The 57,671-nt window shown below is 61.7% G+C and carries 45 protein-coding genes and 2 tRNA genes (1 of these 47 running past the window's edge); 26 read left to right on the forward strand and 21 right to left on the reverse strand.

Features of this window, described 5'->3' with window-relative positions:
- Positions 1-810: 810 nt before the first annotated feature.
- From ACILSQ_RS15850 to ACILSQ_RS15865, 4 genes are all read right to left on the reverse strand, one after another.
- Positions 811-1,941, reverse strand: coding sequence for a glycosyltransferase family 4 protein (locus tag ACILSQ_RS15850; RefSeq protein WP_395744630.1), 1,131 nt, complete (start codon positions 1,939-1,941; stop codon positions 811-813).
- 765 nt (positions 1,942-2,706) lie between these two features.
- Positions 2,707-3,549 carry a hypothetical protein gene (locus tag ACILSQ_RS15855; RefSeq protein ID WP_395744631.1) on the reverse strand — a complete coding sequence of 281 codons (843 nt, stop codon included), beginning with the start codon at positions 3,547-3,549 and terminating at the stop codon, positions 2,707-2,709.
- A gap of 299 nt (positions 3,550-3,848) precedes the next feature.
- On the reverse strand, positions 3,849-5,228 hold the full coding sequence (locus tag ACILSQ_RS15860; RefSeq protein ID WP_395744632.1) for a UDP-glucose 6-dehydrogenase: 1,380 nt from the start codon (positions 5,226-5,228) through the stop codon (positions 3,849-3,851).
- Positions 5,229-5,253: 25 nt separating this feature from the next.
- Positions 5,254-6,249 (reverse strand): UDP-glucuronic acid decarboxylase family protein, encoded by a 996-nt coding sequence (locus tag ACILSQ_RS15865; protein WP_395744633.1) that lies wholly within the window; start codon positions 6,247-6,249, stop codon positions 5,254-5,256.
- 330 nt (positions 6,250-6,579) lie between these two features.
- Between ACILSQ_RS15865 and ACILSQ_RS15870 the strand changes: the two genes are divergently transcribed.
- The 5 genes from ACILSQ_RS15870 (at position 6,580) to ACILSQ_RS15890 (ending at position 13,780) form a co-directional block, all read left to right on the forward strand.
- Positions 6,580-8,040, forward strand: a complete 1,461-nt coding sequence (locus ACILSQ_RS15870) for an O-antigen ligase family protein (protein ID WP_395744634.1) — start codon at positions 6,580-6,582, stop codon at positions 8,038-8,040.
- 106 nt (positions 8,041-8,146) lie between these two features.
- Positions 8,147-9,553: an exopolysaccharide biosynthesis polyprenyl glycosylphosphotransferase gene (locus ACILSQ_RS15875; protein ID WP_395744635.1), complete on the forward strand. Its 1,407-nt coding sequence runs from the start codon at positions 8,147-8,149 to the stop codon at positions 9,551-9,553.
- Positions 9,554-9,653: 100 nt separating this feature from the next.
- Positions 9,654-10,280 (forward strand): DUF1294 domain-containing protein, encoded by a 627-nt coding sequence (locus tag ACILSQ_RS15880; protein WP_395744636.1) that lies wholly within the window; start codon positions 9,654-9,656, stop codon positions 10,278-10,280.
- Positions 10,281-10,421: 141 nt separating this feature from the next.
- Positions 10,422-11,609: a hypothetical protein gene (locus tag ACILSQ_RS15885; protein ID WP_395744637.1), complete on the forward strand. Its 1,188-nt coding sequence runs from the start codon at positions 10,422-10,424 to the stop codon at positions 11,607-11,609.
- 5 nt (positions 11,610-11,614) lie between these two features.
- Positions 11,615-13,780, forward strand: a complete 2,166-nt coding sequence (locus tag ACILSQ_RS15890) for a hypothetical protein (RefSeq protein WP_395744638.1) — start codon at positions 11,615-11,617, stop codon at positions 13,778-13,780.
- A gap of 255 nt (positions 13,781-14,035) precedes the next feature.
- Here ACILSQ_RS15890 and uxaC read toward each other — a convergent pair whose 3' ends face one another.
- The gene (gene uxaC / locus ACILSQ_RS15895; RefSeq protein ID WP_395744639.1) at positions 14,036-15,442 is read right to left on the reverse strand and encodes a glucuronate isomerase; all 1,407 of its coding nucleotides are present in this window, start codon (positions 15,440-15,442) and stop codon (positions 14,036-14,038) included.
- 41 nt (positions 15,443-15,483) lie between these two features.
- On the opposite strand from uxaC, the gene ACILSQ_RS15900 reads away from it, so the two are divergent.
- From ACILSQ_RS15900 to ACILSQ_RS15920, 5 genes are all read left to right on the forward strand, one after another.
- A complete protein-coding gene (locus tag ACILSQ_RS15900; protein WP_395744640.1) occupies positions 15,484-16,527 on the forward strand; it encodes an aminopeptidase in 1,044 nt (347 codons plus the stop codon).
- Positions 16,520-17,392, forward strand: coding sequence for a subclass B3 metallo-beta-lactamase (gene bla, locus ACILSQ_RS15905; protein WP_395744641.1), 873 nt, complete (start codon positions 16,520-16,522; stop codon positions 17,390-17,392). The genes ACILSQ_RS15900 and bla overlap by 8 nt, the downstream gene beginning before the upstream one ends.
- Positions 17,393-17,678: 286 nt before the next feature.
- Complete coding sequence (locus ACILSQ_RS15910; protein WP_395744642.1) at positions 17,679-18,329, forward strand: pentapeptide repeat-containing protein; 651 nt, start codon at positions 17,679-17,681, stop codon at positions 18,327-18,329.
- A gap of 139 nt (positions 18,330-18,468) precedes the next feature.
- Positions 18,469-20,922, forward strand: a complete 2,454-nt coding sequence (locus ACILSQ_RS15915; RefSeq protein WP_395744643.1) for a DUF1592 domain-containing protein — start codon at positions 18,469-18,471, stop codon at positions 20,920-20,922.
- Positions 20,923-20,951: 29 nt separating this feature from the next.
- Positions 20,952-22,232 carry a DUF1552 domain-containing protein gene (locus ACILSQ_RS15920; RefSeq protein WP_395744644.1) on the forward strand — a complete coding sequence of 427 codons (1,281 nt, stop codon included), beginning with the start codon at positions 20,952-20,954 and terminating at the stop codon, positions 22,230-22,232.
- A 207-nt stretch (positions 22,233-22,439) separates the two neighbouring features.
- Here ACILSQ_RS15920 and ACILSQ_RS15925 read toward each other — a convergent pair whose 3' ends face one another.
- A complete protein-coding gene (locus tag ACILSQ_RS15925; RefSeq protein WP_395744645.1) occupies positions 22,440-23,777 on the reverse strand; it encodes a CCA tRNA nucleotidyltransferase in 1,338 nt (445 codons plus the stop codon).
- 490 nt (positions 23,778-24,267) lie between these two features.
- Between ACILSQ_RS15925 and ACILSQ_RS15930 the strand changes: the two genes are divergently transcribed.
- Genes ACILSQ_RS15930 through ACILSQ_RS15940 form a run of 3 tightly spaced genes read left to right on the forward strand, consistent with a single transcriptional unit; the run spans position 24,268 to position 26,243 of the window.
- Positions 24,268-24,747 (forward strand): Lrp/AsnC family transcriptional regulator, encoded by a 480-nt coding sequence (locus ACILSQ_RS15930; RefSeq protein WP_395744646.1) that lies wholly within the window; start codon positions 24,268-24,270, stop codon positions 24,745-24,747.
- Between the two features lie 21 nt (positions 24,748-24,768).
- Entirely contained in the window at positions 24,769-25,947 is a 1,179-nt protein-coding gene (locus ACILSQ_RS15935; RefSeq protein WP_395744647.1) for a pyridoxal phosphate-dependent aminotransferase, read from the forward strand.
- Positions 25,948-25,967: 20 nt separating this feature from the next.
- Positions 25,968-26,243, forward strand: coding sequence for a hypothetical protein (locus ACILSQ_RS15940; protein ID WP_395744648.1), 276 nt, complete (start codon positions 25,968-25,970; stop codon positions 26,241-26,243).
- Between the two features lie 406 nt (positions 26,244-26,649).
- Here the strand turns inward: ACILSQ_RS15940 and ACILSQ_RS15945 are convergent, their stop codons facing one another.
- The 6 genes from ACILSQ_RS15945 to sucC all read right to left on the reverse strand — a co-directional run bounded on the left by ACILSQ_RS15945 (position 26,650) and on the right by sucC (position 31,950).
- Positions 26,650-27,600: a nitrilase-related carbon-nitrogen hydrolase gene (locus tag ACILSQ_RS15945; protein WP_395744649.1), complete on the reverse strand. Its 951-nt coding sequence runs from the start codon at positions 27,598-27,600 to the stop codon at positions 26,650-26,652.
- A 75-nt stretch (positions 27,601-27,675) separates the two neighbouring features.
- Positions 27,676-28,206: a PAS domain-containing protein gene (locus ACILSQ_RS15950; protein WP_395744650.1), complete on the reverse strand. Its 531-nt coding sequence runs from the start codon at positions 28,204-28,206 to the stop codon at positions 27,676-27,678.
- A gap of 202 nt (positions 28,207-28,408) precedes the next feature.
- A complete protein-coding gene (locus tag ACILSQ_RS15955) occupies positions 28,409-28,942 on the reverse strand; it encodes a hypothetical protein (RefSeq protein WP_395744651.1) in 534 nt (177 codons plus the stop codon).
- A 147-nt stretch (positions 28,943-29,089) separates the two neighbouring features.
- A complete protein-coding gene (locus ACILSQ_RS15960; RefSeq protein ID WP_395744652.1) occupies positions 29,090-30,019 on the reverse strand; it encodes an amidohydrolase family protein in 930 nt (309 codons plus the stop codon).
- 139 nt (positions 30,020-30,158) lie between these two features.
- Entirely contained in the window at positions 30,159-30,635 is a 477-nt protein-coding gene (locus ACILSQ_RS15965) for a pentapeptide repeat-containing protein (protein ID WP_395744653.1), read from the reverse strand.
- A 130-nt stretch (positions 30,636-30,765) separates the two neighbouring features.
- Positions 30,766-31,950, reverse strand: a complete 1,185-nt coding sequence (sucC, locus tag ACILSQ_RS15970; RefSeq protein WP_395744654.1) for an ADP-forming succinate--CoA ligase subunit beta — start codon at positions 31,948-31,950, stop codon at positions 30,766-30,768.
- Between the two features lie 117 nt (positions 31,951-32,067).
- On the opposite strand from sucC, the gene trmD reads away from it, so the two are divergent.
- From trmD to ACILSQ_RS15985, 3 genes are all read left to right on the forward strand, one after another.
- Entirely contained in the window at positions 32,068-32,751 is a 684-nt protein-coding gene (gene trmD / locus ACILSQ_RS15975; RefSeq protein ID WP_395744655.1) for a tRNA (guanosine(37)-N1)-methyltransferase TrmD, read from the forward strand.
- A gap of 85 nt (positions 32,752-32,836) precedes the next feature.
- Positions 32,837-32,924: transfer RNA gene (locus tag ACILSQ_RS15980), tRNA-Ser, on the forward strand.
- A 204-nt stretch (positions 32,925-33,128) separates the two neighbouring features.
- Positions 33,129-33,305 carry a hypothetical protein gene (locus ACILSQ_RS15985; RefSeq protein WP_395744656.1) on the forward strand — a complete coding sequence of 59 codons (177 nt, stop codon included), beginning with the start codon at positions 33,129-33,131 and terminating at the stop codon, positions 33,303-33,305.
- A 47-nt stretch (positions 33,306-33,352) separates the two neighbouring features.
- Here the strand turns inward: ACILSQ_RS15985 and ACILSQ_RS15990 are convergent.
- Positions 33,353-33,428 (reverse strand) — tRNA-Ala (locus tag ACILSQ_RS15990).
- Positions 33,429-33,726: 298 nt separating this feature from the next.
- On the opposite strand from ACILSQ_RS15990, the gene ACILSQ_RS15995 reads away from it, so the two are divergent.
- Positions 33,727-35,352, forward strand: coding sequence for a DUF6600 domain-containing protein (locus tag ACILSQ_RS15995; RefSeq protein ID WP_395744657.1), 1,626 nt, complete (start codon positions 33,727-33,729; stop codon positions 35,350-35,352).
- Between the two features lie 312 nt (positions 35,353-35,664).
- Here the strand turns inward: ACILSQ_RS15995 and ACILSQ_RS16000 are convergent, their stop codons facing one another.
- From ACILSQ_RS16000 to ACILSQ_RS16020, 5 genes are all read right to left on the reverse strand, one after another.
- Positions 35,665-37,497, reverse strand: coding sequence for a DUF4340 domain-containing protein (locus ACILSQ_RS16000; protein WP_395744658.1), 1,833 nt, complete (start codon positions 37,495-37,497; stop codon positions 35,665-35,667).
- A gap of 16 nt (positions 37,498-37,513) precedes the next feature.
- Entirely contained in the window at positions 37,514-39,016 is a 1,503-nt protein-coding gene (locus tag ACILSQ_RS16005) for a Gldg family protein (RefSeq protein WP_395744659.1), read from the reverse strand.
- 18 nt (positions 39,017-39,034) lie between these two features.
- Positions 39,035-39,793, reverse strand: coding sequence for an ABC transporter permease (locus ACILSQ_RS16010; RefSeq protein WP_395744660.1), 759 nt, complete (start codon positions 39,791-39,793; stop codon positions 39,035-39,037).
- Entirely contained in the window at positions 39,790-40,755 is a 966-nt protein-coding gene (locus tag ACILSQ_RS16015; protein WP_395744661.1) for an ATP-binding cassette domain-containing protein, read from the reverse strand. Before ACILSQ_RS16015 ends, ACILSQ_RS16010 begins: the two co-directional genes overlap by 4 nt.
- Before the next feature lie 141 nt (positions 40,756-40,896).
- On the reverse strand, positions 40,897-42,228 hold the full coding sequence (locus tag ACILSQ_RS16020) for an ammonium transporter (protein WP_395744662.1): 1,332 nt from the start codon (positions 42,226-42,228) through the stop codon (positions 40,897-40,899).
- 270 nt (positions 42,229-42,498) lie between these two features.
- Between ACILSQ_RS16020 and ACILSQ_RS16025 the strand changes: the two genes are divergently transcribed.
- Positions 42,499-44,499, forward strand: coding sequence for a DUF4838 domain-containing protein (locus tag ACILSQ_RS16025; protein ID WP_395744663.1), 2,001 nt, complete (start codon positions 42,499-42,501; stop codon positions 44,497-44,499).
- Between the two features lie 350 nt (positions 44,500-44,849).
- On the opposite strand, the gene ACILSQ_RS16030 is transcribed toward ACILSQ_RS16025, so the two are convergent.
- Positions 44,850-46,280, reverse strand: a complete 1,431-nt coding sequence (locus ACILSQ_RS16030) for a sulfatase (RefSeq protein ID WP_395744845.1) — start codon at positions 46,278-46,280, stop codon at positions 44,850-44,852.
- 154 nt (positions 46,281-46,434) lie between these two features.
- Between ACILSQ_RS16030 and ACILSQ_RS16035 the strand changes: the two genes are divergently transcribed.
- From ACILSQ_RS16035 to rbfA, 8 genes are all read left to right on the forward strand, one after another.
- A complete protein-coding gene (locus tag ACILSQ_RS16035; RefSeq protein ID WP_395744664.1) occupies positions 46,435-46,959 on the forward strand; it encodes a sigma-70 family RNA polymerase sigma factor in 525 nt (174 codons plus the stop codon).
- Positions 46,956-47,921, forward strand: a complete 966-nt coding sequence (locus ACILSQ_RS16040) for an anti-sigma factor family protein (RefSeq protein WP_395744665.1) — start codon at positions 46,956-46,958, stop codon at positions 47,919-47,921. The genes ACILSQ_RS16035 and ACILSQ_RS16040 overlap by 4 nt, the downstream gene beginning before the upstream one ends.
- Positions 47,922-47,929: 8 nt before the next feature.
- Positions 47,930-49,213: a DUF1552 domain-containing protein gene (locus ACILSQ_RS16045; protein WP_395744666.1), complete on the forward strand. Its 1,284-nt coding sequence runs from the start codon at positions 47,930-47,932 to the stop codon at positions 49,211-49,213.
- A gap of 90 nt (positions 49,214-49,303) precedes the next feature.
- Entirely contained in the window at positions 49,304-50,392 is a 1,089-nt protein-coding gene (locus ACILSQ_RS16050; protein ID WP_395744667.1) for a DUF1592 domain-containing protein, read from the forward strand.
- A gap of 101 nt (positions 50,393-50,493) precedes the next feature.
- On the forward strand, positions 50,494-51,516 hold the full coding sequence (locus ACILSQ_RS16055; protein ID WP_395744668.1) for a sialate O-acetylesterase: 1,023 nt from the start codon (positions 50,494-50,496) through the stop codon (positions 51,514-51,516).
- Positions 51,517-51,877: 361 nt separating this feature from the next.
- A complete protein-coding gene (gene nusA / locus ACILSQ_RS16060; protein ID WP_395744669.1) occupies positions 51,878-53,137 on the forward strand; it encodes a transcription termination factor NusA in 1,260 nt (419 codons plus the stop codon).
- 92 nt (positions 53,138-53,229) lie between these two features.
- On the forward strand, positions 53,230-55,479 hold the full coding sequence (gene infB, locus ACILSQ_RS16065) for a translation initiation factor IF-2 (RefSeq protein WP_395744670.1): 2,250 nt from the start codon (positions 53,230-53,232) through the stop codon (positions 55,477-55,479).
- A 99-nt stretch (positions 55,480-55,578) separates the two neighbouring features.
- The gene (gene rbfA, locus ACILSQ_RS16070; protein WP_395744671.1) at positions 55,579-55,989 is read left to right on the forward strand and encodes a 30S ribosome-binding factor RbfA; all 411 of its coding nucleotides are present in this window, start codon (positions 55,579-55,581) and stop codon (positions 55,987-55,989) included.
- A 185-nt stretch (positions 55,990-56,174) separates the two neighbouring features.
- Here the strand turns inward: rbfA and ACILSQ_RS16075 are convergent, their stop codons facing one another.
- Positions 56,175-56,570 (reverse strand): hypothetical protein, encoded by a 396-nt coding sequence (locus ACILSQ_RS16075; RefSeq protein WP_395744672.1) that lies wholly within the window; start codon positions 56,568-56,570, stop codon positions 56,175-56,177.
- A 279-nt stretch (positions 56,571-56,849) separates the two neighbouring features.
- Positions 56,850-57,671: the 3' end of a hypothetical protein gene (locus ACILSQ_RS16080; protein WP_395744673.1), read on the reverse strand. Its footprint extends 906 nt past the window's final position; 822 of the gene's 1,728 nt are visible here — the last part of the coding sequence; its start codon lies beyond the right edge, outside the window; the stop codon is at positions 56,850-56,852.

Genomic DNA, 57,671 nt, shown 5'->3' on the forward strand with positions numbered 1-57,671 from the left:
GTATTGAACTGCGCGCTGTGCTGACGGCTCTTTTGCGTTCCGCAGCGGGTGTGTTTGCGGCATGCCAGGCGAGGTGAGAACGGGGGTGTGTTTGCGACCTGCTGCGGGCTCGGAGGCCCGCGCTCCGGGGTGCTGTGAGGCGCGGGGGGGATGGGGGTTTTCAGACATGAGTGGAAGCCGGGAGGGGCATCTCCCCAACTTTTGCGATGAGCTGCGGGTATTGAACTGCGCGCTGTGCTGACGGCTCTTTTGCGTTCCGCAGCGGGTGTGTTTGCGGCATGCCAGGCAAGGTGAGAACGGTGGTGTGTTTGCGACCTGCTGCGGGCTCGGAGGCCCGCGCTCCGGGGTGCTGTGAGGCGCGGGGGTGATGGGGGTTTTCAGACATGAGTGGAGGTTGGGAGGGTCATCTCCCAGCTTTTGCGATGAGCTGCGGGTATTGAACTGCGCGCTGTGCTGACGGCTCTTTTGCGTTCCGCAGCGGCTGTGTTTGCGGCATGCCAGGCAAGGTGAGAACGGTGGTGTGTTTGCGACCTGCTGCGGGCTCGGAGGCCCGCGCTCCGGGGTGCTGTGAGGCGCGGAGGTGATGGGGGTTTTCAGACATGAGTGGAAGCTGGGAGGGGCATCTCCCCAACTTTTGCGATGAGCTGCGGGTATTGAACTGCGCGCTGTGCTGACGGCTCTTTTGCGTTCCTCAGCGGGTGTGTTTGCGGCATGCCAGGCAAGGTGAGAACCGTGGTGTGTTTGCGACCTGCTGCGGGCTCGGAGGCCCGCGCTCCGGGGTGCTGTGAGGCGTGGAGGTGATGGAGTTTTTCAGACATGAGTGGAAGCCGGGGTGGTCATCTCCCATGCCTTCAGGTGAGCGCCGACCATGTGGTCGGTGGTGAAATTTACGAGCTGATGGCGGAGGCCTGCGAGGCCGATGCGATGGCGGTCCTCCGGGAACATCAACAGCCGCAGCAGGCCATGGGCGAGAGGCTGCGGCTGCTGATCAGCCCACACACCTGTGACGCCGTGATCCACGAGCTCGCGGCTGGCGGGGGCGGGGCCACAAATGACTGGTTTGCCGTAGGACCAGGCCTCCACGTAAACGATCCCGAAGGACTCGCGGGCTGAAGGCAGGCAGAAGACATCACACGCGGCATAGGCGTCGGCCTTTTCCTGTTCCGAGGGGCAGCCAAGATCGCGAACGCTCTCAGGTGAAATTTTGGCGATGCGGGCTTCGTCGGGATCTCCGGGACCGGCGAGGAGGAGGACGGCGTCCGGGCACTGGCGCATGACGAGCGGCCAGGCATCCAGCAGGACCGGGTAACCCTTGTCGGCATCCCGACGGCCGACGAAGAGGACGGAAGGGCGCATGCCGATCTCGAGCTTGGAGCGGAGACGGGCGCCGTTGCCATTGGCGGGGCACATGGGCGGGAGGCCGCAGCGGATGAGCTTTTCCGCGTCGACTCCTTGAGAGATGAGGAGGTCGCGCTCGTGATCTGACTGGCAGAAGACCGCCGAGGCCTGCTGACAGAAGCGTGCTTCGAGAGTTTCATCCTCGCTGTCCTGCGGGGGGAGGGAGGGCCAGACGGTGAAGGGCACATCGGCCTCGCGAGATTCGCGCCAGAGCGGATGAGCGGTGATGTCTTTGCCAGAGCCGACGAAGTGGAGAACATCCACGGAATCGAGAGACGATTTCCAGGAATGCTGGGGATTCATGACGCGGCTGAGAGTGTCTGCAAAGCGCAGGAGGGGGCCGCTGGCCGGACGCTGGCCGGAGGGACGGTGATGCTGCAAGCCGCTGGCGCGGTCATTGGGACGCATCGGCAGGTTTTGGACGGTGAGGGACTGACCGTGGATGCGGCTGAAGCTTTTGAGGCCGGAGGTGAGCTCGCGCTGGTAGGCGGCGAGGCCGCCGATGACGGCGGAGTGAATGGGGGAGGCGATGACGACTTTCATGTCGGTGCCGGGGGAGAGGGGCTGGGGCGAATCACGCCGCCAGGTGAAGGGCGGGCATCGTGCGTGAAGGGCGGGCTGGGCGGCAGGCGTGTGGCGGAGCGTAAGGGGGACGCTGCTGGTGGATGCTGGGTGTGGCGGGGTGCTCGGTTTGCTTCCGGATTTGGATGCAGCAACCCAGGGTCGCCTCGCTTAGGCTCGGCTGACCCTGGGCTGTATTACGCAGCCCCTTCAGGGCTGGTGCGGGAGCGAGAGCGGTGTGGTGCGCGAAGGGGACCGAAGGGTTCGCGACGCGATGTGACGGGAATGGTGAAGCGGGGAGCAATGCCTGGGCTGGGCGGCAGGCGTGTGGCGGAGCGTAAGGGGGACGCTGCTGGTGGATGCTGGGTGTGGCGGGGTGCCCGGTTTGCTTCCGGATTTGGATGCGGCAACCCAGGGTCGCCTCGCTTAGGCTCGGCTGACCCTGGGCTATATTACGCAGCCCCGTTGGGGCTGGTGTGGGAGCGAGAGCGGCGGTCGCGAAGGAGAGCGAAGGGTTTACCACGCGATGCAAATGGAATGGTGAAAGCGTGATCAAGGTGCTTCGAGCGGATGTCGAGAATTCAGTCTGATCCCGTGGTGGAGCAGTGACCGGACTGGCTGTAGCGGGCGCTTGCGTTTTACTTTCAGGCAGTCTGCAGCGCATCTTCCGTGCCACTGGGGCTGCTGCGCTCGCCGATACGAAGGACATGCTTTTCTGTGAAACGGGCCAGCCAAGCTCCAATCGTCTCAGGCGGGCAGCGGCATGGCGGTGCGGAGGCGCTGGATCTGGCCGAGGTGCATGCGGAGGGGCTCCCAGTGGAACATGGCGTCTCCGGGGCGGAGGAAGCGGCCTTTGAGAAGATCGTGGCGGACGAAGAAGGCATCAGTGCCGGAGAGCTCGCAGCCGACGAGGGAGTAGCCGCCAGTCTCGGCAGCGGCGCTGATGGTGCCGAGCGTGGCGCCAAAGAGGGTGGAGCCGTCCCAGACGGCCTTGGCGTCATAAGGAGCGGCCCAGTCGAGATCGGCGGGAAGCATGCCATTGTAGGCGACGCAGAACACGCGGGGGCGGAAGGCCAGGAGCTCGGTGAAGACGTGGTGAGTGTTGTAGTCGATGCTGATGCTGATGAGATCGAGATCTTCGGCGAAGCCGCGGGTGGAGAGCAGGGTGCGGGCATTGTCACGGCCCACCAGCTTGCGGCTGATCTTGAGCTTGCCCTCGCGAACGAGGACCTGAAGGTTTGCGGAGAGCAGTTCGTCCTTGGGCAGGGCGGCATCGAGCCAGAGGCCGCGCCAGCCTTTGAGGAGGAGGAGATTGCTGTTGTTCTGCGCGGGGGCGGTGCCGATCTCGACGAAGCGGCCGCCGCCAGCGCCGATGCGGCGGAAGATCTCGGCGAGGATGCCGTCCTGGCCGTCGTGCGAGAAGATTTTCTGGCGGAAGGGCATCAGGGCCTGGGGAAGCTGGTACTTTGGGTTTTGCAGGAGCTGGAGCTCGAGCAGTTCCGAGAGCAGGCTGGCGGAGCGGGCGGTGGAGGCGCCGGAGATGTCGATGTTGGCCTTAACCTGGCCGATCTTGGAGAGGACTTGGTTCATGCCGGAGGGAATGATGAAACCAGAAGGAGGAATGACGAAGGCGGCCTTCTACGAGGCGGGGGGGCATTCGTCACTGGCCGCGAGAGAGGAGGCGGGCCGGAGCCGGCTGAAGCCGGTACTGCAATGCGAAGAGGCGGAGGGCGGAAGTAGTGCGGGCGGGATTGCCCGCACTACTTCGGGACTGCGAACGAGTTCTCTGGGTCCTTTGGTTCAGCAGCGCGTGAGCGGAGTAGAAGGATCGAGGACGAGTTCGAGTAGGAGGACGAGGACGAGGACGAGGACGATTCAGAGCGCTCTCTTTACGAGATCGCTTCGTGGGGCAGGGGCTTGCCGATGCTGTAGACTTTGAAGCCGATCTGGCGGAGCTTCGCGTGGTCCAGGAGGCTGCGGCCGTCGAAGATCCAGGCGGGCTTGACCATGGACTTGTAGATGGCCTCGAAGTCGAGCTTGCGGAATTCATCCCACTCGGTGAGGACGAGGAGGGCGTGAGCGCCGGCGGCGGCCTGTTCGGCGCTGGCGGCGAACTCGACGCTGGGACTGCTGCTTTCGATCTCGAGGTCCTTGCAGATCTGCGCGGAGCCGACCTTGGGATCGTAGATGGAGAGGCTGGCGCGCTCTTCGAGGAGGTCCTTGCAGACGTAGATGGCGGCGGACTCGCGGGTGTCGTTGGTGTCCTTTTTGAAGGCGAAACCGAGGATGCCGATGCGCTTGCCGGTGACGGTGTTGAAGAGGGTGCGGAGGACGCGCTCTGCGAAGCGGTGCTTCTGCCAGTCGTTCATGATGATGACCTGGTCCCAGTAGGCGGCGACTTCAGGGAGGCCGAAGTGACCGCAGAGATAGACGAGATTGAGCACGTCCTTCTGGAAGCAGGAGCCGCCGAAGCCGACGGAGGATTTGAGGAACTTGGGCCCGATGCGGGAGTCCGTGCCGATGGCGCGCGCGACTTCATCCACATCCGCGCCGGTCTTTTCGCAGAGGGCGGAGATGCTGTTGATGGAGGAGATGCGCTGGGCGAGGAAGGCATTGGCGACGAGCTTGGAGAGCTCTGAGGACCAGAGATTGGTGGTGAGGATGCGCTGGCGAGGAACCCAGTTGGCATAGACGCTGACGAGGGTCTCGATGGCAGCGAGGCCGCCTTCGGTCTGCTCGCCACCGATGAGGATGCGGTCGGGGCTGGTGAGATCTGCGACGGCGGTGCCTTCGGCGAGGAACTCGGGATTGGAGAGGACCTGGTGCTGGAGGCCTTTCTCACTGGAGGCGAGGATGGTCTTGATGGCCTCGGCGGTGCGGACGGGGATGGTGCTCTTTTCGACGATGATCTTGGGGGTGTCCGCCACTTCGGCGATGGTGCGGGCGACGGACTCGATGTAGCGAAGGTCTGCGGCTCTGTGAGCGCCGACGCCAAAGGTCTTGGTGGGGGTGTTCACACTGACGAAGATGATGTCGGCATCGCGGATGCCGGCTTTGACTTCGGTGGAGAAGAAGAGGTTTTTCCCACGGGAGCCACGCACGAGATCATCGAGGCCGGGCTCATAGACGGGGAGGTCGTCGGAGTTCCAGGCGGCGATACGCTCGGCATTGAGGTCCACGACATCGACACGGATGTGGGGGCATTTGGCGGCGATCATCGCCATGGTGGGGCCGCCGACATAGCCGGCGCCGATGCAACAAATTCTCATAAGGGGTTTAGAATGGGTAAATTAGTTAGTTAAGGGTGAGTTTTTTGAGAGGGGCTTTCATGGGCCGGGGTTGTTTTGCCGCCGGGCCTGCGAGGAGCTGGGCGAAATAAGCAATGGTGCGGTCGAGACCTTCGGACAACGGGATTTTGGGCTCCCAGCCGAGGCGCTTTTTGGCCAGGGAGATGTCCGGCTGGCGCTGCTTGGGATCGTCGGCAGGGAGGGGACGGAAGACGATCTTGGACTTGCCACCGACTTTGGAGAGCACGAGCTCGGCGAGCTCGAGCATGGTGAACTCACCGGGATTGCCGATATTGACGGGGCCGGTGAAGTCGTCGGTCTCCATGAGCTTGACGAAGCCGCTGATGAGATCGTCCACATAGCAGAAGCTGCGGGTCTGCTGGCCGTCGCCGTAGATGGTGATGTCGTTGCCTTTGAGGGCCTGGACGATGAAGTTGGAGACGACGCGGCCGTCATCCGGGAGCATGCGGGGGCCGTAGGTGTTGAAGATGCGGACGACGCGGATGTCCACGCCGTTTTGACGGTGGTAGTCGAAGAAGAGGGTCTCGGCGACGCGCTTGCCCTCGTCATAGCAGGAGCGGGGGCCGATGGTATTGACGTGGCCCCAGTAGCTTTCGGGCTGGGGGTGGACTTCGGGGTCGCCGTAGATTTCCGAGGTGGAGGCCTGGAAGACGCGGGCCTGGAGGCGGCGGGCGAGGCCGAGGACATTGATGGCGCCGAGGACGGAGGTCTTGATGGTCTTGATGGCGTTGTATTGATAGTGGGGAGGGGAGGCGGGGCAGGCGAGATTGTAGATCTGGTCCACCTCCACGCGGATGGGGTCGGTGATGTCGTGGCGGATGAACTCGAAATTGGGGTGGTTGATGAGGTGGGCGATGTTCTGCTTGCGCCCGGTGAAGAGATTGTCCGCGCAGATGACTTCGTTTTCCTGCTCCAGCAGACGTTCGCAGAGGTGGGAACCGAGGAAGCCGGCGCCGCCGGTGATGAGGATGCGTTTTTTCATGGGATGGATGCGAGTATTTAGGTGTTTAGGAAGGGGGTAAATGAAACAAGGGCTTCCAGGGGGTGGCGGCGGCGGATTATGGACGGGCGGGACTGGAGATACCAGAGACAAAAGACAACTTCATAATCAATGCCGGTGTGTTGTAGCCAACTGTAAGCCAATTTAGACAAGCTGCCGCCATTGGTTGAGGCTGAGCTCTCCCCGGGCTGCTTTTGAACTTCCATAAGATTCCGCTGATATTAGAAGAACTCCACTCACTGACGGTTCAGATGTCAGTAAGGCATGTCTTAGTTTGGTTAACCTCTCCAAATCTTGACTAGAAGGGCATGCGTGGGACACACTGGGGCCATCGCCAATCTCACGACCATTCTTCGTTGCATTTCTCTCGCTGCGGTGGCGGGGTGTGTGTGTGCATTGCCAGGGGCGAACGCGAAACTGCCGTGGTCCACGCTGCCGTATATCCCGTGGATCGCGGGCGCGGCTTTTGGCTGCTGGCTGGTCGCACGGATCTTGGAGTGGAAGGCGCCGCGCGCCCCTGAAGCCGTGGTGTGGGGGCTGGCGGCGCTGATCGGCACGTATGGCTGGGTGGTGACGTGCTTTCCGAGCGCGATGGTGGAGCGTGTGAGCGGCGCGATTCTGGAGCTGGACAAGAACCCGTGGGTGGCGTTTGGGACGATCGACCAGGGATTGTCTGAGCAGGCGATGATTTCGATCTCAGTGGCGCTGATGCTGGTGGTGATGGCGCTGGATTTTGGGGCGGAGCGGCGGACGAGGTATGTTCTGGCGCTGGCGGTGACGGCGGCGGGATTTGTCACCGCAATTGCGGGGCTGTGGCTGCAAACGCCGGCGGATTTGAAGGAGCTGTGGCAGGTGAAGAATGTGCCGGACTCGGTTTTCGGGCTGTTCTGGTATCATGGGAACACGGCGGCGTTTCTGAATCTGGCGTGGCCGGCGGGGGTGTGGCTGTGCGTGCTGCTGCTGAGCCAGGCGCAGCGGACCTTTCCGCAGCAGATGGCGCTGTCTCTGCTGGTGGTGGCGGTGATGATGGAGATCGTGGCGGTGTTTGTGAATGTGTCCAAGATGGGGCATCTGCTGCTGATTGTGGAGATGCTGGTGCTAGCAGGAGCGGGGCTGGTGGTGTGGAGGCCGCGGCTGGCGGCGCTGCCTTTCAGCTACAAGAGGCTGGCGCTGTTTGTCTTCATCGGGGTGGGGCTGCTGGTGCTGGGCGCGTGGCTGAGCGGTGCGGCGACGGGGATGGGGCGGTGGAATATTTTTGCGGCGCGGCACTTTGATGATCCCGCGCGAAGGCATGCGGCGCTGATGGCGCTGCAGATCGGGTGGGAGCATGGATGGACGGGGACGGGACCGGGGACGTTTGAGTGGGTGTCCCCGCACTATGCGGCGCTGGATCCGGTGCTGCAGGAGGGGCGCTGGCGGCACGCGCATAATGATTATGCGGAGTTTTTCGCCGAGTGGGGCTGGCCGGGGACCGTTTTCTTCCTGCTTCTGCTGGCTTTGCCGGGGCGCCGCCTTCTCAATGCGGTGAAGCAGGCATTGGTGGATGACCGGCGGGCGGGGATGTCTTTCCAGCGAAGGACGGGGCTGGTCTGCTTTTCGGTGGCGATCCTTTCCGCGCTGATTCATGCGGTGGTGGATTTTCCGCTGCAGATCGATGCGAGCCGGCACCTGTTTGCGGTGATGCTGGGAGCGGTGCTGGGAATGACCCACTCCTCCGGGAGCAGCGCAGGAAGACGGGAAAAAAGGGGGGGACGTGAGGAGGGATGGAGATAAGAGGAAGGGAGCTTCCACTTGTCTGAGGGGCGTCTAAAGGATTGCTGATTGGAATGTAAGTCCTCGGATTCTGGAATTTATAGTTTGTGAGGCCGAATATTCGGTCATGCAAGACGCCCTTAACCAAAGAGTTCGCGGATGGACACCCTTTTTCGTGCTGGTGGACGGCCTGTCCGTCGCCTGCGCCTACTACTCAGCTTTTGTGCTGTCCCAATTGCTGCCGCCTGACACGGTGAACCTGGTGCTGGCGCCGCCGGCGAAGGAGGGGGTGCTGCTGGCACTGGGGATCATCGGGCTGCTGCTGCACACGCTGATCTGGTCGCGGGAAGGGCACTACATGTTTCAACTGCTGAACGGGCGGAAGCTGCGGATCTGCGCGGCGCAGGTGCTGTTTCTGGCGCTGACGATTTTCATCTACCTGGGGCTGTGGCGGAACTACGACATCTCGCGCAAGCTGCTGCTGATGTTTTTGATCACGCTGGGGCCGTGCCTGATGGCGGGGAAGATCCTGTTTATGAAGATGCTGCAGGTTTTGGGGGCCAAGATCCAGCCGAGGCTGCGCATTCTGGCGGTGTGTGACGAGGCGGGCGAGGCGTCAACGAGGGAGTGGTTTTCCAACAAGACGATGCTGGGCATCAACCTCTGCGAGGTGCTGGCGATCGAGGCGAACGCCGGGCAGGAGGCGTTTGTGGAGCACCAGCTCGAAGAGGCGCTGAAGCGCGGGCGGCCGAACCTGCTGATCTGGCGCCTGCCGACGGATGCGGCGCGCACGGAGAAGATCCGGCAGATGGCGGAGTCGTATGGCACGCACCTGGCGGTGGATTTGCAGCCGATCGTGGGGAACATGGGGGCGCTGCAGCTCATGGAGTACTCGCAGATGAAGCTGATCAGCCTGCACAAGCACCCGCTGGTGAGCCCGGCGCACCGTTTCCTGAAGCGGCTGCTGGACATCTCCATCAGCCTGCCGGTGGTGGTGCTGGTGCTGCCCTTCCTGTGCCTGGGGGTGTGGATCGTGCACCGCATTTTCTCCCCGGGGCCGCTGTTCTTCAAGCAGTCGCGCTCAGGTGCCGACGGGCAGATGTTCAAGATCTACAAGTTCCGCACGATGACGGTGAACCACGGGCGGGAGAGCGTGCAGGCGCGTGCGAATGACTCGCGCATCTTCACGGGCGGCGGGCTGATGCGGAAGCTGAGCATCGATGAAATGCCGCAGTTTTTGAATGTGCTTTTCGGCGACATGTCCGTCGTCGGGCCGCGGCCTCACATGGCGGAGCATGATGTGCTCTTTGCCATGGAGTGCAGCCAGTATGCCATGCGCCATACCGTCAAGCCCGGCGTGACCGGCCTTGCCCAGGTGCGTGGACACCGCGGCCCGGTGGACGACGCCAGCGAGATCAAGCACCGCGTGACTTCGGACATCGAGTACTGCCAGAACTGGTCGCTTTACCTGGATCTGGAGATCATTGCGCGGACGTTTCTGCACGTGTTTTCGTTCCACGCGAAGTCCTGCTGAGAAGGGAAAGAATTTTTGTAGGGGTTGTCGGGTTTGAAACAAACAGTCCAGTTGCGCAGGCGGCTGGACTGTTTTGTCATAACGAATGATGCCTTCTGAAATGCGCAGAGCTGAACACACCGCCCGGGTCATCGAATGGCATGCGGACAAGGGGTTTGGCTGGCTGCAGTTTGGCGACAAACGGTTGTTTCTGCACCGCCGTGATTTTGCGAGGTGGCACCAAACGCCGAGGGTGGGGGAGGAGATACGATTTAACTGGGGGCTGGATGCCAAGCAGCGTGCGTGCGCCCAAAATGCGGTGCAGGTGCGTGAAGTGGCCGCGGTGGGCGTTTGGGCGCTGCTGGGGCTGGCAGCGCTGCTGGTGGCGCCCGTGCATGCGTGGCGGCAGACGGGCTGGGAGATCTGGAAGCTGGCGGCCTACGTGGGCGGGGTGTCAGTGATGACTTATGCGGCGTATCGAAGCGACAAACGGAAGGCGCGAAGGGAAGCGTGGCGCACACCGGAATGGTGTCTGCATCTGCTGGAGCTCGTGGGCGGCTGGCCGGGGGCGTGGGTGGCGCAGCGGCGGCTGCGGCACAAGTGCTCGAAGGGATTTTATCAGTTTGAGTTCTGGCTGATCATCTGCCTCCACCAGTTTGTGGCGTTTGATTCGACGCAGCATTGGAAGTATTCGGAGATGTTGAAGCAGGCGCTTTTTGAGGATCACCGGACACCGCGCGCCCGATAACGGCCGTAAACTAGGGCGGCCGGCTATGATGCCTTCAGGCCGAGAGAGGCTCTCAACTTGATGAGGTTAATTTGCGCAATGATTTCATTGCACAATTAAAAGATGTGCGCAATGATTCTATTGCGCAACGATTTCATTGTCATGAAACCTCATTCTTCCACCCTTGTGATTGGCGCTCCCGCCACCGGAGACAAATACTGGCCACGCCCCGGCCTCACAGCAGACCTCCTCAGCGCCTTGGAAAATGATCATGTGATCTTCCCTGGACCACGGCGCACGGGAAAAACCAGCGTGCTGAAGGATCTGGAGTCTCGCGCTGCCGCCGGAGAGAAGGTCGTCTTGATCAATACCGAAAAGCTCGCCTCTCCCGCCGCACTCATTCAGACCATCGCCAAAGCCGTCGCTCCCGCAGGCAAGCTCAAGACCCTTGCCAAATCCGTCGGCAGCCAGGTGAAACGGATCAAGGGCATCAAGGTCCCGATGTTTGGCCTGGATTTTGACACGGCGGCAGAGGCCGACTGGCAGGCGGCGGCAGATGCCCTGCTCACCACGCTCATGGAGCAGACCAGCCGCACACTTATCATGTTGGATGAGTTTTCGGTCTTCGTGGAACTCATGGCCCGCAAGGACAAGACCCAGGCGGAGCAGCTTCTGCGCTGGTTCCGGGAATGGCGGCAGCGTCTGGTGGACACCCCAGTACGCTTCCTGCTGACGGGTTCGATCGGCATCGACTCCGTGCTGCGCAAGCTGCAACTTGGCGACACCATCAATGACTTCCGCTCTATCGAGATGTGCGTGCCCTCGGACGCCGAGGCCAAAAAATTCCTCTCACAGCGGGCGAAGGAAAATGACATTCCCTTGAAGCCGGGACATTCCGCCAAAATCATCGAACTGATCGGGCAGCCCTGGTTTTACTTCCTCAATATTTTCCTGGCTGAGATCAAGACATGGACGCGTCGCGAAGGGCGTGAGCCCAATGCTCAGGATCTGGCCACCATCTACCAGGACCGCCTTGTCGGACCTGGCAATGAGAATGTGAAGCACATGTGGGACAAGCTGGATGAAATCTTCCTCCCGGCGGAGCAACGGCTTGCCCGCGAACTGCTGCGTCACATGAGTCGCACCGCCCATGGCATGTCCCTTGCAGAGATGGAAAACGTGCATCTTCAGGTCTTCCCACCGGGCGGCAGCGCCGAGACCGCCCAGCTAGATTACGTGCTGCGCGTGCTCCGGCACGATGGCTACCTCATCCAGAGCACCATTGGAGAGCAGCGCACCCATTTCACCTCCAACCTCCTGCGGGACTACTGGTTCCGCCAGCATGCCTGATTGCCATGTCCTCACACTCTTCCATCTCCCCCATAGCCCTCGGCGCTTACAATCCCTCCCAGGTTCCCAAACCCGTGCTGCTGGCCGAGTTCACCGCACGGCGCGGCATGATGGACGACCTGCTCTCCATCATGCGCGGCAATGCTTCGGGCCACCCCTGTCAGCACTCCCTTCTCATCGGCCCGCGAGGCTATGGCAAGACGACCTCGCTGTATGCGCTGAAGTACCGCCTGGAGGATGATCCGAAGCTGATCAAGACCTGGATACCTCTGTTATTTGATGAAGAAAACTACCACATCGCCGATCTCGCGGGTTTCTGGCTGGAATGCCTTAGGCTGGCAGAGATCGCCCTGGAGCAAAAGGGCAGCGTCACGTATGCCAGCCTGCACACCAGCCGCGACCCGAAGCTGGAAGATCAAGCACGCGAGGCCTTCTTGGCCCTGCTTAGCAAGGCCCGGCGACGTGCGCTGCTCCTGGTGGACAATTTGAATGATGTGCTGGCTGCGGTGAATGACGATGAGGCGCAGCATCGCCTGCGGGCCTTCCTGCTGGAAGAGAGCCAGGTCTGCCTGGTGGGCACTGCCACCAGCTTCTTTGAGGACGTCAGCCTTTCAGACCGCCCGTTTTACAATCTGTTCCGCACCTTTCGGCTGGACAGCTTCACCGTGGAGGAAATGAAAGCCGCGCTGCGCGCCATGGCGGCTGCACGGGAGGAAACATCCAAGCACATCCACTGGCCCACGCAGGAGGGCTACTGGGTGGGGCTTCACATCCTCACGGGTGGCAATCCACGGCTTGTTAAAATCATCTACCAACTCATGGAGCGCGGTGTCACCGCCGACTTCCAGGCGCAGCTCGAGGGCCTGCTGGATGCCTACACGCCCTATTTCAAACATCGCATCGAGGCCATGTCTCCGCAGCAGCGCCGTGTTTTCGATGCCATCGCCCTGGCATGGGATTCTGTGCAGATCTCCGACATCTCTCCCGGTCTGCGCATGGAGTCCAACCAGATCAGCGCGCAGATCAAGGCATTGGTGGATGCGCAGTTGATCGCGGTCAGAGGCGGCTCGACCAAGCGCAAGCTCTACCATGTGGCCGACCGCTTCTCCAACATCTACTACTTCATGCGTTTCAGCCGCGCCGGCCGCTCACGCTTCGAATGGTTCATTCGGACGATGAAGATCATTTTAACCCCGGATCAGTATGCCGATCAGTTGGAGAGAATGCGGAAGCTGTCCGCTGATTGCGCTGACGTAGGAGACTTGAAACTACAGGTGCATCTACTGGCGAACGCCATTCTTGGCATCGAAGACGGAGATCGACGGCTGGATGAGGGGCACAAGAGTGTGAAACACCTTTTAAATGCGGAACAGGGCAAGGCATTAAAGGAGTTGCTTGCCGAACCGGCCACAAGAGAAGTGCTGGCTGGAGACTATGATGTTGCTCAATGGCTGTCGCAGCTTCCTATGGAGCAAAGGAAAGAATTGGGTTATGATCCTAAGTCATCAAATTGGTGGTGTGGCATAGCAAATTATTTGATGGGTTTAGATGATTCACCTTTTTTGGAAAAATGTGCGAGAAAGGCCATTGCTCTTGATTCAACAAATGAATCTGCCTGGGTGTACCTGTGCTTTTGGCTGTTTACAAGTCAACGATATGTTGAAGCTATCGAAGCAAGTGAGAATTTGCTCGAATTGACAAGAAGTGGGGAGGGCCTAAAACCACTTGCATTATTTTTAGCTTTTGCTGCCAAGATCGAGTTGCCAGCGAAGCAGAAAGAAGCAATGGCATGCGCAGTTCAATTGATAAATAAATACCCACACAAAGAAAATATATTGGAGCTCATTCCGAAGATTTTCGAATGGCATCCTGAGCTTTGCGGGGAAATTCTGAAAGCCTATTTTGATTCTCTTGGTATCACAGAGAAAAATAAATACATAGGCACAAGTTTTAACCAATCCATTGTACTCGAACTTATCAAGACTTCTATGGCGGTAAATGACGACGATCAAATTCAAAAAATGATCGAACATGGAGCATTTGCCGAAGCTCTAGATATTCCTCTCAATGCCATCCGCCTCCGCAAAGACGAAACCCTGAGGGCAACGCTTGCGCCAGAGCGATTGGCCTTGGTAGAGGCCTATTTGGCTGAGGTCGCAAAACGAAAATAAGACTGCAAAACGTGGAGGAAGCCGATTCAGCACATTCTGCCCAGATGGTCGCCTCCCAGAAGACTCACGCCCAATGGCCAAGACACGCAAAGCATGAAATGGCACAACGGTGCTTGGCTGAAGTCTTCTTGGCATGCACTATAGCAAATCGCAAAACTCATTTCCGGAATACTCGGCGCTGGAGAGATGGAGCTCGATTTGGATCGGTATTCCGATACCGATTCGGTGCCGACGCATCTCGGCGGAGCGAGATGGCTACTGTATTTTCAGACCCAGATACGCCTTCGCATTGGCGTAGCAGATGTTCTTGACCATGGTGCCGACGAGGGTGTCGTCGTTGGGGATGAGGCCGGATTCGATGTCGGTGCCGAGGAGGTTGCAGAGGGTGCGGCGGAAGTATTCGTGGCGGGGGAAGCTCATGAAGCTGCGGCTGTCTGTGAGCATGCCGATGAAGCGGCTGAGGAGGCCGAGATTGCTGAGGGCATTGATCTGCCATTCCATGCCTTCCTTTTGATCGACGAACCACCAGGCGGAGCCGAACTGGACTTTGCCGGGGGTGGTGCCGTCGGCGAAATTGCCGGCCATGGTGCCGAAGACGTAGTTGGCGTTGGGGTTGACGTTGTACAGGACGGTCTTGGGCAGGGCGTTTTCGGTATCGAGACGGTCGAGGAAACGGGAGAGGGTTTCTGCCTGGGGCCAGTCGCCGATGCTGTCGCAGCCGACGTCTGCGCCGATCTCGCGGGCGAGGCGGCTGTTGTTGTTACGCACGGGGCCGAGGTGGAGCTGCATGGTCCAGCCGCGGGCGGCATTGAGGCGACCGACGTGGAGCATGATGTTGCTGGCGAACTGATCCTGCTCCTGGGCGCTGGCGGCGGTGCCGGAGCGGGCTTTCTGGAAGATGCGCTCGGCTTCGGAATCGCTGACGAAGTTTGAATGGCAGAAGTTCAGGCCGTGGTCGCTGAGGCGGCCGCCGACGCTGTGGAAGAAGTCGTGGCGCTGTTTGAGGGCGTCGAGGAGGGAGGCGTAGCTTTTGACTTCGATGCCGCTGGCGGCGCCGAGTTTGTCGCACCAGGCGTTCCAGGCTTCGGGAAGGTGAACGGCGAGGGCTTTGTCGGGGCGGAAGGTGGGATAGACGCCGACTTCGAAACCGTCTGCGGCGCACTTCTGGTGGTGGGCGAGGTCGTCGATGGGATCGTCGGTGGTGCAGAGGGCCTTCACTTTCTGCGTTTTGAGGATGCCGCGGGCGCTGTTCTCGGGCCTGGCGAGGGCGGCTTCGGTCTGCTCCCAGATGGCGGGGGCGGTCTTTTCATCGAGGAGGGTGTCGATGCCGAAGTAGCGCTTCAGCTCGAGGTGGGTCCAGTGGTAGAGGGGATTGCGCAGGGTGTGGGGGACGGTCCTGGCCCAGGCGAGGAATTTGTCGCGAGGGGTGGCCTTGCCGGTGATGAACTCTTCGGGGACGCCGTTGCAGCGCATGGCGCGCCATTTGTAGTGGTCGCCTTCGAGCCAGATTTCGAAGAGGTTTTTGAACTGGCGGTTCTGGGCGATGTCCTTGGGAGGGAGGTGATTGTGGTAGTCGAGGATGGGCTCGTCCTTGGCAAAGGTGTGGTAGAGGCGGCTGGCGGCCTTGGTGGAGAGCAGAAAATCGTCGTGGATGAAGGACATTGCTGTTTGTCGGTTGGTGAGTGACGGCCTACACTGGCAGGATGATGAAAACACGCAACTGGTTCGCACTCCTGCCACTTCTCGCGTTGTGCGCATGCAGTACGGTGCAGTTTTACACGCAGGCGGTGAGCGGACAGACGGAGATCTGGCGCAAATCGCGGCCGAATGCGGAGGCGCTGGCGGACCCGAGCGTGGCCGAAAAGGTGAAGCAGCGGCTGAGGCTGATCGAGGAGCTGCGGGCCTTTGCGGCGAGCGACCTGCACCTGCCGACGAAGAGCTTTGGCAAGTACTGCGACCTGAAGCGGCCCTATGTGGTGTGGGTGGTGTATGCGGCGCCGGAGTTTTCCACGGAGAGCAAGAAGTGGTGGTACCCGCTGGTGGGGAGCCTGAAGTACCGCGGATTCTTCAATGAGAAGGATGCGAAACAGGAGGCGGACCGGCTGAAGAGGAAGGGGTATGACGTGTTCATCGGCGGGGTGGAGGCGTACTCGACGCTGGGGTATCTGGCGGACCCGATTTTGAACACCTTTCTGCACCGGAGTGACGCGGAGCTGGCGGAGCTGATCTTCCATGAGCTGACGCATGCGAAGGTGTTCATTCCAGGCGACACGGATTTCAACGAGGCCTTTGCCACCGCGAATGCGGAGGACGGGGTGCGCCGGTGGCTGCGGTCCAAAAAGGACGTGAAAGGGCTGAGGGAGTATGAGGCCAGCCTGAAAAGGAACCGGAAGGCCGTGGAACTCATGCTGCGCACGCGTGAAAAGCTGAAGGCGGTGTATGCCGCAAGCCACCCGAGCGTGGAGGAGGAAAGGCAGGCGAAGCAACGTGTCTTTGATGGAATGCTGAAGGATGCGCAGGTCGTGAGCCCGAATGCACGGATCAACATCCGGCGCTCGCCGAAGTCATGGAACAATGCCCGCATCAACACGGTGGCGACTTATTACACGATGGTGCCGGGGTTTGAGCGGCTGCTGAAGGCGGAGGGAGGGGACCTGGAGGCCTTCCACCACAAGGTTGCGTCGATGCGAAAGCTGACCAATGAAGAGCGGGTGAAGATCCTCGCACCTGCCGCCAGCCATGACTGACTCACCTTCCATCCGCACGCTGTTGTTTGTTTTCCTGCTGGGCTGCTGCGGCCTGGCATCGGCCCAGCAGCCGGTGAAATGGACGGAGCCGTTTCCGCCGCACAGGATCGCGGGGAATTTGTATTATGTGGGATCGGCGGACCTGGCCTCGTATTTGATCGCGACGCCGGAAGGGCACATTTTGATCAACAGCAGCCTGGAGGAGTCGGTGCCGCTGATCCGCGCGAGCGTGGAGAAGCTGGGATTTAAATTTGCGGACATTCGCATTCTGCTGATCAGCCATGCGCACTCCGACCACTGCGCGGGGAGCGCGGAGATCCTGAAGCAGACGGGGGCGAAGTATTATGTGATGGAGCAGGATGCGGATGCGGTGGAGAACGGCGGAGCCAGAAAGGCGCGGGTGGGGAAGGGGGACTACACGCAATTTCCTCCGGCGAAGGTGGACCGGAGGCTGAAGGACGGTGAGGAGGTGAAGCTGGGCGGCTCAGTGCTGGTGGCGCGGCTGACGGCGGGGCACACGCCGGGCTGCACGACGTGGACGATGAAGGTGGAGGACCAGGGGAAGGTGCTGAATGCGGTGATCATCGGCAGCCCGAATGTGAACCCTGGGTATGTGCTGGTGGGGAACAAAAACTACCCGGGCATCGCGACGGATTATGAGAAGACGTTTCAGACGCTGAAGGCTCTGCCGGTGGATTTGTTTCTGGGGGCGCACGGCGGGTACTATGACATGGAGGCGAAATATGCGCGGGTGGGGAAGGAGGCGGGGAATCCGTTTGTGGATCCGGCGGGGTATCTGCGGTATGTGGAGGAGCGGGAGGGGGCTTTCCGGAAGGAGCTGGAGAAGCAGCAGAAGGGGAAGTGAGGGCGGCTTCAGTGGACGCTTTAGGGCGTGCTGCAAGCGCTGTGCCGGGAGTGGCAGGAGGAGGCTGGCGCGAGAGGGAGCAAAGCCTTTTTTTGGATGCTGGAAATGCCGTTGAAGACCTGATTTCAGGTTGTCGTTGGCAGCTTTTTTTGCACAATGCCGAATCATCTGCCGCCTGCGGTGGATTAACGCCGTCAAGTCAATCTCGGAATGAGTGCCTGAAACCCATGAGGCAGCCACCTGCCACACAGGCAAAGCCTGAAGAAAAGAAATCACACTGCCTCATATGAAAACGAACACCGCTCCCGTCACTGACCGTCAGCACGTCCTGCGTGGACTGGCAAACATGATCGTCCTCACACTGCTGCTGTGTGGTGCGACCTTCTGCCGCGCGGAAGAAAAGGACTTCCATGATCAGGATTTGAAACATAAAGACTTCAGCAAAGCCGTGCTGAATGGAGCGAACTTTACCGATGCGGTGCTGGACAATGCCAACATGGCTAATGCGAGCCTTAAAAAAGCCGTCTTCAAGGACGCGAGCCTGAACTTCGTGAGCTTCTACATGGCCGACTTGTCCGGAGCTGATCTCTCAGGCGCGAGCGGCACGCTGGTGCTCTCCTACACCAACCTGTCCCAGGCGAACCTCGAAGGCACGGACACGAGCAAGCTCACGCTGAGCCTCAACGCGGTGAATCTTCGCGGTGCTAATCTGAAGAAGTGCATCATCGCTCCCGTGGGCTACGACTGTGACCTGAGCGGCGCGGATCTGCGCGGAGCCAACCTGCGCGGCGGAGCCATATCACCCACGGCAAAGCTGAAAAAGGCCATCTACGACGATGACACAGCATTTCCGGATGGCTTCGACCCGGTCGCGGCAGGATGTGTGAAAGCCGAGGCCGGAGAAAAGAAAGCTGCCTCGTCTGAGACGAAGAAATAATTCCAGGTTTCCCCCAGGCCTCATTGCGCCACGCAATCGTGGGGGCCCCCGCCTTTTGGCGCGATCGGCAAGGTGGGGCGGAAAGCTTGCGTACGTGGGAATATGGCAGCACTCTTTGGTGCTCCCTGTCGTTCCATCCATGACACGCCTTTTCGTCTTCCTCGGTCTTTCTTTCTCGGTTTCGCTCCGCGCCGCGCCGCTGCCGCCGGTGACTCCTTTTCTGGAGCAGCACTGCACGGAGTGCCATGACGGCGAGATGAAGAAGGGCGGGCTGGATCTGACGGCGCTGTCCTTCAAGCCGGAGGACCGGAAGAATTTCGATGCGTGGGTGAAGGTGTATGACCGGGTGAGCAAGGGGGAGATGCCGCCGGCGAAGAAGAAGCAGCCGGAGGCGGGTGAGGTGAAGGCTTTTGCGGATGCGCTGAAGAAGCCGCTGCGAGACCATGAAGTGGCGCAGCAGAAGGCGAACGGACGCACGGTGCTGCGGCGGCTGAACCGCACGGAGTATGAAAACACGGTGCATGACCTGCTGGGGGTGGACCTGCCGCTGAAGCATATCCTGCCAGAGGACACGCCGCTGCATGGGTTTGACACGGTGGCGGAGGGGCTGCGCTTTTCACAACTGCAGATCGAGAAGTATCTGGAGGCTGCGGATGCGGCGCTGGATGCAGCGATTGTGCTGGGGAAGAAGCCGGCGGGGATCAACCAGCGGTACAGCTACAAGAACGAGCAGGGCATCCGCAAAAACCTGGATACGCCGCCGGGGACGCTGAGTGACAAGACGAACCCGAAGAGCGGGCACCGGGTGATGTTTCGGGAGAATGAGAAGGAGGTGATCATGTTCACCACGGGGGACTACCTGGTGGGGCTGAAGCAGTGTCGGCTGCCTGGGCCGGGGATGTACCGCATCCGGCTCTCCGGCAACGCCTTTCAGAGCGAAGGCGAGCCGCTGACGGTGATGATTTACAGCAACAACTACAAGAACAAGCGGCTGCTGAGCTACTGCGAACTGCCGGCGGACAAGCCGCGGGAGTATGAGTTCACCACGATGCTGGACGGGAGCGAGCATATCGTGATCAACTGTGACCGCGTGGGGCGGGACAAGAAGGGGCAGAGCATTTACAACGTGGGCTCCGCGGAGTTCACAGGCACGGGGCTCGCGATGCAGTGGATCGAGGTGGAGGGGCCGCTTTCCAGTGAGTGGCCGCCGGTGAGCCTGAAGAAGGCGCTGGGGGATGTGCCGCTGACGGAGCTGGGCGAGAAGCAGAAAAAATTCCGCAATGGCAAGCCGCAGGGCTATGAGCTGGCGCCGACGGATGTGAAGCAGGCGGTGAGCAGCGGCCTGACGAGCTTTGCAGGGCGGGCCTTCCGCCGCCCGCTGGAGGCGGATGAGGCAGCGCCGTACATCGCGCTGGCGCAGGCGTCGCTGGATGCTGGCGGGAGCTTTGAAGATGCGATGCGGGTGGGGCTGCGCGCGATTCTGACTTCGCCGGCGTTTCTGCTGCTGGAGGAGCATCCGGGCAAGCTGAGTGATTTCGCGCTGGCCTCGCGACTTTCGTATTTCCTGACGAGCTCGATGCCGGATGAGGAGCTCATGAAGATGGCGGCGGCGGGGAAACTGAAAGAGCCCGCGGTGCTGAAGGCGCAGACGGAGCGGCTGCTGAAGGGGCCGAGGGCGGCGGCTTTTGTGACGAATTTTGTGGGGCAGTGGCTGGAGCTGCGCAACATCGACGCGACGACGCCGGACACGAAGCTCTACCCTGAGTATGACATGCTGCTGAAGCTGGGAATGGTGACGGAGACGGAGGCGTTTTTCAGCGAGCTGCTGAAGCAGAACCTGCCGGTGTCGAATTTGATCCAGAGTGATTTTGTGATGGTGAACCGCCGGCTGGCGGAGCACTACGAACTGCCAGGGGTGTCCGGCGAGCAGTTCCGCCGCGTGTCATTGCCGGCGGAAAGTCCGCGTGGCGGAGTGCTGACGCAGGCGGGGGTGCTGAAGGTGACGGCGAATGGGACGGTGACCTCTCCCGTGGTGCGCGGAGCGTGGGTGATGAAGCACCTGCTGGGAGAGCCGCCACCGCCGCCGCCGGCGAGCGTGGGGGCGATCGAGCCGGATACGCGGGGGACGACGACGATCCGCGAGCAACTGGCGAAGCACCGGGACAGCGAGTCGTGCGCGTCCTGCCACAAGAGCATCGACCCGCCGGGATTTGCGCTGGAGAGCTTTGATGTGATCGGCGGCTTCCGCGAGAACTACCGGTCCAACGAGAAGGGCGCGAATGTGAAGCGCAAGCTGAACGGCCAGAACATCTGGCAGTATAAAGAAGGCCTGCCGGTGGATGCGAGCGGTGAACTGGCGGACGGGCGCAAGTTTCAGGGCATCATGGAATTCAAGAAGCTGCTGCTGACGCAGCAGGAGCAGGTGATGCGTGCGCTGGCCTGCAACCTGGTGGTGTATGGCACGGGAGCGGGCATCCAGTTTGCGGATCGCGACGGCATCGAAGCGATTGCGAAACAGGCCGAGGCCGACGGGGCCGGGCTGCGCACGCTGGTGCATGCTGTGGTGCAGAGTCCGCTGTTTTTGAGCAAGTAACCGAATTTTTAACCCGACTTCCATCCCTCATGATCACACGCCCCGCTCTTTCCCGACGGTCTTTTCTGCAAGGTTCCGGTGTCTCGCTGGCACTGCCGTTTCTGGAGGCGATGATGCCGCGGCTTTCCAGTGCCGCGGCCGCCACGCCGCCGAAGCGGATGGTGTTTGCGTGTGCGTCGCTGGGGATTTATGGGCCGTCTTTGTTTCCGAAGGAGACGGGGCGGGGCTATACGCTGACGCCGTATCTGGAGGCGCTGAAGGAGCATCGGGAGGATTTCACGGTGCTTTCGGGGGTGTGCCATCCGGACCAGGCGGGGGCGGATGGGCATACTTCGGAGATGACGTGGCTGACTTCGGCGCGGGGGCCGGGGCTGGGGGGATTTCGCAACACGGTGTCGATCGACCAGTTTGTGGCGGAGAAGATCGGGCATGAGACGCGCTATCCTTCGCTGGCGCTGAGCACGGCGGGGCAGGGCAGCCAGAGCTACACGCGCAGCGGTGTGATGGTGCAGGCGCAGTCGAAGCCTTCGCAGGTGTTTGCGAAGCTGTTTCTGGATGGCACGCCGGGGGAGATTCAGAACCAGATGCGCAAGCTGAAGGAGGGCCGGAGCATCATGGACACGGTGATGGCGGAGGCGAAGCGGTTTGAGAAACGTGTGGGCGCGGCGGACAAGGAGAAGCTGGACGAGTACTACACGTCTGTGCGGGAGATGGAGGAGCGGATGCTGAAGTCTGAGGCGTGGGTGCAGAAGCCGAAGCCGAAGGTGGATGCGAAGCCGCCGACGGATGTGGAGAACGAGGCGGATCTCATCGCGCGGATGAAGCTGCTGTTTGAGCTGATCCCGCTGGCGCTGCAGACGGACAGCACGCGGGCGATCACGGTGCTGGTGCAGGGGCGCGGAGACGTGCCGCTGGTGAAAGGCGTGACGATGGCGCACCACAACCTTTCACATCACGGACAGGATCCGGAGAAGATCGCGCAGCTTCAGCGGATTGAGAGCGCGGAGTTTGAGGCGTTCAACGGGCTGCTGACTTCGCTGAAGGCGAAGAAGGAGACGAATGGCAGCCTGCTGGACAACACGATGGTGCTCTTCGGCAGCAATCTGGGGAACGCGAACAGCCATGACTGGCACAACCTGCCGCTGGTGTTTGCGGGCGGTGGATTTAAGCATGGGCAGCACCTGGCGTTTGATGCGAAGAACAATCAGCCGATGTGCAATCTGTTTGTGCAGATGCTGCAGCGCATGGGGATCGAGGCGGATGAGTTTGGGTCGAGCTCGGGGACGAGTTTGCCGGGGCTGGTGGTGTGAGGATGTGCTGAGTCGGATTATTTCACCGCAGAGACTGGAACGCCGCAGAGATTGTTTTTGGGGAAGGCTTTGGGACGAAGCAAGTGGTGGTGAACTTCGGTTCGTTCTGGGAGATACGGCGCTTTCCGGAGTGAGCTAAAGCTCACGAGTACTTTTTTCTGAAGCTTCGCGGCTGCGCTGTGAAGCATTCATTTCACACAGTGGTTTCTATTCCTCCACGGCGTCGAAGACGTCGGGGACGGGGGCGTGTTGGGAGACCCAGGCGAGGGCTTCTTCTTTGGTGGTGAGGGTGCCTTCGAGCTGGAGGGTTTGGAGGGTGGTGAGGAGTTTGCCGAGGGCTTTCCCGGCGTGCCAGCCGTGGGCGATGAGGTCGGCGCCGGTGATGAGGCGCGGGGGGAGCATGGGCTCGCTGGCGAGTTCCTGGCGCTTGGCGAGGAGGAAGTCGTAGTTGTCCAGCCAGCCGTTGGAGCCGAGGCAATCGACGCGGTGGAGGGCGAGCTCGTCATCGAAGGAGGGGCGGGCCATGAAGCGGCGCAGCTTGGCGGTGCGCATCTTTTTGACGTCCTTGAAGACCATGTGGTTTTCGACGGCGATGACGGTGGGTTCGATGACGTCGTTGGGGAATTTCATGCGGCGCATGATCTCGCCGGTTTTTTCAGCGCCGAGTTTGTCGTGGCCATTGAAGCGGATGCGGCCGGTGTCGGCGTCGCGGGTTTGTGTGGCTGGTTTGCAGATGTCGTGGAGGAGGACGCTCATGACCAAAGGCAGCGAAACTTCGGCGGGCAGGAGGCTGAGCATGAGGCGGGTGTGGACGAAAACATCGCCCTCGGGGTGGAACTGGGGTGGCTGCTCGCAGCCTTGGAGGGCGAGGATTTCGGGGAGGAACTGCTCCATGAGGCCGCTGTTGACGAGGAGATCGAAGCCGCGCACGCGATTGGGATGGAGCATGATTTTGACGAACTCCTCGCGGATGCGCTCGATGCTGACGCCCTTGATTTTGGGGGCGAGGCCGCAGATGGATTCCCAGGTGGCGTGCTCGATATCGAAGCCGAGCACGGTGGCGAAGCGCACGGCGCGGAGCATGCGGAGGTGGTCCTCCTCGAAGCGGTCTTTGGCGACGCCGATGGCGCGGAGGAGGCCCATGCGGAGGTCGGCCTGGCCGCCGACGTAGTCGATGACCTTGTCGGTGAGGGGATCGAAGAAGAGGCCGTTGATGGTGAAGTCGCGGCGCTGGGCGTCGAGCTCTGGCGTGGAATAGGTGACGCTGTCGGGGCGGCGGCCGTCGCTGTAGCTGCCGTCGCTGCGGAAGGTGGCGACTTCGATGTGGTGGTGGTCCATGCGGACGATGACGACGCCGAAATGGGCGCCCACGGTCTGGGCACCGGGGAAGAGGGCGACGACCTGCTCTGGCGTGGCGCTGGTGGCGACGTCGAAGTCTTTGGCCTCGCGGCCGAGGAGCATGTCGCGCACGCAGCCGCCGGCGAGGAGGGCGGTGTGGCCTGCGTGGGTGAGCTTTTGGATGACTTTGATGGCGGTGTTGCGCATGCGAGGAGATTTGGCGTGGCGGGGGGTAGGGTCAACCTGAACGGGAGGCCGAGCAGGGCGGCGAAAATTTATGATTTATGATTTACGATTTATGATTTCAGAGGTGGTGGAGTGGCGGGAGGTGAGTGATGGAGTGATGGAATGATGATGGGGCGGGGCGAGTGGGACGTTTGGTTTTGCCGCAGAGAGGCAAAGGGGCAGAGGGGGCGGAGGTTTTTGTGGCTTATGGAATGCGTGGGAGTGGAGTGGTGGAGTGGTGACGGGACGATTTTTTAACCACAGAGGGCACGGAGATGCACAGAGGTTTTTTTGAGGAGGGTTTGTGGGGGTGCGTGGGAGCTGGTGGAGATTGAGCGGGGAGGAAGAGGAGGCTGAGGCTGAGGCTGAGGCTGAGGCTGAGGCTGAGGCTGAGGCTGAGGCTGAGGCTGAGGATTCTTGCGGGTTTCCGCTGTTCAAACGGGCAAGGCGCGTTACAGTCGCGCCCCCTATTATGGACCCGCTCATTGAACTACTGCACAACAACTCCAACCGCTCCCGTCATGAGATGGCCGCGGCCCTGGGCATCACGGAATCCGAAGTTGCTTCACGGATTGCCGCCGCCGAGGCTGATGGCACGATTCTGGGGTACAGTGCGGTGGTGGACCGTTTGAAGGCGGGGCATCGCGGGGTGACGGCGTTGATCGAGGTGCGGATCGCACCCGAGCGCGACGGCGGGTTTGACCGGCTGGCGCGGCGTATTTCGAAGTTTGACCAGGTGCGCGAGTGTTTCCTGATGAGCGGCGGGTATGACCTGGCTGTCATTGTGGAGGGCAAGGACCTGCTGGATGTGGCGACGTTTGTGGCTGAGAAGCTCAGCACCCTGGGTGGTGTGCTTTCCACGGCGACGCGCTTTCAGCTGAAAGCGTACAAACAGGGCGGGTTTCTCGCGAATTCGAGCGGCGACGAAGAGCGCCTGCCGGTGAGTCCATGATTTGAAGAGGAACCTGAGGTCATGGATTACGACAACAAAATTTCAACCATCATTCGCGATCTGCCGCGCTCCGGCATCCGCGATTTCTTTGAGCTGGTCATTGGCCGCACCGATGTGATTTCACTGGGCGTGGGCGAACCGGACAAGCCGACGCCGTGGCCGATCCGCGAGGCGGTGATCCGCTCGCTGGAGAAAGGTCAGACGAGCTACACTTCGAACCTGGGGCTTGAGTCGCTGCGCATTGGCATCAGCGAGTATGTGACGAAGCATTTCCGCACCACGTATGATCCGAAGACGGAGATTCTGGTGACGGTGGGGGTGTCCGAGGCGCTGGACATCGCCTTCCGCGCGGTGCTGAATCCGGGGGACGAGGTGATCTATCATGAGCCGTGCTATGTGAGCTACAGCCCGAGCATCAAGATGGCCTACGGCGTGCCGGTGGTGGTGCAGACGCGTGAGGAGAATGAATTTGCGCTGATGGCGGAGGATGTCGAGAAGGCCATCACGCCGAAGACGAAGGTGATCGCGCTGAACTTCCCGACGAATCCGACGGGCGGCATCATGCCGGAGGCGGAGCTGGCGAAGATCGCGGCGCTGGCGGTGAAGCATGACCTGCTGGTGTTTACGGACGAGATCTACAGCGAGCTGCTGTATGACGGACGGAAGCACAAGAGCATCGTGGAATTTCCAGGGATGCGGGAGCGCACGGTGCTGCTGCATGGCTTCAGCAAGGCCTTTGCGATGACGGGCTGGAGGCTTGGGTATGCGTGCGCGCCCGCTCCGCTGCGCGAGGCGATGATGAAGATTCATCAGTACTGCATGCTGTGCGCGCCGATCATGAGCCAGATGGCGGGCATTGAGGCGCTGAAGATGGGCGAGGCGGCGTATGAGGACATGCGGCAGAGCTATGAGCAGCGGCGCAACCTGATCGTGAGCCGTCTCAATGGGATGGGGCTGCACTGCTTCAATCCAGGCGGGGCGTTTTATGTGTTCCCTGAGATCCGCAGCACGGGGCTGACGAGCAAGGAATTTGCCATTCAACTGCTGGAGAAGAAGAGCGTGGCCGTGGTGCCGGGCAGTGCCTTCTCCAGTGCGGGCGAGGGCTTTGTGCGCTGCTGCTATGCGACTGCTCCGGAGCTCATCGCGAAGGCGATGGATCTGATGGAGGAGTTTGTGAACGAGGTGCGGGGGAGGAAGTGAATTCCTAAAGTCACCCAGTGATGAAATGGCTGTGGAGACTGTTCGATGGACTGGATGCCATCGAACTAGTCGTCTGCGGCTTGCTTGCAGCGGCAATGCTTGTCGGTGGGCCGATTTGGCTGGTCGCGGACTTCGTGACTCAACAGCGTTATTTTGCGGCGGTGGTGCTGGGGCTGCTGTGGTGCGTATGCATCGCAGTCGGTGTTCGGGATCTTCGGCGTAAGAGGTTTAGATGGGTAACTGGAGGACTGATCGCTGGATGGTTTGTGATGACGCTTTGGGGCAGCCCGGGGTAGTCAGCACAGGCCCTCCATTTTTTGAAACTGCCAGTGCGTTATTTGGGTGAACCCATAGAGCCAGAGATCTACGCTGCCTTCACGCCATTTGAAAGCGCAGGGCCGGGGATGGCATAAGGTCATTGGGTGAAGTGTGGGTGCTAGAGCGCGCATCAATGATTCGGAGCGACGGGGAGACGCTGCTGGTGGGCGCGATGTGTGAAGAAGGCGATGGGTTTGCTTTCCTGGGGGGGCTGCTTGTACCAGGGTAGCCTCGCTGAGGCTCGGCAACCCTTCGCTATGATGCGGAAGGCCGTTGGCCTTCAAGACAAGGACGGCAGTCGATGGCACAAGATACCATCGATACGATCAAGCAGAGTGCTTTGCCCGGCTGAGATACAGACCTGTTTTCAATAGATTGGGGGCATTACTGACGCTCGCGGCGGGTGACTTTCTTGGGCGGAGTGCGGGCGCTTTCGTCGATGTGGACTTCGTCGGGGGTGAGGTTGACGGTGAGCTGGGAGGGGTTGGTTTCCTTGCGGCGGCGGTGGGCTTCCTGGATGACGGCCTCGGGGACTTCGACGCGAAGGGCGTGCCAGCCCTGGTGGACGAGGCGGGTGTCTTCGGTGCGGTCGTAGGCTTCAAAGGCTTTTAACGCGGGGAGGTAGAGGCCGATCTTGCCGAGGTTCACATTGACCATGCTGGAGTCGCATTTGCCGACGAGCGGGCAGACCACGACGGCGCAGCCGAGCTCAATGGCGCGGGCGGAGGCGCAGCGGGTGACGCGCTCGCTGCCATAGAGGGTTTCGGTGGCGCTGGGGACGAGGAGGAGGTCGATGTTGAGGCCGCGCAGCCGGGCGCTGAGTTCCGGCACCTCGATGTCGAGGCAGATGATGATGGCGACGCGGAGGCCGGACATTTCGAAGACGTAGAGCTCGCGGCCGGGCCTGAACTCGTGCTCCCAGGGGGTGAGGAAGAGTTTGTCCTGATGGAGGAGGCGGCCGTCGCTGAAGATGATGGCGCGGTTGTAGAGGTGCCGGTTCGTGGGATCGAGGAAGGGGGCGGTGCCGAGAATGGCGTGCTTGCCCTTGCGGGAGAGGCGCTGCCTGAGCCTGGGCATGAGGTCCACCCAGACGACTTTGGCGATGTCCTCCATGTCCGCGTCCTTATCAGGGAGCAGAGGCTCCAGGGCGGCCCAGAGGTATTCGGGAAGGAGGACGATGTCCACGCCGCCGGCCCAAGCGATTTCGACGCGATGAATGACCTCCTCGGCAAAGGCGTCGATGGTTTTGCCTGCGTCACCGACATCGAAGGTCCAGGCTTCGACTTTCACATTCGGCCGAGGGGCGGTGTTTTTGACAGGGGCGGTGTCGGGCATGGGATCATAACGGGTATCGCAGAACCAAAGATGCAAGGGCCGCTTTGCGAGGTGTGATCCGGTTTCGGGCCGCGATCACTCCATGGCGCAGGCGGGAAAGTACCGGGGCAGGCATTTGGGACACAGGCCGTGGGTGAAATTGATCTTTGAATGAGTGAAAAGATGCTCTTCGACGGGATACCACACGCCGCTGGGAGAACGGATGTCCTTGCAGTTTGAGCAAATGGGCAGCCACTCCTGGGGGGCCGGCAGCGTGGGCAGCTCCGTGGCATGGACGGAGAACCCGCAGACGACTCCTTCCTCCATGTCGGGGAGGTAGGTGGCGAGAAACCGCCGGGACACACCGGAGGCCTGGCGGAGGGTGCGCTCGAAGATTTGTTTTTCGCCACGCATCACGCCCTGGAGGTATGGCCGGTTGAGGGTGTAGAGCTCCGGGCCCAGCAGATCGTGCATGGAGATGGAGGCTATTTCCTCCGGAGTTTTGCCAAACCACTGCTGGTAGGCACGATTGGAAAAAAGGCACCTTTCGCGAGTGTCCCAATACGCCATCATGGCGTGCATCTGGTTGACGATACTGAAAGCCACCTGGCAGGGATCGATGGACATTGCTTTAAAACGAACGGGAGTGAAATGCGGTGACAGCGGGCTGGCGCTGACGTGCAATCACAGACATCCAAACTTTTAAAACGTTCGTTCGCAAAGCCCGCCGGGGCGTAAGAAATACGGGTGGAGCGCCCGCGTGTGAGGCTGAAGCGGGGGCGGATTTTGCCAGAGAAGGCGAAAAAGAATCTCTGAATGGGTTGCTGGCCTATCGCGTGCACGCCTGCTGTCCTGCCTGCGCGATGGCCTGAGCCCAGCGTTCATTGTCATTCACGACGAAGCGATGCTCCGCGCCGGAGGAAAGACGAATGAGGAGGCCGTTGCGAATGAGGCCGAGCGTCCGGGTGGCCCGCACTGAGGCGATGTCTGCCAGCGGGGCGGTCCACTCGTGGTTTTGCAGGTTCATCTTGTGGGAGCGGAAATGCAGGCGCCCGTCCGTGAGCCAAAGGTGACCGCCGACACTTTCGAGGCCTTTGAAGTGATTGGCGGGGCCGGAGTGCAGGGCGGTCTCGGTACCGAAGTCGGGGCTCGCGGCCTGGAACTTCTGAGTCTGCCTGCTCACAAAGCGGGTGATAACGCTGGCGAAGAGGGCGCCTGCGATCAGGCCCACGGCCATGCCGGAGAGGTATTGGCCGGACTGGAAGGAAAAAAGGAGACCCATGGGCAGGCCAAAGAGGAGCGCCGTGGTGAGCCATGATTTTCGGGCGGGGGATGCCTGGAGTGTTTCGAGTGAAGTGCTCATAGGATCGGATTTGAGTTGAGGATGAAACCGGCCCCGGACCCTTGAATGATGGATGCTGTTTATGAATGACTAACGATCCGTGGTCGATCAAGACAGACGGATCGTCTCAAAAACGGCGTTTCCCGACAAGACAAATTTTGGCGAGCGTCACGCCAGGCGGAAGAGCTTGCGGGAGTTTTCGAAGAGGATCTTGCGCTCCACGGTCTTGTTTGGGGAAAGCTTGCGGATGGCGGCGATGGTTTGCGCGCCCTGGCAGCCGGGGCCGCGGCCGAGGTGGTCGGCGCAGTCGCTGCCATAAAGGATTTTGTCCTGATGGCGGTCGAAGAATTTCGTGGTGTGCTCCTCGTCGCGAGTGAGGGCGACGAGGCCGCTGCCGGCGGACATGTCTGCAAACATGTTGGGGTAGTCTGCGAGGTAGCGGTCGGTGATGCCGCCGGGAGTGATCTTGCCCTTGGGGTAGTTCACCTTTTGATCGTGATTTTTGTCGATGTTGCCCCAGAAGGCCTGGGCATGGCCGATGAAGTTTGTTTTGGGGAACTTCTCCAGCATGGTGTGAAGGCGGTCGTAGCCGAGGTTGTAGGTCAGGTGCTGGAAGTGGAGGAGGATGGGCACGTTGTACTCCGCGGCGAGAGCGTAGAGCTTCTGGCTTTCGGGGGAGTCGCACTGCACCATGAATTTTTGCTCGCCGATCATGCAGGCGCCCTGCTTGAGCCACTTTTCGATTTCGGCGGGCGCGGTGTCAAGATCGGTGACTTCATTGGCGGCCCAGAGATAGGCGTCGGCGTGGGCTTTGGCGAAGTCGCGCGCCGCCTCGGTGGTGGCGCACTGGGCGGCGAGGCCGTTGGACTTGCCGTTGTGGGTGGAGGGGCGGTCCACATAGGTGCCGGCGGGCAGGATGATGGTGGTGGTGATCCCCATGGCCTGCTGGTGCGCGAGGAGATGCTCGTCCTCACGCTTGTGGTAGTGCATGTGCTGATGGATGTCGATGATCGGCTCGGGGGCGGCGGGCGTCTGGGCCCAGGAGCGCGAGGCGAGGGTGGCGAGTCCAGCAGACAGGAAAGTGCGGCGTGAGGTCATGAAACCATTACGCCGTGCGGCGGGGGATGTTGCTCCCGGCTTGACGCGGAGCCAGGCAGTCCTCTCGATCGTCGATCCGTGGTATGAGCGAGATGTGCGGGCATGGGCACGCTGGGCTCATCTCGGCGGAGCGAGATGGCTACTGTACGGACTTCAGGCCCTGGGTGTCCGCGAGCTTGGCGCCGGTGTAGAGCATGCCGGTCTGGATGCTGCCGGTGAGATTGGCGGCGATGAGGTCGGCGTCGGTGAAATCGGCGTTGGTGAGGTTGGCACCTTCAAGGTTTGCGCCGGAGAGATCGGCGCCGCGGACGTTGGCGTTGCTGAGATTGGCGTGGCGCAGGGAGACGCCGCCGAGATCCGCGCCGCTGAGATCGGCTCCGCTGAGATTGGCGCTGTCGAGATTGGCACCGCTGAAGTCGCCGCCGGAGAGATTGGTGCCGGCGAGGTTGGCCTTGGTGAAGGTGGTGCCGACAAACTGGCCTTTGGCCAGATTCAGGTCATTGAGCGTGGCGCTGGCGAGGTTCATGCCAGTCTCGTCGATCTTGCGTCCGCTTTTGCCGCCGCTTTCGAGCCATTGGGTGTGTGCGAGGAGTTCTTCGGTGGTGATGCTGGCCATGGCAGGGGGAGTTTACGGTTGTTGACGATGGTTTACGGTTGTTGACGGTGGTTCAGGTCCGAGCCTCCCGAGCACGCTCCATCGTCAACAATTGTAAACAACTGTCAACGACTGTAAACTCTGCAAAGGATCAGCCGTTGACGGCGGCGACGATTTTCTGGGCGGCGTCGGTGAGGCCGTCGGCGCTGGTGATCTTGAGGCCGCTGGCGGCGAGGGTGGCCTTGCCGGCCTCGACGTTGTTGCCTTCGAGGCGGACGACGAGGGGGATGTTCAGGGAGACTTCCTGCGCGGCGGCGATGATGCCGGTGGCGATGATGTTGCAGTCCATGATGCCGCCGAAGATGTTCACCAGGATGCCCTTCACATTGGGGTCGCCGAGGATGATCTTGAAGGCCGCGGTGACCTGCTCCTTGGTGGCGCCGCCGCCGACGTCGAGGAAGTTGGCAGGCTCGCCGCCGTGGAATTTGATGATGTCCATGGTGGACATGGCGAGGCCGGCGCCATTGACGAGGCAGGCGATGTTGCCATCAAGGCCGATGTAATTGAGACCGAATTCGCTGGCGGCGACTTCACGCGGGTCTTCCTCGGTGGTGTCGCGCATGGCGGTGACGTCCTTCTGGCGGTAGAGGGCGTTGTCGTCGAAGTTGAACTTGGCATCGAGCGCCACGACCTGGTTGTCGTCGGTGATGGCGAGGGGGTTGATTTCGACGAGGGAGCAGTCGCTCTTGAGGTAGAGATTCCAGAGGGCGGAGAAGAGCTTCACGGCCTGGTTCATCAGCGCGCCGCGCAGATTGAGGGAGGCGGCGATCTTGCGGCACTGGTAGGCCTGGAGGCCGAGGGTGGGGTGGATGAACTCCTTGGTGATCTTTTCGGGAGTCTTTTCGGCCACTTCCTCGATGTTCATGCCGCCTTCGGTGGAGGCGATGATGGCGTGGCTGCTGGAGCCGCGGTCAAAGAGGATGGCGAAGTAGTATTCCTTGGTGATGTTGACGGCTTTGGCGATGAGGACCTTGCTCACCAGCTTGCCTTCCGGGCCGGTCTGGTGGGTGACGAGGGTCTGGCCGAGCATCTTGCCGGCGATGTCCTGGGCTTCCTCGGGGGTGTTGATGACGTGCACGCCGCCTTTGAAACCGTTCTTGAAGGTGCCTTTGCCACGGCCGCCGGCATGCACCTGGGCTTTGACCACGAGGCCGGTGCCACCGATTTCGCGTGCGGCGGCTCCTGCTTCTGCCGCCGTGCTGGCGACGATTCCTTTGGGGCTGGCGACGCCGAATTTGTCAAAGAGCTGCTTGGCTTGGTACTCGTGGATGTTCATGGAGAGAAAATGGGGGAGCCCGATAGTAGAAGTGCGACCCCAAGCGTCAAGGCGCATTCCCGGAGAAGGTGAGAATGCCGGGCTTGCCCTGCTGGAAAGGCTGCGGCATAGCGCGCCATGCGAATTGATGTGGTGACGCTGTTTCCAGAGCTGGTCTCGGTGCCGATGGGCCTGAGCATGATGGGCCGTGCGCAGGAAAAGGGCCTTCTGGATCTGCGGGTGCACGACCTGCGTGAGCAGGGGCTGGGCAAGCACCGCCATGTGGATGACACGCCCTACGGCGGCGGGCAGGGGATGGTGATCCGCCCGGAGCCGGTGTTTGAATCGCTGGACCGGATCGACACGCCGGAGGCGCGCATCATCTACCTGTCGCCCGCCGGGAAGCGGTTTGATCAGGCCACGGCGAGGCGGCTTTCGGCCGAGCCGCACCTGATTTTTATCTCCGGGCACTACGAGGGGATCGACCACCGGATCATCGAGCACTGGGTGGATGAGGAGATCAGCCTGGGGGACTACGTGCTGACGAATGGGGCGATCGCCGCCGTCGTGGTGATGGATGCCATTGTGCGGCTGCTGCCGGGCGTGCTGGGAGACGAGATGAGCGCGGTGGAGGAGAGCTTTGGAGAAAGCGGGCTGCTGGAGGCCCCGCAGTACACGAAGCCGGCGGAATACCGGGGGTTGAAGGTGCCGGAGATGCTGCTGAGCGGGAACCACGCGAGGATCGCGGCGTGGCGTGAGGAGCAGGCGCGGGAGCGGACGCGGGTGAACCGGCCGGATTTGCTGGGCGACGCGCGTGACTGATATGACATTTCGGTTGACGATCCGCCGCGCTGCACGCTAAATAAGCGCTCCGCTGGCCCCCCGGCTGCGGGAAGAGAAAATTATTGGTGAGGTGGCTGAGTGGTCGAAAGCACATCTTTGCTAAAGATGCGTAGCCTTAACAGCTACCGAGGGTTCGAATCCCTCCCTCACCGCTCTTCGCCGACGACAGGAGATGGAGCAGTGATCACTCACTTGACGGCTTTGGGACGGACGACCGTTTTCTCCCCGGCTACGAGCGGCACGCCGCCCGGGCTGAGAAGGCTTGTTTTTTGAGCCCGAGGATGCCGCATGCTGAGCAGATGAACAGGTGATTTGCCTGTTGCGGTGTGGTAAAAGATACCACACTCTGTCAGCTTATGAAAATCAATACCAGCATCACGATTGATCCCAAGATTGCCAAACTGGCGAAGAAGTATGCGGCGCTCGACGGGCGCAGCTTTGCGAACTATGTCGAGCGCGCCGTGGCACGGCAGGTGGAGCAGGATCAGAACAATGAGAGCGCGCCGAAAGCCAAGCCTGCGAAGAAGAAGTAGAAGTGACCGAGACTTCCGCAGATCCACCAGTCTTCTGTGAGAGAGACTGGTGGAGCTAAGGGGATTCGAACCCCTGACCTTCTCATTGCGAACGAGACGCTCTACCAACTGAGCTATAGCCCCAAAAGCGGATTTGCTGGCAAAGCCAGCTCTCCGAGAGCGCCCATTATGGGGCATTGCCGTGGTGGGGCAAGTTGATTTCCGCATGATGGTGCGGGAGAGGAGGCCTGCGGTTTGACCCGAGAGAGAGGCGGGCGGCGGAGAGGGGCGGGCGGGGCGGGGAGCGGCCCTGATGCACGGGGCGGGGTCTTCCCGCATGGGCGGACGGGCTGGCGCAGGCAAAGCAGACATCCGCGCGGTGTGCCGATGCGATCCTGAAGCATAGGCCGCGTGCCTGCCCAACCTTCTCCCTTTCTCCGCCATGAAACGTTCTTTGCTTCTTTTGTGCGCCGCACTGCTCGCGGCGACGGCCCCGCTGGCTCCGGCCCAGACCAATGATGCGGTGCCGGTCGATTTTTTTTACGATGCGCTGAGTCCCTACGGGGACTGGATCTACACGCCGAACTACGGCTATGTGTGGCAGCCGCTGGAAGCCCAGCAGCAGCAGGGATGGCTGCCGTACACGGACGGTAGCTGGGCCTACACCGATGCAGGCTGGACGTGGGTTTCGAATGAGGACTTTGGCTGGCTGACCTACCACTACGGCCGGTGGATTCGCCTGCTCCAAGGCTGGGTTTGGGTGCCAGGCTATGAATGGGCGCCGGCGTGGGTGTCCTGGCGCCAGACGCAGGGGCAGATCGGCTGGGCACCGCTGCCACCGGAGGCGGCGTGGGTGCCGGGAGTGGGCTTTGGAGGGTGGACAGACAGCTATTACGATGTGGGGCCGGCGTACTACAATTTTGTGCCCATCGGCATGTTTGCCAGCCGAGGGTCACTGCGGCCGTTCATCCTGGATCACAACCGCAACTTCACGTACTACGGGCAGTCTGCAAACATCACCCACACGACCTACCAGCCGAATGTGATGAACCACATTTTTGTGGGCGGCCCGGATCCGCAGCGCATCGACGGCCTGGGCAGCAATCAAGTCCGGCGGCTGACGCTGCGGCGGGATGATGAGGGGTTCCGCCGCGAGTGGCTGGAGCGCGACCGCCGTGGAGGCGGCCCACACCACGGCGGCGGCGGTTTTTCACGCATTGAGCAGGACCATCTCGTGGTGGCCGCGCCGGCGATCAGCAGGGCGCCCTCCCATGCGCTGCCCGCGAAGGTGCGCGAGCCTTTCCACCAGGCGGAGGCTGACCGCGGCTGGCGCGGAGCGGGAGACGCCCAGAGCCTGGAGCGCCTGCGCCAGCAGCAACGCGAGGAGATGGCACGCACGCGCCCGCCGAACCTGCCGGAGAAGAATCTGCGGCCTGCCACCAGCACCACCCCACCGCCAGCCTTTGGCCGGGTGCTGCAGCCTGAGGAGCGCAGCGGAGCCGGCGGCACCCTGCGTGGTGAGCCGCGGCACGTGACCGAGGAAGTCCGCCCCGCGATGCCGCTGTCCGCCCCCACGCCTCCTGGCATTCCGCCCAAGAAGGCCGAAGAGCCTGGGCTGCCTCATCGCGAACGGGGGGCGGAGGGCCGGCAGCCTGGGCCGCGACCAGGGGAAAACCAAGCGCCGCCTGCTGTGGTGCCGCCGCCACAGACGTCTGGCCAGCCGCAGGTCCCGCACGGGCCGCCGCCGGGGACGCCTGCGAATCGCGTGTCGCCGCACGTGCCGACGCCGCCCGCTTCAGACATGCCGAATGCGCCCACGCCACCGCGAGGAGTACCCGGGCATCCGGGCCATCCGGGGCGGGGTCCGGAGGCCGTGCCGCAGCCGCCCCCGGCCGCGCCCGTGGCTCCGCCGCATGCGAATCCGGCGCCGCTGCCCCCGGTGCAGCCGCAGCAGCCCGCCCCCATTCACCCACTGCCCCCGCAGGGTGGCAATCCTCCGCACACCGTGCCCGTGGCACCCCAGAGCGCACCGCCGGGGCATCCTCATGGGCAGGGCAAGCGACACTGAGCGCAGCGCCTGCGAGAGGCGGGCATGCGCACCCATCCGACATAGGATGAAGGCACGATTTATTTGCAACCCCATCAACTATGAAAACGAAAATCAAACAGTATTGCAACGAAGGCAAAATCGGCTGGGTGCTCCTGTGGCTTCTCGGCATTCCACTTCCCGTCCTGCTGATCTTCTACCTTCTGGGCGGCGGCCATTGAGCCTCTGCTTTTTTTGCCCCTTGTTGTTGCTCCCGTGACGTGCGATGGACGCCTAACGTCCATCGCACCGAGGGGCTGAAAGCAGGGAGTGGGAAGCGGGGCGGGCAGTGGTTTACTTCGCAGGGCTCGGCTTGAATACGTTGATGCCGACGATCTGGAGCAGGGCGTTGTGAGTCATGTAGAAGACATCGGGATCGTCTTTGATCTGGCCGAAATAGAAGGCTGTTTCAGCGTTGGGCTGCGTGGGGGAGAGGAGGATTTCGATCTCATGCACGGGGCCGTCCAGGCGCCCGGGTTCGCCGAGAACGATCTGGATGGTGAAGAAGGGTGTTTTGAGGGCCTGCAGGGCATCGCTGCGGTCGGAGGCCCAGTCCTGGACGGTGAAGCGCGCGAGATTGGAGGCGAGCTGGTCGGCCTTCACGCGGTCGAGCTCGGCGGTGACGTCACGGCCGCCGCGGGTGGCCTTCCATTCGGCGGTGACGGGGTTGTAGTCGAGAATGACGGGGGTGAAGGCACCGTGGGCCAGGGTGATGCGGCGCAGGGCAAAGGTGGTGAAGCGGAGGGCGCCGAGACCTTTCCACTTGATGCCATCGGTGGGAAGGGAGGGGAGGAGGGAGGCATCGATGCGGTAAACGAAGGGCTCGTTTTCGTATTTGGCGAAGAACTGAGTGCTTTCCGCATTGTGGCCAAACATGAGCTTCACCGGTTTTTCACGGTGGGGAGTCCAGGCGATGGTCTGGAAGGGATCATCCAGGCCATAAGGAGTCAGGTCCGCGGCGGAATCCGCGGCGAACTGGAGGATTTCAAACGTGTTGAGAGCATTGAGGCAGCGGGCCACGCGCTCGCCGTTGGCGGGGTCCCATTTTCCGTGGCGCTGGAGGTACCAGGAGCCCTCTTCATTGCGCAGGTTGATCTCGGGATGGGTCTTGCTGCTGATGGTGATGAACTCGAGGCGCTCGCCATCGATCTGCGCGAGGAGGTGGTCGCGCAGGGCATTGGGGTTGACCCAGAGGGAGAGAAGGTTTTTGGCGACGACGGTGAAGACGGGCTTGCGATAGGCGGTGGTGGCGGTGGTGACGGCCTGCTTGTCATCGGCGGGTTTCTTGACGATGAACTCGTAGGACTTGCCTCGGGTTTTGGACTCGATGGTGACCTTGATTTCGTCGGCATGAGCGGTCTGCGCATCTTCCTTCGCGGTGGTGGCGACGTCCTTGGCCTCGGTGATTTCGATGTTGAGGATGGCGGAGAGCAGCTCGGTGATGCGCTCCTTGCTGCCGCGTGTCTTGAGCGGCTTTTCGAGCAGCCATGGCGAGTGCTCATTTTCGCGGGCGAGCACGATCTGACCGGAGGGCTGGCTGAGGGTGATGCTGGTGATGACTTCCGCAGGGAGGCGGAGGAGCTTGGGGTCACGCCAGGAGGCGGCGGGAATCTGCAAGACAGCGGGCGCGTCGCTCTTGGCGAGGTACCAGGCGGGCTCGCCGCCGTGGTCCGGGATGCCGATGTAGAGGCTGTTTTCCACGGCGGCGGGCAGACCGAACCAGCATTCATAGACGGGGGCGTCTCCGGCGAAGAGGCGCACCTTGAAGCGTGGATTGTCGAGCCCGGTCTTCTGCCACTCGGCGGAGTCGAACTCCTCCTTGTGAATGCGCTCGATCCACTCGACGCCATGGAGGGTGAGAACGAGAGCTGCGACTTTTTGCGGGTCCGCCAGGTCGTCGTAGGGTTTTTCGATGCGCCAGGCGCTGCCCTCGCGCACGAGGGTGAGGGGGACGTTTTCAGCGGTGAGGACCTCGATGCGGGTGACCTTTTCTTTTTCAAAGCGGGTGGGGCCGCGCCTGACCTCGCGGGTGTCAACGGCGGAGGGGAGGTAGCGCTCGATGCCGAGGATGACCGCACCCAGGGCGGCGACCAGCAGGAAGAGGAGAAGGGTGGTGCGTGCGCTCATGCGTCAAAGGCGGTTCTCATGCGGCGCGGCGGCTGGCCCAAACCATGAACCCGAAGGCGAGGACGATGCCGGGCAGAGTGATGGAGGTGACCCAGAAGATCAGCTCATGCTGCCTGCGGGTGAGCTGAATGCGGTAGGAGTGCTTGGACTTGGCCGGAATACCGATGAAGCTTTCGCGGTTCATGAGCCAGTTCAGGCTGGCGGCCACGAAGTCGTGGCTGACGGCGAGCATGGTCTGCTTGTCGAGCAGGGTGGAGTTGGAAACGACGACCATGCGTGAGGTGTCCGCACGCTGGGTTTCGTCATTGACTGCGCCGCGCTCGATGCTGGCGGCGACGTAGATGGGCGGGACGGTGTCTTCTTCATCGACGATGGGCAGCTCCTCCAGGAACTGCTTCTCGCCCCAGTAGCGTGGGGCGGCGAGGATGAGGGGATGGATGTGGATGGACTGCTCTTTGAGCGCGGTGTTTTCCTCCATGAGCTCAAGCGACTCCGTCTGGCCGGCCAGGGTGATGGCGGAGGAGGCGAGGTGGCGGATGAAGGACACGTCCTTGAGGAACTCGCCCAGCACGGTGAACTCCTTCTTGGGGCCGGTGCTGGTGCTTTCCGCCATGAGCACACGGTCACCGCGGGGGCGCACGCCGTTGGCGCTGAGAAAGGCATTGAGGCGGGAGGTTTCGCCGCCGGGATCCAGCATGATGAAGATGCCCGCGCGCTTCACCTGCCAGTAGTCATTGAGCATGGAGACCTCGCGTTCGGAGAGGTCGTAGCGCGCGCCGAGGATGAAGAGGCCGTCTGAATCCGTGGGGATGTGGCTGATTTCGGAGAGGTTCACCTGCACGACTTCAAAGTTCTGCTGCCTGCCGAGCTCCATGGTGGCGTTGTAGGCGTCGCTCTGGGCGGCGTCGGAGCGGCTGCCTTTGCCGACGACGTAGTAGAAGCGGCGGACGCGGCCCTCCACGACGGAGATGAGCGCGGAGGTGATGGCGTCCTCCCCGCGGAACTCGATGACCTTCTTGGTGGTGCTGGTGCCCTTTTCACGGACGACGAGCTCCTCCTCGGTGATGAAGCGCTTGTTGGAGCCGCAGCGGACGAGCACGCCGTTTTGAGCGAGGGAGAGGCCGGTGTCCGCCTTGAGCTGCTCGGCGCGCTCGATGTCGCGCACGGGGTCGATGGAGCGGACCTTGATGCGCTGCCTGCCGTGCTGGTTGTACTCCTCCAGGAGGGGCTGCACGTCTTCGTACACCTTGGAGTCGCGGCTGAAGACGATGTAGATCTGCACATCGCGCGAGAGGCTGTCGAGGTATTTGAGGGTGGCGGGGCTGAGGGTGTAGTCGTGGCTGGGGCTGAGGTCCCAGCGCCAGTAGTGGTAGTAGTTGAGGCGGTTCACGCCGGCAAAGAGCGCCAGGGCGAGGATGACCTGCAGGGCCACATTGACGCCGATGCCGTAGCGCCTGGGCATGGGCCTGGCCTTGGGCTCAGGGCTGGCGGGCGGAGATTTCTGTGCGGAATCCGTCATGGGAGTGGGGCGGTCGGCTCACGGGCGCCAGCGGCGGAACTCGACCACGTGGTGGGTGAAGGAAAGGAACAGCAGCGACATGCTGAGGTAGTAAATGATGGGGCGGCTGTCGATGAGACCGGCGGTGAAGATGCGGATGTGCTCGGTGGCAGCGAAGTAGTTGACGACGTCCACGATGGTGTCGGAGATCTTGCGACCGACGACCATGATGAAGATGCCGAGGAGGAAATGCAGGAGGCTGAGGGTGAAGGAGATGATGGCGGCCACGATCTGGTTCGCGGTGAGGGAGGAGGCGAAGCAGCCGACGGCGAGATTGAACATGCCCATGACGACGAGGATGAGGTAGGCACCGCGCATGGCGCCGTCCGGCAGCTCCACCTGGCCGGCGGTGATCCAGTGGGCAAACTTGAAATTGATGAGGCTGGGCAGCCAGAGGACGCAGTACACGATGACGGCGGCGAGGTATTTGGAGCCGACCACCTGCCAGGCGCGCACCGGGGCGGTGAAGAGGGTCTCCAGCGTGCCCATCTTTTTTTCCTCGGCAAAGAGGCGCATGGTCAGCAGGGGGAAGATGAAGAAGTAGGAGAGCCAGAACCACATGGCGTGGAAGGTCCAGCTCACGATGGAGCCTTCGCTGGGGGCATTTTCCAGCACGGAGAGGGCGGCGCGGAAGGCGAAGCCATTGAGCACCATGACGAGGGCCAGCACCACGTAGGCCACGGGGGAGACAAAGAAGGCGTGCAGTTCTTTTTTGAGCAGGATCCAGAATATCCTCATAGGACGTGGGTGGGAATGTCGGTGGGGGTGCCCGCGTTCATGGAAAGCTCGACGAAGACGTCCTCCAGGGTGGGGAGCTGGCGGTGCATCTCACGGATGCGCCACTTGTGTGCGGTGGCGAGCGCCAGCACCTCGTCACGCACGTCGTGATCGGGTTCGACCCGCAGAGTGAAGCGCCGCCAGGGGTGGACGAGAAGGGGCTCCTCCGCGACCTTTCGCACGGCGGGGATGGCGGAGAGTTTTTCCGCCAGATTGCCGGTGCCCTCGATCTCCAGGTGGAGCAGGGTGGTGGAGCGGAGCTGGCGTGTGAGGCTGGCCGGGGTGTCATTGGCACGGATGCGGCCCTGGTGGATCATGACCACGCGGTCACAGGTCTGCTCGACCTCATGCAGGATGTGGGTGGAGAGCAGGACGGTGTGCTTGGACTTGAGGCTGCGGAGGAGATCGCGCACATGGCGGATCTGCACGGGGTCGAGGCCGTTGGTGGGCTCGTCGAGGATGAGGAGCTTCGGCTTGTGGACGAGGGCGTCCGCGAGGGCGACGCGCTGGCGGTAGCCTTTGGAGAGGTTGCCGATGAGGCGCTTGCGCATGTCGGTGACGCCGGTGAGCTCCATGACCTCGCCAATGCGGCGGCGCATGGCCATGCCGGAAAGGCCTTTGATCTCGGCGCGGAAGCGGAGGTACTCCTTCACCTTCATGTCGGTGTAGAGGGGGGCCATTTCGGGCATGTAGCCCACGGACTGGCGGACCTGGATGGACTGGTGGAAGACGTCAAACCCCGCGACGGTGGCGCGGCCGGAGGTGGCGGGCATGTAGCCGCTGAGGATGCGCATGGTGGTGGACTTGCCCGCACCATTGGGCCCCAGGAAGCCCACAATCTCCCCGGGCTCCACCTGGAAGGAGATGTTGTTCACCGCAGTGCGTCCGGCATACTGCTTGGTGAGGTCCTGAACATCGATCATGACTGGGGAGAAGGGAGGTGGGGTAAAGAGATTAATTTAAGCCTATGCGCGGCTGAATGACAATTCGCAATCAGGCATTCGCAAAAATGATGGCGGAGAGGCCCGCAGGACCTCTCCGCCATCACGGTTCGGGAAATGAACTCAGTCGTTGTAGGCGGCCTCGCCGTGCTCGGCGAGATCGAGTCCCTGGTTTTCGTCTTCTGGCGTGACGCGCAGGCCGATGGTGAGGTCGAGGATCTTGAGGATGACGAAGCTCAGAATACCGGAGAGCAGGATGGTGTAGAGCGAGGCGAGGGCCTGGGTGGCGAGCTGGCTGCCGATTTTGAAATCTCCCAGGCCGCCGGCGAAGGAGGTGGAGCCAAAGACGGCGACGAGCAGGGTGCCGATGAAGCCGCCGACGCCATGGACGCCGAAGACGTCGAGGGAGTCGTCATAGCGGAACTTGTGCTTGAGCTTGGAACAGGCAAGCCAGCAGACCCAGGCGGAGACGGCACCGATGCAGAGCGCGCCGATGGGGCCCACCTTGCCGGAGGCCGGGGTGATGGCGGCGAGGCCGGCGATGGAACCGGTGGCGATGCCGAGGGCGCTGGGCTTGCCATTGCGAATCCACTCGATGAGCATCCACACGATGGAGGCGGAGCAGGCGGAAAGGTGGGTGACGATGAGGGTCATGGCGGCGGCGCCATTGGCCGCGAGCTGGCTGCCGGCATTGAAGCCGAACCAGCCCACCCAGAGCATTCCCGCGCCGACGATGGTGAGCGGGAGATTGTGCGGCATGAGCTGGGCGCTGGGGAAGCCTTTGCGCGGGCCGACCATGATGCAGGCCACCAGGGCGGCCACGCCGGCGGTGATGTGCACGACGATTCCACCGGCGAGATCAATGACGCCGGTGAGACCGAAGAAGGCGCCGGCCTTGTGCCAGACGCCATAGCAGCAGGGCGCATACACCACCAGGCTCCACACGATGCTGAAGATGAGGATGGCCTTGAACTTCATGCGCTCGGCAAAGGCGCCGATGAAGAGGCCCGGGGTGATGAGGAAGAACATCATCTGGTAGGCGAAGTGAAGGAGCTCGGGAATGGTGGGGCAGTCCGCGCGCACGGAGGCGGGGGTGACACCGCTGAGGAAGGTTTTGCTGAGGCCGCCGATGAATGAGCCGCCATCCGAGAAGCTCAGGGAGTAGCCGCAGACCAGCCAGACGAGGCTGAGCACGGCGGTGAGCGCAAAGCACTGCATGAGGATGGAGAGGATGTTCTTGGCGCGGACAAGTCCGGCGTAGAACAGGGCGAGCCCCGGAATCATCATGAACAGAACGAGGGCGGTGGAGACCAGCAGCCAGGCGGTGTCCCCGCTGCTGATGGTGGTGGAACCGTCCGCGGCGGAGGCGGAGGTGGTGGCAAGTACGAGCGCGGCCGGCGCGGATAAAATCCGTGCGGCCCCGCTCCCGGTGCTTTTCAGCAGGGGATGGGTCATGGTTGGTTGGGCGGCTGGTTGGGAAAACGGCCTGGTTGGAGCCGTGGCTTGGTTGGAGCCGTTGCGATGCTAGGCACGGCCCGAGAATGTGACAACCTTTTTTGTAATTTAGGCACGAAAACTGCTCCATTTGGCTGCTTCCGCCCGGTTTTGGCCGTCTGGCGGCTTTTGTCGTGCCTGGGTGCCGGGGTGGTGATGCATGAGGCGCAATGTCGGGGGAAAATGCGCGTATTTTGGGCCATGCACGCCCGGCCCATTTTCGCATGTCTTGTGTCCCTTGTGTCTGTCTCCCAGGCGCTCCTGGCGGAGGTGGAGATCACCCGAGAGGGCCAGCCGCAGGCGGTGATCGTCCTGTCGGGAAGCGGATCAGCGGGTGATCTTTCGACGAAGGCGCTGGTGGGGCATGTGAAACAGATGTCCGGCGCCACGCTGGCGGTCATGCACGAGAAGGAGCTGAGCGGCGCGCGTGTCGAAGCGGGGCGGATCATTCCTGCTGAGGGCGGCAAGTTTCCGCCGAATTTCATCCTGCTGGGAGAAGGGGAGCTGACAAAGCGGCTGGGGCTTTCCCTCGAAGGCATCGGACTCGGTGGAGTCCTGCTGAGGAGCGGGGGCAATTATGTCGTGGTCGCGGGTACGAATGACAACATCGCAGCGAAGGCGCGTGATCTGAATGTGAACGCGGTGTTCACGTTTCTTGAAGAGCTCGGGTGCCGGTTTCTGTGGCCGGGTGAATCCGGGAAGGTGATACCGAAGAAGCCCACGATCTCTATTTCCGCGCTCGATGTGCGTTTCACGCCTCAGATCGGGCAGCGGAGGATTCGTTTTGCGGGGCTCGATGTGCGCGGTGCGGCGCAGGGGCTGGCGGCGCTGGGATTGACGCTGGATGACTATAAGACAGCGCGGGATGCGGCGTCGGTGACGGAGTCGGCGGGAGGCTGGGCGGAGTGGCACAGGCTGGGTGGAAACATCGGCATCGTGGGCGGGGCGGCGGGTTATGGACTGCGCGGTGGCTGGGAGGAGCATGGCGCGGCGCATCCGGACTGGTTCGCCCTGCAGGCCGACGGCACGCGCGACCAGAGCAAGGCCAAGGAGCGCTGGCGGCTGTGCATTTCCAACCCGGGGCTGGTCGAGCAGGTGGCGAACGACATCCTGGGGCGGCTCAATGGTCAGGCGCAGGCGGCGATCTCGCTGTGTCCGAACGATGGCGGCTACTCGAGCTTCTGTCTCTGCGATGCCTGCAACAAACTCGACGCACCGAACGGGCCGAAGGTGCGGATGCTGATCTTTAAGAAGGTGGGTGAGCCGGCGCGCGACGAGGTGGAGCATGTGGCGCTCACGGACCGCTTTGTACATTACTGGAACGCCGTGGTGGAGCGTGTGACGAAGGTGGTGCCGGGCCAGCTCTTCCTCATCGAAGCCTACAGCTACTACTCGGACCCGCCGATGCGGGAGAAGCTGCATCCGAACCTGGTGCTGCGGTACGTGCCAAATACAGCGGACGGCTGGAAGGGCTGGCAGGCCGCTGGCGCAAAGCGGGTGTATTGGCGGCCGAACAATCTGCACAGCGGCCATTACGACGCGGCGCTGAGCCCGCGAGCAAGAGAAAACTCGGCGACGCTGCGCGAACTGGCGCAGGGCGGCATGCTGGCCACGGACATGGACAGCCTCTATCACCACTGGGCCACGCAGGGCCTGCACTACTACATGATGGCGAAGCTGAGCTGGGATCCGAAGCAGGACTTCGATGCCGTGCTGGATGACTACTGCAAAACCGGCTTTGGCGCGGGTGCCGAGCATGTGCGGCAGTACTTCCTGCTGGCGGAAAAGGGCATCGTGCTCACGCCTGGGAAGCGGGTGTTTCCCAAGATTTCACCCGAGACGATGGACGCGCTGCGTGCGCATCTCGTCGCCGCGGCCAAGGCCACGGAGAGCGATGCCGCATCCCACCGCCGGGTGGCGTTTTTGCGCGCGGGTTTGGAGTTTACGGCGGCGAGCTGGGAGGCGCATCGTCTGGCTGATGCGGCGGACAGCGGGGCGAAGCCTGATCCGAAGATCGTGAATGAAGTCATGGACCGGCGCTGGCAGATGATGCGCGGCCTGCTGCAGAATCATCCGCTCGCGGTAAATGTGGGCGTGGTGTCCGCGGCGGATGGGGCATGGACGCGGTCGCTTTTGTGGAAGGGGCCGACTGAGGGGGCGAAGGCGGGGCGGCTGGTTTTGAAGCCGGAGGATGACTGGCTGAACGGGGACCAGAGTGCGACGCGGAAGTAGCGGGGATGTGGGTGAGGCCACGTATGGCGAAGCGTGCCACCGCGGCGGTGGGACGGTGGGACGCTGCTGGAGGGCGCGGTGTGGGGGAGAGGGCGATGGGTTTGCTTCCGGATTTGGAGGCGTGCTTTCCAGGGGTGGCGCTCGCTACGCGAGCTGACCCCTGGCTACCCGCTGTGACCCCTACGGGGTCATGGAAATGCGGTGCGCCGTCCGATTGCGACCCGTTACCATGAAGGGTGACTGAGTGTGATTTGCCTTCGACTGTGTTCGCTTTGCTATGGCGATCTGGGATTACTGAAATGGCGTGTCGGCATCTCGTTGCGATCGATTGCAAAAAAACATCAAGTCCTCTACTTGCCGGCTTCGCGGGTGCCGGTGCCTTTGGGGAGTTTGGTGAGGCTGTCGCCGAGTTCGGCGCGGATGGTTTCGGCGTGTTTTTGGAGCTGGGCGACGACGTCGGGGTTTTGGGCGGCGAGGTTTTTGGATTCGCTGAGATCGGTGTAGAGGTCGTAGAGTTCGGGCTGGTCGATCTTCACAGGCTTGTAATTGACGGGGATGCCATCCTTGGCTTTGGGCTGGTCAGAAGGCAGGCTGCGATAGGTGTGGGGAAGCTGGAGCTTCCAGCGGCCGTCTCCGCTGGTGATGGCCTGGAGCTGGTTTTGCTCGTAGTAGAAGGCGTAGAAGTCGTGGGGATTTTTGGCGTCGGCAGCACCGGAGACGATAGGCCAGCAGTTGAGGCCGTCGATGGGATGATCCGGCAGCCTGGCGTCGATGACGTGGGCGATGGTGGGGAGGACGTCGATGGTCATCATCATGGTGTCAGTGGTGGTGCCGGCGGGGATTTTGCCGGGCCATTTCATGATGCCGGTGACACGGGTGCCGCCCTCCCAGCAGGTGCCTTTGCCTTCGCGCAGCGGGCCGGCGCTGCCGGCGTGCTCGCCGTAGCTGAGCCAGGGGCCGTTGTCGGAAGTGAAGATGACCCAGGTGTTGTCCTCCAGGCCGTTTTCCTTCAGCGACTCCATGATCTGGCCGACGGACCAGTCCACCTCCATCATGACGTCTGCGAAGAGGCCTTTGCCGGATTTGCCTTTGAACTTGTCGCTCACAAACAGGGGCACATGCACCATGCTGTGGGCGAGGTAGAGGAAGAAGGGCTTGTCCTTGTTTTTTTCAATGAACTGCACGCCGCGGGTGGTGTAGTCGGTGGTGAGGTGGGTCTGCTCCTCGGGGGTGACTTCGGGATCCACGACCTGGTCATTTTCGATCATGGGCAGCTTGGGAAACGCCTTTTTGGCCTGGGGGTGGTAAGGCCACATGTCGTTGGAATAGGGCAGGCCGTAGTACTGGTCGAAACCGTGCTTGGTGGGGAGGAACTGGGGCAGGGAGCCGAGGTGCCATTTGCCCACGGCGGCGGTGGCATAGCCCTTTTGTTTCACCAGCTCGGCCAGGGTCATTTCGGTGGAGTTGATGCCGTGCCTGGCCGTGGGCCCGAGAGCGCCGTGGATGCCCACGCGGTTGGGGTAGCAGCCGGTGAGCAGGGCGGTGCGGGAGGCGCTGCAGACGGGCTGGGCGACGTGGAAGTTGGTGAACTTGCGGCCCTGCGCGGCCAGCCGGTCGATGTTGGGTGTCTGGTAACCCTGCGCGCCGAAGCAGCTCACGTCCGCATAGCCCATGTCGTCCATGAAGATGACGACGATGTTCGGCTGGGCCGGTGCGGCGAAGGCGAGGGAGGAGAGAGAAAGGGCGAAGGACGAGAGCAGGGCGGCGAGTGGCTGGCGCATCTGGGGTGAACGCGGCACGAGGCGGAAACCTTCAGGGAAGGTGGTGCCGAATGGATGCGGCAAGCGGACGTCCTGACGGGGGGAATGACCGGCAGAATTATTTTTTGCGGCAAAAGTGGCGGTGTGCTGGGACTTTACAGCAAACCGACGAAGCATGTCAGAGACACCTTCCCCCCAAAATGAGTCATTTCTCCGCCTCTATGCGGAGGCTGAGCTGTCGCTGCGCGGGTATGTGCGCGCGATGCTGCCGGACAGACACGAGGCATCTGAGGTGATGCAGGAGGTCATTGTGACGCTGTGGCAGAAATTTGACGGAGCCGAGGATTTCAAAAACTGGGCCTTCGGTGTGGCGCGGCTCAAGGTGCTGCAGCATTTGCAGCGGCGTCAGCGTGACCGTCATGTGTTTGGAGAGGAGCTGGTGAATAAGCTGGCAGAAAGACAGGCCGAGCTGGAGCAGGGCCACGCTGCACAGCGCGAGGCGCTGGAGCACTGCCTGCAAAAGCTGGCGGAGCCGCAGCGCGAGCTGGTGCTGCGCGCCTACACCAAGGGCACGCGCATCGAGAGCCTGGCGGCACAACGGGGCGAGACGGCCATGGCGCTTTACAAAAAACTTCACCGCATCCGGCAGGCGCTGCTGGAGTGCGTGCGCAAAACCCTGGCACAGGAGGAACTGGCATGAACTCACGCTGGCACGATCTCATTCAAGAATACATTTCCGGAACCATCAGCACTGCGGATGCGCAGGCTCTGGAGCGGGAACTGGTGACAGACCCCATGCTGAGAGACAGCTACCTGGAGGCGCTGAATCTGGACACTGCGCTGGAGATGACGGCGCAATCCGCCGAGGCTGTGCTCAGCCTGCCGGTGCCGCCTGCGGTGCGGACCCTTGCAGCGGCAGGGGAGCGGCGCACGCGCGGATGGTCCTGGCGACCGCTGGCGGCGGGGCTGGTCTTGGGGATGTTTTGCACGTCCGTGGTCATGGCTTACATGGCCCCATCATCGGAAAAGGTGATCACGCTTTTCGGCGATGACTTTGAAGACAGCGGGCAGCAGTTCTCGAAGGGGTTTCCTGAACAGACTGGGGTTTGGGGCGGCGATGCGGCGGAGGTGGTGTCTGCCAGCAGCGAGATTCAGCCTGTGGACGGGCAGCGCATGCTGCGGATCGATCCTTCTCCTACGACGACGCTGAGCTATCTGGAACGGATTGTGGATGTGAGATCGCTGCCCCTTCCGCAGGGGAATGAAGTACGGCAGGTTATGGTGACGGCTTCGTTTCATGCGGCGGAGCGTGGCCTGCGGGACCGCTACACGCTGCGGGTGGCGGCTTTTGCAGAGGCTCCGGACATTGTGCAGACGCAGTGGGTGGGGAGAGAATGGCGGGAAATGGACGGTGCGCTGGCGGCTTCGAAACGCGGCCTCAGCACGACACCGGAGGCGGAGGGCTGGCAGACGCTCACGGCGATCGTGGAGGTGCCGCGTGAGGCGCGCAGTCTGGTGATCTCCCTGGCTGGCGGTCTTTCTCAAAACCCGGACCGGAAGACCGCCCACTACATCGACGGCGTGCACGCCACGCTCTCGATCACATCCCATCCCGCCGCGACGAAGACCAAAGTCAGACGCAACAAGGCCAAAGCCGAATGAACAACCGCATGAAACCAACCTCGTCTTCCCCAATGGCCAGCGGTGTGTCGCGGCGCACTTTCCTGCGCGCTGCGGGAGTCTCCATCGCGCTGCCGTTTTTCGAATCCTTGGCCGGTGCCAAGGCCGCCACGGCCTCGCCAAAGCGCATGGTGGCCATTTGCACCGGGCTAGGCATGCATCCGCAGAGCTTTTTCCCCAAGGACTTCGGGGCCGGCTGCGCGCTCTCGCCAGTGCTCCAGCCGCTGGCGGCGCTGCGGGATGATTTCACCGTCATCTCGCACATGGATCATCCCGGGATCTACACCAAGCACGGCGGCACCAAATCCATCCTCAGCGGCGTCGATCCCACTCATTCCGCAGCGGGTCAAAACACCTCCGTGGATCAGGTCGCGGCGCGGCATGTCGGCTATCAGACGCGGTTTCCCTCCGTCCACATCTCTCTCGGTAGCGCGGAGAGCCCTTCGTGGACACCTTCCGGCATCAAGGTGCGCGAGGAAACATCGCCATTTGATCTGTTTGAAAAGCTCTTTGTGGATGGCTCCGCTGCGGAGAAAAAAGCCATCAAGGCAAAGCTCGATCAGGAGCGCAGCGTGCTTGATTTGGTGCGCGAGCAGGCGAAACGGCTGGGGCAGAACATCAACGCGCCGGACCGGCAGAAGTTGGAGGAATATCTCACCGCCATCCGCGAGGCCGAGGAGCGCATCCAGGGCATCAGGCGCTGGGAGGACGCGCCCAGGCCCAAGGTCGATTTCGATGACGACGTGCACGCGCACAGCGGCTTTGACTACGCCACGCTTTCGCCGCTGATGTTTGACCTGCTCTTCCTTGCCATCCAGACCGACACCAGCCGTGTCTTCACCGCCGGCTGGGGCGCGCACAATCATGTCATCGAGCTGGACGGTGTGAGCACCGGCTACCACACGCTGAGCCATCACGGGCAGTTGCCGGAAAGGGTCAGGCAGCTACAGATCATTGAGACCTTTTACGTCGCCCAGATGGCGCGCTTCGTGGAGAAACTGAAAAGCGCGCGCACGGAGCATGGCACACTGCTCTCCGACACGATGGTCTTTTTCGGCAGCGGACTGAGCGATGCCTCTGTTCACTCGAATCGCGACCTGCCGATCATCCTCGCTGGCGGTGGCTTCAAGCACGGCGTGCATGTGGATGCGATGCGCAAGACCGGCTCCCAGACGCCGCTGAACAATCTCTTCACCACCATGCTGCAAAACTTCGGTGTCGAGATCGACCGCTTCAACGGCGCCACGGGAACCTTCACCGCCTTTCAAGCCTGAGCATCATGACCCGGCTCATGCAAACACTGGCTGTTCTCCAGCTCTGCGCTGCGGTGGTGGCATGAGTCCCTCATCAAGACCTTCGCCGCCATGATGACCTCGGTGGACTTTCTCTACCGCGGTGAAGGCCAGGGCGAGCTTCCGCCTTTCCCGCTCGCCCACCGGCTCTCCTATTTCCTCTGGAGCAGCATGCCGGACACGGGACTCTTTGCGCTCGCGAATTCTGGCAAACTCAAGGAGCCCGCCGTGCTCCTCGCCGAAGCCCGGCGCATGCTGCAAGACCCGCGCAGCCAGTCCTTCGCCGACAGCTTTGCCGACCAATGGCTCTCGCTCGGCAAGCTCGGCACCATGCCGCCGGACCTCCGCGGCGAGTATCGCAAATACACCGACCTGAAACTGGAGCCCGCCATGCTGGAGGAGACGCGGCGCTTCTTCCGCTATGTGCTGCAGGAGAACCGCAGCATCCGTGACTTCATTGATTCCGACTACACCTTCGTCAATGAAGCTCTAGCCAGCCACTACGACATGCCCTTTGAGGGAACCAAGACTAGGCTCGGCAAAGTCTCCCATCCCGCTACAGAAATGATTCGCGTGAGTCTCCCGCCCGGCTCCATGCGTGGCGGACTGCTTGGGCAAGGCAGCATCCTCACGCTCACCGCCAACGGCGTGGAGACCTCCCCCATCCTTCGCGGGCACTGGATTCTCAAGGAACTGCTCGGCACCCCGCCGCCACCGCCGCCCAAGGAAGTTCCCGCCATCGCGCCGGACATCAATGGAGCGCTCACCGTCCGCCAGCAGCTCGAAAAGCACCGCACGGACGCCAACTGCGCCGCCTGCCACCGCCAGATGGACCCGCTCGGTTTTGCGCTGGAGAGCTTTGACCCCATCGGCGGCCTGCGCACCCGTTATTCCAAAACGCAGACCGTCAGCACCGACGGCAGCTACAAAGGCAGAGCCTTTGCCAACGTCACCGATCTCAAAAAAATCCTCGGCAGTGATCTGCGCCCCTTTGCCCGGCATCTCGCCATCCTAATGGCCGAATACGCCAAGGGCCGCAGGCTTGTCCCCGCCGACTACCCCGCCATCGAAGCCGTGCTCGACCGCGCCGCCGCCAATGACTTCCGCCTTCAGGAGATGCTGCTCACGATCATCACCGGCGAGCTGATGCGGAACCGTTGAGCACAAATGATTTTTTATATATGGTCTTCACCACGAGTGGAACCCGAAAGGCAGGGCCAGCACTGCCACGTTTAAGGAGCTATCCACGCCTCCCTGCTCCCATGAAGCTTATCCACCGAGTGTTGGTTCTTTTTGTGTCTCTCTGCTGCTCTACGCAGGCTGCGAAGGTGAAGGTTTTTATCCTCTGCGGGCAGTCAAACATGGTGGGGCACGGCAAGGCGGAGGAAGGTGGGAATCCTCGCTTTGATTTCGCCGTGCCGCAGGGCAAGGACAACCCCCGCGAAGTGTCAGGTGGTCTGGGGTGCCTGCGTGCGATGGTGAATGAAAGTCCTGCAAAGTTCGGCCCGGGGGGCACCACTCCGCTGGTGGATGCAAACGGCCGGTGGCTGGTGCGCGGGGACGTCAAGATCCTTGCTTATTGCGATGGCAAGACCCGGAAAGGCGGCCTGGGGCTTGGGTATGCGGCGCCGGGTGCTGTGACTTGGTTTGGGCCGGAGTTTGGCTTTGGGCATGTGGTGGGTCGGGCACTGGAGGAAGATGTTCTCATTCTCAAGGTGGCTGCTGGCGGAACCAGCCTGGCGAAGGACTGGCGCCCGCCCACGGCTGTGGTCAAACGGGGTGGGGTGGCTGGCCCGCGCTACACGCACATGGTCAGCCTGGTGAGAGAGACCCTGACGGATCTGAGCAGGGAGTTTCCCGAATTTGCAGGGCGGGGCTATGAAGTGGCCGGATTTGGCTGGCACCAGGGCTGGCAGGACGGCGGGGAGAAGCTGATGGCAGACGAGTATGAGGCGAACATGGCCGATTTCATTCAAGACGTGCGCAAGGAGTTCGGCTCGGGGATGGCGTTTGTCATAGCCAACAGCGGCTTTTTCGGTGACAAGCTCAGCGGCATCCGGCTGGAGGTGCTGAAAGCGCAGAACGCCATGGCGGACAGTGCCAGACATCCGGAGCTCAAGGGGAATGTGGCTGTGGTGGATACGCGGCCCATGTGGCGGGAAAAGAGCGTATCTCCCTCAAATTTCGACTTCCACTGGAACCATAACGGCTACACGCACTACGAGATGGGCGCCGGGACCGGGGAGGCGATGCTGAGGCTTCTCAATGCTTTTGCGGCACACTGAAGCTCTGCAGCCTGCCTTTCACGATAGGTGGGTAATCCTAAGCGGTATGAGTTAAAATCTCGGATGTCTGGGCCTAAAGTCCGGGGGCGTCAAACAACGGATGAAGCGGTCTCATCACGTTCAGGAATGGTCGGGGAGCGCTTTCAAGGCCGTGAAGGGCTCTCAGAATGAGTGAAGCGGAGGAAATTCTGGAGCATGGTGAAAACGCCTGAGAAAACTGCGGAATTCCAGGTAATTTTTCGGTTGCTGATTCCTAGCCCTCCTTTATGATCGGCGTTCCTTCCCGGACAGAATTAGCGTTTTCACGGCGAGAGTGGGGCCCTCCCCGCTCTTTTTTGTCTGGTGAAATCAAGAATTTCATATGATCAGCGAACTCAAAGCCCTCTTCGACTACTACGAGAAAGAGAAAGGAATCGACCGCACCAAGATGGTCGAGGCCCTGTCGCAGGCATTGCTCGCCGCTTCCAAGAAAAGCATCGGCCCGGCCCGCGAACTCCGTATCGACATTGACCCTGACAAGGGAACGATCAAGGCTTTCGCCAAGCTGATCGCGGTGGAAACGGTGGCGAACCGCTGGGAGGAGCTCCCGCTGGCCACGGCCAAACGCTTCAAGAAGGACGCCGTGGTGGGCGACGAGATCGAAGTCGAAGTGACGCCGAACAACATGGGCCGCATCGCCGCGCAGACGGCCAAGCAGACGATGCTGCAGCGCCTGCGCATGGCCGAGAAGGAAAACCTCTACGAGGAGTTCAAGGACCGCACGGGTGACGTGGTCAGCGGCGTGGTGCGCCGTTTTGAAAAGTCCGACGTGATCGTGGACCTGGGCAAATTTGAAGGCGTGATGACCTCCAAGGAGCGCGTGTCCACCGAGGACTACACCCCTGGCGACCGCATGCGCTTCTACGTGAAGGCGGTGGAAAAGGACAGCGGCCGCGGCCCTGAGATCATCCTCTCCCGCGCGCATCCGAACTTTGTGCGCCGCCTGTTTGAATTTGAAGTCAGCGAAATCGGCGACCGCACCGTGGAGATTGCCAGCATCGCCCGTGAGGCGGGCTACCGCACCAAGGTGGCCGTGCACAGCGCGGACGAAAAGGTGGACCCCGTGGGTGCATGCGTGGGCCTGCGCGGCGCGCGCGTGAAGAACATCGTACGTGAGCTGAACAACGAGAAGGTGGACATCATCCGCTGGAAGGCTGATCCCGCCGAGTTCGTTCGTGAAGCGCTCAAGCCGATCAAGGTGATCTCCATTTCCGTGAACACGGACAAGAAGGAGGCGCGCCTGACCGTGAGCGACGAGGACCTTTCCAAGGCCATCGGCCGCCGCGGGCAGAATGCACGCCTGACCTCCCGTCTGGTGGGCATGGATCTGATCATCGAGAAGGATGAACACGCCGCCGAGGTCTTCGAAGGCCAGATGGGCAGCGCGGTGCATCATCTTGTGGACGCCCTGGGCGTCTCCGAGGATGTGGCCCGCCAGCTCACGATGGGCGGCCTGGGTGATCTCAAGACCCTGGCCACCGGCGTGGATGTCTCTGACATCGCCGAGGTGCTGGGTGGAGACACCGACCTGGCGCAGCAGATTTACGACAAGGCACATGCTTCCACTCCTGCAAAGGAGTAGCCCCTGTGCCGTTATGACCACGACTTCCAAACAACCCCCAACTTCCGACCAGCCAGCCCCACACGCCGCTCGCCAGATCTTCCCATTCTCTCATGCCCAGCAAGCCTTCATCCTCCAAAAAAAGCAAGTCCCCCGGCGACGAAGTCGTTGAGGAGAGCCTGCCTGCAGACAGCGCCAAGCCCAAAAAAGAAACGAAAGGGAAGGTGCTGTCGTTGATCGAGGAGAAGAAGCCCAGGGTACGAGGACCAGCGAAAGAAGGCACGGCGCTGCCGCCGCTGGGAGCCAAAAAAGTGGCGGAGCCCGAGCCGGAGCCCACGGCGCCGGCCGCCCCGGCCAAGCCGACGCTGGACGAGCGCAAAGCCGCCGCGCTGAACCTGTTTGAAGACGATGAGAAGCCCAAGGTGCGCCGCCGCCCGGTGGATGAAAACGCGGTGCAGAGCGCGCTGCCGCCCATCTCCCTGCTGAAGGAAGACACCACGCCGAAGCCGATCGTGCCGATCGTTCACGCCCCGCCGCCTGAGGTGCCGGCGCCGGAATTTGAGCTGGGTGAAAACGGTGAGAAGATCATCCACCTGAAGCCGCCGATCGTGGTGAAGGACCTGGCGGACAAGATGGGGCTGAAGCCCTTCAAGATCATTTCCGAGCTCATCGCCTTCAAGGTGTTTGCGAGCGCGGACAAGGCCATCGACATCGAGATCGCGGAGAAAATTTGCGAGAAGCACGGCTTCAAGCTGGAGCGCGACAAGCGTGAAAAAGGCGGCGGCGTGCACAAGGTGGAAGAAGTCATTGTGGAGCCTGTGGCGCAGGTCGTTGAAGAGGTGGAGGAGGAGAAGCTGCAACTGCGTGCTCCCATCATCACCTTCATGGGCCACGTGGACCATGGCAAGACCTCGCTGCTGGACGCGCTGCGCAAGACGCAGGTCACCGCTGGAGAAGCGGGAGGCATCACGCAGCACATCGGTGCGTACTGCATTTTCCACAACGGCAAGCCCATCACTTTCATCGACACGCCCGGCCATGCGGCTTTCTCCGCGATGCGCGCGCGTGGTGCGAATGTGACCGACATTGTGGTGCTCGTCATCGCGGCGGACGACGGCATCATGCCGCAGACGAAGGAGGCGCTGAGCCATGCGAAGGCGGCCGGCGTGCAGCTCATGGTGGCGCTGAACAAGTGCGACCTGCCCACGGCGAACGTCATGCGCGTGAAGAGCCAGCTTCAAGACATCGGCCTGGCGCCGGTGGACTGGGGTGGCGAGATCGAAGTCATGGAAGTCTCCGCCAAATCTGGCATGGGGCTGGACAACCTGCTGGAAACCATGAGCCTCCAGGCGGAAGTGTTGGAGCTCAAGGCGGACCCGAAGGCCTCGCCGCGTGCCACGGTCATCGAATCCTCCATGGTGGCGGGCAAGGGGCCTGTGGCCACGGTCATCATCGGCCAGGGCACGCTCTCAGTGGGCCAGCCCTTCATCTGCGGCCCGCTGTGGGGCAAGGTGAAGGCGCTGATCAACGACCGCGGCGAATCCATCAAGGAAGTGCTTCCTGGCATGCCCTGCGAAGTCATCGGCTTCAGCGACATGCCTCATGTGGGCGACGAAGTCGTGGTGATGAAGAGCGAGCGCGACGTGAAGCGCCTGAGCGAAGAGCGTCTGGAGGAGATCCGCCAGAAGAAGCTCAGCGTGCCGCGCCGCTCCACGCTGGAGCACCTGTTTGCCAGCATCGAGGACAGCAACAAGAAGGCCCTCAAAATCGTGCTCAAGTGCGACGTGCAGGGCTCCGTGGAGGCTGTCTCCAAGTGCCTCACCGACATCCAGAGCGACAAGTGCAACCTGGACATCCTGCACAAGGAAGTGGGCGCCATCAACGAGTCGGACGTGCTGCTGGCCAGCGCCTCGGACGCCATCATCATCGGCTTCAACGTCAAGGTGGAGAACAAGGCGCTCACCGTGGCGAAGCGCGAGACGGTGCAGATCAAGCTCTACTCCATCATCTACGAACTCATCGACCAGGTGAAGGAGTCCATGGCGGGCCTGCTGGACCCGGTCACACGCGAGAAGGTCATCGGCCACGCCCGCGTGAAGCAGGTCTTCAAGGTGAACAAGGGCTTTGTGGGCGGCTCCGTCGTCACCGACGGCATCATGAACCGCAAGCAGCGCGCCCGCGTGCTGCGCGACGGCCAGGCCGTGTACGACGGCGGTTTCGAAACCCTGCGGCGCTTCCAGGACGAAGTGAACGAGGTGCGCAACGGCCTGGAGTGCGGCATCAAGCTCTCCGGCTTCAGCGACTACGAAGAAAACGACGTCATCGAGTGCTACGAGCTGGAGAAAATTGCCCAAACTCTCTAATCGAAACGGGTTACAAGTTTAAAGTTACAAGTTTAAAGTTCACCCGTGCAGGGACTGGCTCGTAACTTGAAACTTTAAACCTGAAACTTTAAACTGATCATGTCATTACGAGTTGATAAAGTACGCGAGCTCATGCGGCGTGAGCTGAGCATGATTCTTGAGAAGGATTTCCGCATCGAGGACTGCCTGGTGACCATTCACGATGTGAGCCTCACGCCGGACATGCGGCAGTGCTTTGTGTATGTGGGTGTGATCGGCAAGCCGCACCAGCAGGACGCCGCCATCGAGAAGCTGACCAAGGCGCGCGGGTTTATCCAACGGGATCTCTACAAGCGCGTGAAGCTGCGCAGCAGCCCGCAGCTCTTCTTCCGCCTGGACAAGTCCGTGGAGCGCGGCGTGCCGCTGCTCAACATCATCGACAACCTGCCCCCGCCGCTGCCGGATCTGCCGGCGGAGACGGAGGGGGGAAAGGATACGGACGATAAGGCCGGCAAAGGGAAGCAGGCCTGAGGCTGTGGCAGCATGGGCAATTCTGCCCTTGTCGAAAGAACGAGGTTTGCGGCCGCATACCTGTTGTTGCTTCGCGTCAAACACGTCGGAAGTGCTGGTGCCGCTGAGGGGAAACCGGCCCCTCCCCCTCGTGCAAAGTTTCAACAACTGGGCGGCATGCTTCCCTGGCACTCGCCCGGTGAGGCTTACGGAAGATGTCCAGACAGGGCGTCCCAGTGGGTTTTACGGCAGGACGCATAAGTTTCGGCAGTTTCCTGCGTCGGCCTGAAAGGCAGGATTTCGCAGCCAGACAACGCACGGGCCAGATGGCCCACGGTGGGCTTGGTTCGCACCGGCGGAGCCAGGGGGGTGTGGTAGGGAAAAGAATACTCAGTGAGGAGGGCGTGCAGGCCGGAAAAGGCCAGCGCACTGGCAACGAAGCCAACACAGTTGGTCTTCATGCCTGCTTCAGGCTGATGATAGAGGTGAAAACGCTCTCCATAGAACCAGCTCGCCGGTGTGCCATGAAATTCGCCTGAAGCAGCGGCGAGGTCAAAGACGCAGGCCTGTGCGTCCCGCTTGTTAAGGGCGCGGGCGCGCATGAGCCACTCTGCAGAGGGACGCCTTTGGGGCGTTAAACTGGTGCCGGTGGCGCTCTGCGACTCTGGTAGAGCGATGCAATAGTAGGTCTCTCCATCAGTCTGGTAGACCAATGCGGTGTGCTCCGCCATGCCACTCTCGGTGTCCGTGCTGTGAAAAAGCACATCTCCGGGAAGAGGCGGGTGTTCATCGGGTTTGTTGGGCCGCGGAGCGGCAATGCATGGCAACATTCCTAATCTTCTGACCCGAATGGGGCTAGAAAGCAAGCCTGATGCCAAGGGTTATGGCAAAAAAGTTTTGTTGATTCCATTCCGCTGCGGAGGCACCACCATGGCCTGCCAGTAAGTGCTCAGTTTGTGCAGTCTATCCGGCCAGCGCACAGCATTTGGAGGCACCAGCCGGGCGAGAAAGAGCATCTTGCCGAGCGTGCCCTCGTTGCGCCCCAGCAGCCTCGTGGTGTCCCGGGCCAGCGTTTGGAAAAAGTGAGGGTCATCCCCTGCGGCCGCGACGCACTTCTGCCCCACCGCCCAGAGCCGGGCCACAGAGTCTGTATTCTGTTCTGAGACGAGAACAAAGTAAGCGGCCAGCAGCCGAGCCATCATGGCATTGCGTGCGGGCTGCCCTCCCCATCGGGCGGGATCAGCCTGGAGAAAGTCAGCCAGCAGGGCATGCAGGGCGATTTCTGATTGTGACCGGTTGGCCGCCTGGCGCACCGTCCGCAGCAGATGGCCGATCAACTGCAGTTCATAAAATGCGGCTGGTGTGCCGGACTGATCTTCCAGCAACGCCTTGCGGACGTGCGCGAGGGAGCCGGCAAAGTCGAGTTCCAGCAAACGGCTGGTGAGCAGGACCATGCCTGCAGCGCGTTGGTCTGACGCGGGCTCCACCTGCGGAAAGGCCGCGAGAAGCTGCCGTAAACGGTTCTTGCAGGTCACTTCTCCCAGCCGTCCGATCACTTGGTGGATCAGGTGCCGCCAAGGCGCCGGATCGTGCCGAGGCTCGCTGTCTGGCAGGTCAAACTCATAGCGCTCTTCAAAGGCCATGGTCATCCACATGTCCCAGTCCTGCATGGAGATTTGCTGGCGGGCCACCTTGAACCGAGC

Source organism: Prosthecobacter sp. (assembly GCF_044227185.1).
In the GTDB taxonomy this organism is placed as follows: domain Bacteria; phylum Verrucomicrobiota; class Verrucomicrobiia; order Verrucomicrobiales; family Verrucomicrobiaceae; genus Prosthecobacter.

Excerpts from the sequence above, each read along its gene's own strand:
- ACILSQ_RS15965 (WP_395744653.1), bottom strand. The coding sequence starts at position 30,635 with ATGGCCAGCATCACCACCGAAGAACTCCTCGCACACACCCAATGGCTC.
- ACILSQ_RS16050 (WP_395744667.1), top strand. The coding sequence starts at position 49,304 with ATGATGACCTCGGTGGACTTTCTCTACCGCGGTGAAGGCCAGGGCGAG.
- ACILSQ_RS16000 (WP_395744658.1), bottom strand. The coding sequence starts at position 37,497 with ATGAGCGCACGCACCACCCTTCTCCTCTTCCTGCTGGTCGCCGCCCTG.
- ACILSQ_RS15945 (WP_395744649.1), bottom strand. The coding sequence starts at position 27,600 with ATGCCCGACACCGCCCCTGTCAAAAACACCGCCCCTCGGCCGAATGTG.
- trmD (WP_395744655.1), top strand. The coding sequence starts at position 32,068 with ATGCGAATTGATGTGGTGACGCTGTTTCCAGAGCTGGTCTCGGTGCCG.
- ACILSQ_RS15960 (WP_395744652.1), bottom strand. The coding sequence starts at position 30,019 with ATGACCTCACGCCGCACTTTCCTGTCTGCTGGACTCGCCACCCTCGCC.
- ACILSQ_RS15855 (WP_395744631.1), bottom strand. The coding sequence starts at position 3,549 with ATGAACCAAGTCCTCTCCAAGATCGGCCAGGTTAAGGCCAACATCGAC.
- ACILSQ_RS16005 (WP_395744659.1), bottom strand. The coding sequence starts at position 39,016 with ATGACGGATTCCGCACAGAAATCTCCGCCCGCCAGCCCTGAGCCCAAG.
- ACILSQ_RS15885 (WP_395744637.1), top strand. The coding sequence starts at position 10,422 with ATGAAACCTCATTCTTCCACCCTTGTGATTGGCGCTCCCGCCACCGGA.
- ACILSQ_RS16055 (WP_395744668.1), top strand. The coding sequence starts at position 50,494 with ATGAAGCTTATCCACCGAGTGTTGGTTCTTTTTGTGTCTCTCTGCTGC.
- rbfA (WP_395744671.1), top strand. The coding sequence starts at position 55,579 with ATGTCATTACGAGTTGATAAAGTACGCGAGCTCATGCGGCGTGAGCTG.
- nusA (WP_395744669.1), top strand. The coding sequence starts at position 51,878 with ATGATCAGCGAACTCAAAGCCCTCTTCGACTACTACGAGAAAGAGAAA.
- ACILSQ_RS16010 (WP_395744660.1), bottom strand. The coding sequence starts at position 39,793 with ATGAGGATATTCTGGATCCTGCTCAAAAAAGAACTGCACGCCTTCTTT.
- ACILSQ_RS15935 (WP_395744647.1), top strand. The coding sequence starts at position 24,769 with ATGGATTACGACAACAAAATTTCAACCATCATTCGCGATCTGCCGCGC.
- ACILSQ_RS15920 (WP_395744644.1), top strand. The coding sequence starts at position 20,952 with ATGATCACACGCCCCGCTCTTTCCCGACGGTCTTTTCTGCAAGGTTCC.
- infB (WP_395744670.1), top strand. The coding sequence starts at position 53,230 with ATGCCCAGCAAGCCTTCATCCTCCAAAAAAAGCAAGTCCCCCGGCGAC.
- ACILSQ_RS15925 (WP_395744645.1), bottom strand. The coding sequence starts at position 23,777 with ATGCGCAACACCGCCATCAAAGTCATCCAAAAGCTCACCCACGCAGGC.
- ACILSQ_RS16040 (WP_395744665.1), top strand. The coding sequence starts at position 46,956 with ATGAACTCACGCTGGCACGATCTCATTCAAGAATACATTTCCGGAACC.
- ACILSQ_RS16030 (WP_395744845.1), bottom strand. The coding sequence starts at position 46,280 with ATGCGCCAGCCACTCGCCGCCCTGCTCTCGTCCTTCGCCCTTTCTCTC.
- ACILSQ_RS15900 (WP_395744640.1), top strand. The coding sequence starts at position 15,484 with ATGATGAAAACACGCAACTGGTTCGCACTCCTGCCACTTCTCGCGTTG.
- ACILSQ_RS15910 (WP_395744642.1), top strand. The coding sequence starts at position 17,679 with ATGAAAACGAACACCGCTCCCGTCACTGACCGTCAGCACGTCCTGCGT.
- ACILSQ_RS16045 (WP_395744666.1), top strand. The coding sequence starts at position 47,930 with ATGAAACCAACCTCGTCTTCCCCAATGGCCAGCGGTGTGTCGCGGCGC.
- ACILSQ_RS15860 (WP_395744632.1), bottom strand. The coding sequence starts at position 5,228 with ATGAGAATTTGTTGCATCGGCGCCGGCTATGTCGGCGGCCCCACCATG.
- sucC (WP_395744654.1), bottom strand. The coding sequence starts at position 31,950 with ATGAACATCCACGAGTACCAAGCCAAGCAGCTCTTTGACAAATTCGGC.
- bla (WP_395744641.1), top strand. The coding sequence starts at position 16,520 with ATGACTGACTCACCTTCCATCCGCACGCTGTTGTTTGTTTTCCTGCTG.
- ACILSQ_RS15930 (WP_395744646.1), top strand. The coding sequence starts at position 24,268 with ATGGACCCGCTCATTGAACTACTGCACAACAACTCCAACCGCTCCCGT.
- ACILSQ_RS15955 (WP_395744651.1), bottom strand. The coding sequence starts at position 28,942 with ATGAGCACTTCACTCGAAACACTCCAGGCATCCCCCGCCCGAAAATCA.
- ACILSQ_RS16015 (WP_395744661.1), bottom strand. The coding sequence starts at position 40,755 with ATGATCGATGTTCAGGACCTCACCAAGCAGTATGCCGGACGCACTGCG.
- ACILSQ_RS15995 (WP_395744657.1), top strand. The coding sequence starts at position 33,727 with ATGAAACGTTCTTTGCTTCTTTTGTGCGCCGCACTGCTCGCGGCGACG.
- ACILSQ_RS15890 (WP_395744638.1), top strand. The coding sequence starts at position 11,615 with ATGTCCTCACACTCTTCCATCTCCCCCATAGCCCTCGGCGCTTACAAT.
- ACILSQ_RS15950 (WP_395744650.1), bottom strand. The coding sequence starts at position 28,206 with ATGTCCATCGATCCCTGCCAGGTGGCTTTCAGTATCGTCAACCAGATG.
- ACILSQ_RS16020 (WP_395744662.1), bottom strand. The coding sequence starts at position 42,228 with ATGACCCATCCCCTGCTGAAAAGCACCGGGAGCGGGGCCGCACGGATT.
- ACILSQ_RS15850 (WP_395744630.1), bottom strand. The coding sequence starts at position 1,941 with ATGAAAGTCGTCATCGCCTCCCCCATTCACTCCGCCGTCATCGGCGGC.
- ACILSQ_RS15880 (WP_395744636.1), top strand. The coding sequence starts at position 9,654 with ATGCGCAGAGCTGAACACACCGCCCGGGTCATCGAATGGCATGCGGAC.
- ACILSQ_RS16035 (WP_395744664.1), top strand. The coding sequence starts at position 46,435 with ATGTCAGAGACACCTTCCCCCCAAAATGAGTCATTTCTCCGCCTCTAT.
- ACILSQ_RS15875 (WP_395744635.1), top strand. The coding sequence starts at position 8,147 with ATGCAAGACGCCCTTAACCAAAGAGTTCGCGGATGGACACCCTTTTTC.
- ACILSQ_RS15940 (WP_395744648.1), top strand. The coding sequence starts at position 25,968 with ATGAAATGGCTGTGGAGACTGTTCGATGGACTGGATGCCATCGAACTA.
- ACILSQ_RS15915 (WP_395744643.1), top strand. The coding sequence starts at position 18,469 with ATGACACGCCTTTTCGTCTTCCTCGGTCTTTCTTTCTCGGTTTCGCTC.
- ACILSQ_RS15865 (WP_395744633.1), bottom strand. The coding sequence starts at position 6,249 with ATGAAAAAACGCATCCTCATCACCGGCGGCGCCGGCTTCCTCGGTTCC.
- ACILSQ_RS15985 (WP_395744656.1), top strand. The coding sequence starts at position 33,129 with ATGAAAATCAATACCAGCATCACGATTGATCCCAAGATTGCCAAACTG.
- uxaC (WP_395744639.1), bottom strand. The coding sequence starts at position 15,442 with ATGTCCTTCATCCACGACGATTTTCTGCTCTCCACCAAGGCCGCCAGC.
- ACILSQ_RS16075 (WP_395744672.1), bottom strand. The coding sequence starts at position 56,570 with ATGCGCGCCCGCGCCCTTAACAAGCGGGACGCACAGGCCTGCGTCTTT.